This is a genomic window from Streptomyces sp. NPDC005722, from assembly GCF_040630935.1.
GTDB lineage: Bacteria > Actinomycetota > Actinomycetes > Streptomycetales > Streptomycetaceae > Actinacidiphila.
In genome coordinates this window covers 1-56,713 of sequence record NZ_JBEXYN010000042.1, presented here as the reverse complement: position 1 = coordinate 56,713, position 56,713 = coordinate 1, and the positions used below count along the sequence as shown (strand labels likewise).

Genomic DNA, 56,713 nt, shown 5'->3' with positions numbered 1-56,713 from the left:
GGTCACATTGGCCGCTCGGGGCGGTCATGAAGGGCTGTGAGCCTTCCTGTGTACCCAACCGACCACACTCCAGGGAGGCGCAGTGTCGGCACTGCTCGTGACGGCGGGCCCGGGCCCCCGGCAGGCCCGGCTCGGGCCGGTCAGCGCGGAGACGTACCGCGCGTTCCTGGCGTCCCGGACCGGCTCGGCGCTCGGTCCCGGTTTCCTCCAGTGCCCGTCGTGGGCGCAGGTGAAGCCGGGGTGGCGGGCCCGGCTGGTCGGCTGGGGACCCGCGGACGGCGCGGGGCCCGGTGAGTTGCGCGGGGTCGCCCTGGTGCTGCTGCGGCAGTTCCCCGGTACGCGGAAGTCCTTCGCCTACCTGCCCGAAGGGCCGGTCGCCGACTGGGCCGACCCGGACATCGACGCCTGGCTGTCGCCGCTCCTGCGCCACCTGCGCACACTCGGCGCCTTCGCCGTGCGCATCGGCCCCTCGCCCGCCCACCGCCGCTGGGACGCCGCGGTCCTGAAGTCCGCGACCGGGCTCGGGCGGCGCCTGTCCGACGTGCTGACCTGCGAGGTCGACCCGCTCGGCACGGTCGTGGCCGAGCGCCTGCGGGCCCGCGGCTGGCGGCGCTGCGGCGGGGACGGCGACGGGCCGGACGGCGGCGGGGACGCGGACGCCCAGCCCCGCCACGTCTTCCGGGTCCCGCTGGCCGGCCGCAGCGCCGACGACCTGTGGGCGGGACTCAACCAGGAGTGGCGCCGCAACATACGGCGGGCACAGAGGTCGGGCGTCGAGGTGGACGTGGGCGGGGCCGCCGACCTCCCCGAGTTCTTCCGGCTGTTGCGCGTCACCGAGGAGCGCGACGGCTTCCGGCTGGGACGCTCGCTGGAGTACTACCAGCGCCAGTACGCGGCCCTCAACGCCGAGCAGCCGGGCCGGATGAAGCTCTACCTCGCCCGCCACGAGGGCGAGGTGCTCGCGGCCCACACCATGATCACCGTGGGCCGGAGGGTCTGGTACCAGACGGGGGCCTCGGCGGACCACCGCCGTGACGTCCGTCCCTCCAACGCCCTGCAGTGGCGGATGCTCACGGACGCCCGCGAACAGGGCGCACTGGAGTACGACATGCGCGGGGTACCCTCCACACTCGACCCGGAGGACCGGGCGTTCGGGCTCACCCGCTGGAAGCTCGGCACGGGCGGGCGGGTCGTCGAGACCCTGGGGGAATGGGAGACGGCCTTGGACGGCACCGCCAACCACACGCTCTACCGGGCGTTCCAGGCCTACATGGCGCGCCGGTGAGCGCCCCCTCGGCGGCCCGACCGGCCGACGCGACGCCGGACTCCACGGCCGACGCCACGGCCGATGCGACGGCGGACAGGACGGCCGGCGCCTCGGTGCTGCGCAGCGGCGCCCTCATGGCGGCGGGTTCCGTCGTCTCCCGCGCGACCGGCTTCGTACGGTCCGCGACCGTCGCCGCGGCGCTCGGCGTCGGCCTGGCCGCCGACGGCTACTCGGTCGGCAACTCGGTGCCCACGATCGTCTACATGCTGCTGCTGGGCGGCGCCCTCAACGCGGTGTTCGTGCCCGAACTGGTCAGGGCCGCCAAGGAACACGCGGACGGCGGCGCCGCCTACACCGACCGGCTGCTGACCGTGTGCACCGCCGCGCTGCTGCTGATGACGACGGCGGCCGTGCTCGCCGCGCCCGCGATCGTGGCCGCGTACACCGGCTACACCGGGGCGCAGGCGGCGACGACGGTGGCCTTCGCGCGCTCCTGCCTGCCGCAGATCCTCTTCCTCGGGCTGTTCACGCTGCTCGGCCAGGTGCTCAACGCGCGCGGCCGGTTCGGCGCGATGATGTGGACGCCGGTCCTCAACAACCTGGTCGTCATCGCCGTCTTCGGCCTCTACCTGGTGACGGCCGGCACCGGCGGCGGGCTGACCCCGGGCGAGACCGCGCTGCTGGGCTGGGGCACCACGGCCGGCATCGCGGTGCAGGCGCTGGCGCTGGTGCCGTCGCTGCGGGCGGCGCGCTTCCGCTGGCGGCCGCGGTTCGACTGGCGGGGCAGCGGACTGGCCCGGCCGCTGCGCTCCGCCGGGTGGCTGGTGCTGCTCGTCCTCACCAACCAGGTCGCCTACTGGGTGGTGACCCGGCTCGCCACCTCCGCCGGGCAGCGCGCCGCGGCGCTGGGCATCGACGGCGGCGCCGGCTTCACCGCGTACAACAACGCCTACCTGCTGTGGGCCGTGCCGCACGGCATCGTGACGGTCTCGCTGGTCACGGCCCTGCTGCCGCGGATGAGCGCGGCGGCGGCCGACGGCGACCCCGCGCGGGTGCGCCGCGACGTCTCGTACGCGCTGCGCAGCAACTCCGCGCTGGTGGTGCCCGCCGCGTGCGCGCTGCTGGCGCTCGCCGGGCCGGCGATGGCGTTGGTCTTCGAGCACGGCAGGACGGACGCCGCCGACGTCGCGGTCATGGCGAGCGCGCTGGTGGCCTTCGCCCCGGGCCTCGTCGCCTTCTCAGGGCAGTACGTGCTGTCGCGCACCTTCTACGCGCTCGGCGACACCCGCACCCCGTTCCTGCTGAACCTGGTGATCTCCGGGCTCAACGCGGGCCTGTCCGTCGCCGCCTACCTGCTGCTGCCCGCGCGCTGGGCGGTCACGGGCATGGCCGCGGGGTACTCGGTGGCGCTCTTCGCGGGCTGGGCGGTCACCGCGCACGTGCTGGACCGCAGGCTGGCGGCGCCGGACGGCGGCCGCGGGCCGTGGCGTTCGCCGACCGCGGGGGCGCTGGCCCGTCTGCTGCTCGTCGCGGTGCCCGCCGCCGCGCTGGGCCGGGTCGCGGCCGACCTCGCCGCGCCGCTCGGACCGCTCGCCGCCGCGACGGCCGGGGCCGCCGCCGTCGTGCTGGTCTTCGTGGCCGCGGCCCGCCCGCTGCGGCTGACCGAGGTCGAGGCGGCCCGGCGGGCACTGCTCGGCAAACTGCGGCGCGGTGCACGATGACTTGCGATACTCCGCTCATGCCACGCGTCCTGCTGATCGAAGACGACCCTTCCGTGCGCGAAGGTGTCGAACTGGGCCTGCGCCGCCGCGGTCACGAGGTACGGACGGCCGCCACCGGCGAGGCCGGGCTCACCGCCGTCGCCGAGTTCCGGCCCGATCTGCTGCTGCTGGACCTGATGCTGCCCGGGATGAACGGCGTCCAGGTCTGCCGGCAGGTGCGCGAGACGAGCCAACTGCCGATCATCATGCTCACCGCCCGCGGCGACGACTTCGACGTCGTCGTCGGGCTGGAGGCCGGTGCCGACGACTACATCGTCAAACCCGCCCGCACCGAGGTGATCGAGGCCCGTATCCGGGCCGTGCTGCGGCGCATCGAGGAACCCGCGGGCCGCTCGGCCGTCGAGCAGCACGGCGACCTCGCCGTCGACCGCGCCGGGCTCGGCGTCGCCAAGTCCGGGCGGCGGCTGGCACTCGCGCCCTCCGAGCTGAAGCTGCTGCTGTTCCTGTCCGCGGCGCCCGAACAGGTCTTCAGCCGCCAGCAGTTGCTGGAGCACGTGTGGGAGCACAGCTACCACGCGGACGCCCGGCTGGTCGACGCCTGCGTCCGGCGGCTGCGCAACAAGATCGAGGACGTCCCCGGCAGCCCCCGCTACATACAGACGCTGCGCGGCTTCGGCTACCGCTTCGGGCCGCTGTGAGCCACCGGTGATCCTCCGCAGGGCCCGGATCGGGCTACGCACCCGGCTGGTGCTGGCGTTCCTGCTCGTCGCGGCGGTCAGCGCGGGCACCACCGCGACCCTCACCTACCGCGAGGCGCGCAACGCCGTCCTCGAACAGGCCCAGGACACCGCCGTCGCCTCCTTCCGCGAGCAGGTGGCCACCGTCGGCACCACGCTCCCGATGGACACCACCGCCCTCCAGGAGGTGCTGCGCGACATCGCCCGCAAGGGCAAGCCGCGCACCTGGGTGGTGTTCGCCGAGTACGGCTCGATCCGGGTCTCCTCCGGCACCAGTCCCGTCTCCACGGTCATCACGCCCGAACTGCGCCGCGCCGCGGCGGAACGTCCCCGGGGCGTCTTCCAGCGGGTCGAGAAGGACGGCGCCCCCTGGCTGACCGTGGGCGTGCCGACCGTCTTCAAGACCGGGCTGTCCGCCCGCCCCACCGGCCTCGTGCTCTACGCCGTGATGCCGCTGGCCACGGAGGACGACGGCGTCCGGGCACTGCTCGCCGCCGCCCGCGACGGAGCCCTGCCCGCGCTGGCCGTCGCCCTGGTCCCCGCCCTGCTCGCCGCCGGCAGCGTGCTCCGCCCGGTCCGTGAACTGCGCACGGCGGCGCAGCGCATGGGCCGCGGCGAACTCGACACCCGCATCCAGGTGAAGGGCAGCGACGAACTCGCCGACCTCGCGCACACCTTCAACGAATCCGCACTGGAACTGGAGAGGTCGGTGGACGAGTTGCGCCGCGCCGAGGCCCGGGCCCGCCGCTTCGCCTCCGACGTCTCGCACGAACTGCGCACCCCGCTGGCCGGGATGCTCGCGGTCACCGAGGTCCTCGACGAGGACGCCGGGCGGCTCGCCCCGGACACCGCGGCCGCCGTCCGCCTCATCAGCGCCGAGACCGGCAAGCTGGCCGTCCTGGTCGAGGACCTGATCGAGATCTCCCGCTTCGACGCGCGGGCCGCCGAGCTCAACGCCGACGAGGTCGACGTCGCCGAGACCATCCGCAAGACCCTGGCGACCCGGCACTGGACCGACCCCGATCAGGTCGCCACCGAACTGCCCCCGGGCATCCGGGCCCGCCTCGACCCGCGGCGCTTCGACGTCGTGGTCGCCAACCTCGTCGGGAACGCGCTGCGCCACGGCGCCGCCCCCGTCCACGTGCGGCTGCGCGCCGAACCGTCCGGCGACGGGCCGGAGCGGTTCGCCGTCGAGGTCGCCGACAGCGGCCCCGGCATCGCACCGGACGTCCTGCCGCACATCTTCGACCGCTTCTACAAGGCCGACGCGGCCCGCACCCGCTCCGCGGGCAGCGGCCTGGGCCTGGCCATCACCCTGGAGAACGTCCGCCTGCACGGCGGCACCGTCCGCGCCGGCAACGGCCCGCACGGCGGTGCCGTCCTCACCGTGCGGATGCCGCTGGCCGCTCCGGGCCCGGCAAGGGAGACGGCGCCGTGAGGCACCGCCGCCTCCCGGCCGCCCTGTGCGTGGCGGCGGCGGCCCTGCTGGCCGGCTGCGGGGTCCAGGGGTCCGGGGTCGTCGAGGCGGGCGGGCCCGCCACCGTCGACGTCTTCCCCGGGCCGCCGGACCGGCTGACGCTCTTCTTCCTCTCCCCCGAGGGCCGGCTCACCCCCGTCCTCCGCGGGACGGGCGACGTCGCACCGGGCACACCGGTGGCGACCGCGAAGGTCGTCACCGTGCTGCTGGACGGGCCGGAGCCCCAGGAGAGCGCGGCGGGACTCGGCACCGGGCTGCCCGCCACCACCGGTCCGGTGGACGTCACCTCCTCCGGGGACACCGTCCGGGTCTCGCTGCCGTTCCCCGTGCAGGAGCTGCCCGAGAACGCCAGGCGCCAGGTGGTCTGCACCGCCGCCTACGCCGACGGCCACGAGGACGACCGCGTGGTCGTCCTGGCCGGCACCGACGGCGCCCTCCCGGCCGGGAACTGCGGCGGCGCCCTGCCCGGCCCGGCCTCGCGCTGACCGCGGGCGGCCCGACCTGCGGCCACGGGCCAGGAGCGGTAGAAGTGGAGGAGGGCCCAGGCAGCCGCGTCCTGGAGGGGGCCGGAAGAGGACGGGCGACAACGGCGACGGATGGCGATGCGAGATTCCAGCCTCGACGACGACTTCGACGGCGGCCTCCCTCCCCGGCCCGATCCGACCGTTCCGGCCACGGCCGTCATCGACGCCCACGGTGTCGTCACGGGCTGGAGCAGCGAGGCCGAGCGACTGCTCGGCTACGGGCACGACGAGGTCGTGGGGCAGCCCGCCAGCCGGCTGCTCGGCTCGGACGCCGCCCGCTCCACCGAGTGGTTCCTGGCGATGCCCTTCGGCTGGGGCGGCAGGTCGGTGCTGCGCCGACGGGACGGGCGCCACCTGGACGTGTCCGTGCGCGTCTACCCGTCGCTGGACGGCTACGGCCGGCCGCAGCGGCTCGTCGTGGTCTCCCCGGTGGACCGGCGGCAGTGGGGAGCGGTGGACAGCGTGGTCGAGGAGGCCTTCGACCAGTCCATCCTGCCCATGGCGATCTTCGACAACGAGCTGCGGACCCTGCGCACCAGCAGGGGCATGCAACGCGAGGCCGGACGCACCGAGGAACAGATGCGCGGCCGGCTCCCCTCGGAGTACCTCGCCGGCAGCGCCGGCGAGGCCGTCGAGGAGGGCGTCCGGCACGTCCTGGCCAGCGGCGAGTCCCACGACCTGCACCTGCGCATCCGGTCACGGGGGGCGCCCGCACCGCGCACCTGGACGATCACGCTCTCCCCGCTCACCGACCCGCAGCGCAGCACCCCCCGCGTCCAGCTCACCGCCGTCGACACCACCGAGCAGTACCTGGCACGGGAGCGGCTCGCCCTGCTCAACGAGGTCAGCACCCGGATCGGCAGCACGCTGGACGTGACCCGCACCGCACAGGAGATGGCCGACGTCGTGGTGGGCAACCTCGCCGACTTCGCCACCGTCGACCTGCTCGACCCGCTGTTCCGCGGGGTGGAGCCCAAGCCCGGCGAACCAGGGGTCGCCCTCCGCCGCGCCGCCCAGCAGTCCGTCCTGCCCGGCCTGCCCGAGTCGGTGACCGCGACCGGGGAGCTGGACCGGTACCCGGACGACTCCCCGCCCACCCGCTCCCTCCTCACCGGCCGCGCCTCGCTGCACGGCACCGTCGACCAGGCGATCGACGGCTGGGCGGCGGGTGACGCCGGACGGGCCGCCATGCTGCGCCTGCACGGCATCCACTCGGTGATGGTCATCCCGCTGCGGGCCCGCGGCATCACCCTCGGCGTCGCCGTGCTCGCCCGGCACCGCAGACCCGACCCCTTCGACGAGGACGACCTGCTGGTCGCCGAGGAGATCGGCAGCCGGGCCGCGGTCGCCGTCGACAACGCCCGCCGCTACACCCGCGAACGCGCCACCGCCCTGGCCCTCCAGCGCAGCCTGCTGCCGCAGCGGCTCGGCCGGCAGGACGCGGTGGAGGTGGCCTCGCGCTACCTGCCGGCGGGCAGCGGCGCGGGCGTGGGCGGCGACTGGTTCGACGTGATCCCGCTGTCCGGGGCGCGGGTCGCGCTCGTCGCCGGCGACGTCGTCGGCCACGGGCTGCGCGCCTCCGCCACCATGGGACGGCTGCGGACGGCCGTGCGCACCCTCGCCGACGTCGACCTGCCGCCCGACGAGCTGCTCGTCCACCTCGACGACCTGGTCGTGCACCTCGCCGGGGAGGAGGTCGAAGAGGACGACGGCGAGAACGTCGTCACCGACCTCGTCGCCACCTGCCTCTACCTGGTCTACGACCCGGTCTCCCGGCTGTGCACCGCCGCCAGCGCGGGCCATCCCCCACCGGTGCTGACGGCGCCGGACGGCAGCGCGCAGTTCCTCGACCTGCCGCCCGGACCGCCGCTCGGGCTGGGCGGGCTGCCCTTCGAGACCATCGAGTGCGCGCTCGAACCGGACAGCCTCCTGGTGCTCTACACCAACGGCCTCATCGCCACCGACGACCGGGACGTCGACACCGGCATGGCGGGCCTGCGCCGGGCGCTCACCCGGCCCGACCACGCCCTGGAGTCCGTCTGCGAGCGCCTGGTGGGCCTCGTCCCCGACCCCCCGGACGACGACGTCGCCCTGGTCGTCGCCCGCACCAAGGTGCTGGACGCGTCCCAGGTCGTCACCTGGGAGGTGCCCGCCGAGCCCGCGGCGGTGGCCGGTGTCCGCGCCGAGGTGGCCCGCCGGCTGGCGGAATGGGGGCTGGAGGACCTCACGTACACCGCCGAGCTGGTGGTCAGCGAACTCGTCACGAACGCCATCCGCTACGGAACCCCGCCCATAGGGCTGCGCGTCATCCACAACTGCACCCTCATCGTCGAGGTCTCCGACGGCAGCGGCACCGCACCCCACCTGCGCCGGGCCCGGGTCTTCGACGAGGGCGGCCGCGGACTGCTGCTGGTGGCGCAGGTCACCGAGCGCTGGGGGACGCGTCACACCCAGGAGGGCAAGACGATCTGGGCGGAGGTCGCCCTGGCCGTGCCCTGAGGACGGACGCCGCCCGGGCCCGGCGGCGACCGGCGCCCGGACCCGGCGGACGGGGGACAGCGGAAGAGGAAGGGAATGGTGCACATGTGCCGGTGGCTCGCCTACTCGGGCACGCCCATGCTGCTCGACAACATCCTCTACAAACCCCGGCACTCCCTGATCGACCAGAGCCTGCACTCCCGGATGGGGGTCGAGACCACCAACGGGGACGGCTTCGGCATCGGCTGGTACGCCGCCGACATGGACACCCCGGCGATCATCCGCGACATAGGGCCCGCTTGGAACAACCGCAACCTGCGGGAGATCTCCCGCCACGTCACCTCGCCGCTGTTCTTCGCCCACGTACGGGCCTCGACGGGCACCGCGATCCAGCAGACCAACTGCCACCCCTTCCGGCACGGCCGCTGGCTGTGGATGCACAACGGCGCGATCACCGACTTCCACCGGCTGCGCCGTGACCTCTCGCTCGCCGTCGACCCCGCCCTGTTCTCGTCCATGGAGGGCTCGACGGACTCCGAGGTGATGTTCTTCCTCGCGCTCACCTTCGGCCTCGACCAGGACGTGCCGGCGGCCGTGGCACGGATGGCCGGGCTGGTGGAGCGGACCGGCCACGAGCACGGCGTCGAGTTCCCCGTCCAGATGACGGTGGCGGTCACCGACGGGGAGAGCCTGTGGGCCTTCCGCTACTCCAGCGAGCACCTCTCGCGGTCGCTGTTCTACAGCAGCAAGGTCGACTCGCTGCGCGAACTCCACCCGGACCTGTGGTTCCTCCAGGGCGTGTCGGCAGAGACCCGGCTCGTGGTGTCCGAACCCCTGGGCGACCTGCCGGACGCCTGGCACGAGGTCCCTGAGAGCACCTTCGGGGTGGTGCGCCCCGGCCAGGACGAGCTGCTGCCCTTCGTGCCCGCGGCCCCCGACGGGATCGCCGCGTGACGCGGGTCACGGGAACCCGCGGGGCACCGGCGGACAGCCGACAGGAGTGACCACTCATGTACGGACCCGGGTACGGGACGGGGACCCCACCGCCTTCGCGGAACTGTTCGACGCGTACGCCCGCACCGTCTACAACCACGCCTTCCGGCTGACCGCCGACTGGTCGGTGGCCGAGGACGTCATGTCGGCCACCTTCCTGGAGGCGTGGCGGCTGCGGGACCGCGTCGACCCCGAAGGGGGCTCGCTGCGGCCGTGGCTGCTGGGCGTCGCCACCAACATCGCGCGCAACCACTGCCGCAGCAACCGCCGTTACCGGGCCGCGGTCGCCGCCGGCGCCCAGGCCGGGGCCGCCGCGCTCGAAGTGCCGGACCACGCAGACCTCGTGGCCGGCCGGGTGGACGACCGGCGCCGTCTCGCCGCCGTGCTCACCGCCCTCGCCCGGCTGCGCCGCGCCGAACGCGAGGTGCTGACGCTGTGCCTGTGGGAGGGCCTGGAGTACGCCGAGGCCGCCGAGGCCCTCGGCGTCCCGGTCGGCACCGTGCGGTCCCGGCTGTCCCGGGCCCGTACGCGACTGCGCAAGCTCACCGACGCGGAGAGGGAACCCGTCGTCCGCCGCCGACAGACAGAAGGGGACCGCACGAACGCGGTCCGGCCCGCACAGGAAGGAATCCGATGAACGCCCATCCCTCGGAATGGGAGGAGACCGCCCGTCTCCTGCCGCGCGTGGAGCGGGATCTGCCGGCGGACCGTCACCAGTTGCACAAGGAGCGTCTGATGACCCGGATCCACGAGGACCTCGCCACGGGCCCCGCGCCCTCGACCACCGCTGCCGCCCGCCCGGCCGGGCGCCGCAACCCGCTGCTGCGCCGCATGGTCCTCGTCCCGCTGACCGCGGGCGTGCTGGCCGGGGCGCTGGCGACGGGGCTGTTCGTGTTCGGCGGCGCGGAGGGCACCGGCGCGGGCGGCGGCTCCGGCACCACCGCCGCGGCCCCCGCCCTGACCACCCGCCTCGGCACCGCGGACCCGGGGGGCGCCGCCCGCCTGCTGGACACCGTCTCGCTGGCCGCCGCCGAGTCGCCCGCCGCGCCGGTGGGCGACGGCCAGTACGTCTACATCGAGTCGCAGTCGGCCGGCACCAACGTGCGGCACGTGTACGGCAAGACCAGCCTGGCCGGCTCCCCGCTGCACCGCCGCCAGGTCTGGGAGTCCCGCGACGGCCGGGACGGCTGGCTCATCGAGCCCGGCAACACCGGCCCCGAGGGCATGACCCTGGCCGGCACCGACGAGCAGGGCAAGGTGACCGAGCCGTACCTGAACGCGCCGAGCTACGACTACCTGACCACCCTGCCCACCGACCCCGACGTCCTCCTGGCCAAGATCTACAAGGAGACCGCGGGCATGGGCAACGGCCCCGACCAGGAGGCCTTCACCACCATCGGCGACCTGCTGGGCGAGAGCTACCCGCCGGCCGAGCTGACCACCGCCCTCTACCGGGCCGCCGCCAAGATCCCCGGCGTGGTGGCCGTGGACGACGCCGTGGACGCCGCCGGCCGGCACGGGGTCGCGGTCGCCCGCCTGGACGAGACCAGCGGACAGCGCACCGAGTGGATCTTCGACCGGAAGACCCACGTCTTCCTCGGCGAGCGCAGCGTCCAGGCCGAGCGGGACCCCGATGGCGTCATGCCGCGCGGCACGGTCGTCTTCACCACCGCGGTGATGACCCGGTCCGTCGTCGACGCGGTGAAGCAGCTGCCCGGCGCCACGGGCTGAGCCCGGGTCGGGGCCTCAGTGGGGCGGGTGCGGGGGCGGCGGCGGGAGCGTGGCCACGTCCGGCGCGGCCGCGGGCCACACCAGCAGGACCGGGCACGGCGCGTGGTCGACGACGAAGCGCGCCGCCGGGCCCAGGCTCCGCGGCCCGAGCCGCGCGAGGTCGCCGTCGCGGGCCATCACCAGCAGGTCGGTCCCGGCCGCCGCGGCGACCACCTCCCGCTCCACCCGCCCCGACCGCTCCTCCCGGCGGCACGGCCGGTCAAGCCGCCGGGCGGCGGCGTCCAGCAGCCGCCCCGCGGAGTCCGCGCCGAGGCCCTCCAGGCGGGTGCCCGGATCGTTCTCCGGGTGCCCGCGGCCCAGCAGCCCGGCGTAGGCGGCGTGCGCGAGACCGGGGACGTCGGGGCCGCTGACGTGCAGCAGCACGACGTCGGCGGCCTCCGGCGCGTGGACGCGGACGGCGTCGACGCAGGCGGGCCAGGTCCCTTCGGCGATCCAGGCGGTCACGATCACGGACATCACCCTCCGAGGACGTGCAGCGAACCCCACAGTGCCACCACCGCCAGGCCCAGCGCCGCAGGCACGGTGAGCAGGCCGAGGACGGTGAACTCCTTGAGGTCCACGTCGTGTTCGTGCTGGTGCACGATACGCCGCCACAGCAGGGTCGCCAGGGAGCCGGCGTAGGTCAGGTTGGGGCCGATGTTCACCCCGAGCAGGACGGCGAGGACGGCGCCGGGCCCGGCGGGTGCGGTCAGCGGCAGCAGCACCAGCACGGCGGGCAGGTTGTTGATCAGGTTGGCCAGGACGGCGGCGAGCGCCGCGACGCCCAGCAGGGCGACCAGTCCGGTGCCCCCGGGCACGATCCGGCCCAGCGCGTCGGCGAGCCCGTTGTCGACCACCGCCCGGACCACCACGCCCAGCGCCAGCACGAACGCCAGGAACGGCACCCCGGCCGCCCCCGCCACGGCGCGCACCGTCATCCGCCGCCGTGCCACCGCCCGTACGGCCAGCACCAGCGCCCCGGCCGCGGCCGCCCACGCGGGATCGACCCCGAGCGCCGGGGTGACGACGAAGCCCGCGAGCGTGCAGACCACCGTGACCAGCGCGAACACCGGGAGCGGCGGTGTCCCGGCACCGTCCGGGACGGGGACGGCGGCCGCCAGGTCGCCGCGGAACCAGCGGCGGAAGACGAGGTACTCCACCGCGATGGCCACCAGCCAGGGCAGCAGCATCAGCGCCGCGAAGCGGGTGAAGCCCAGCCCGCTGGCCGTGAACGCCAGCAGGTTCGTCAGGTTGGAGACCGGCAGCAGCAGCGAGGCGGTGTTGGACAGGTGCGTGCAGGCGTAGACGTGCGGCTTGGGCCGCACCCCCAGGCGGGCGGCGGTCGCGAACACCACCGGGGTGAGCAGCACCACCGTCGCGTCGAGGCTGAGCACCGCCGTCACCACCGAGGCGAGTGCGAACACCGCCCCGAGCAGCCGCCGCGGCCGCCCCGCGGCCACCCGGGCCATCCACGCCCCGCCGGCCCGGAACAGCCCCTCCTCGTCGCAGAGCCGCGCCAGCACCAGCACCGCCGCCAGGAACCCGATCACCGGCCCCAGCCGCGCCGCTTCCTCCCGCGCGTGCTCCAGCGGGATCGCCCCGCTCCCCACGGCGACCGCCGCCGCCGGCACGGCGACCACCGCCTCCGGAAGCCCGAACGGCCGGATCACGGCCCCGGCGAGCACGAGGAGCAGCAGCGCGACGGACAGCGCCTCCGCGATCGTGGTGTTCAGGGTTCCGTTCCTCCCGAGTGGGACCGTGGCCCCTCATGGAACCACGCCCCACCCGCCACGACCCCACCACGCCACCACGCCGCCCGCCGATCCGCCCCCTGCCCGGTACGACGGCCCGGGGCGGCTGATCAGACCGTCGCGGTGGCCCGGCCGCCGCGGCGTTCCAGATGGGTGACGACCCCGGAGTAGAAGCGGTTCACGGCGTCGTCGACGCTGCGGATGAAGCCGGACTCCGCAGTACCCCGGGTGCTCCCCATGCCCTTGAGGAGCGAGAGCCTGAAGCCGGTGATCGTCGCGCCCTCCTTCGGCAACAGGTCGGCAGGCTCGGGGCGCAGCCGTTCCAGCGTCCCGCGCGGCCCGCCGGCCTGACCCTCGACCAGCGTCTCGATGTGCAGGTCGGCGGGGGCCTCGGACAACTGGCGCACGACCCGCTTGACCAAGGCCAGTGGGTACCCCTGCTCCGGAGCCGGGACGTCGATGGAGGTACGGAGCCTGCCGGTACGCAGATCAGCAGTGAGCCCCAGCACGCCGGGGGCCCCGTCGACGCGCAGGCCGGCGTTCAGACGCCCGTGCTCGCACAGCTCGTCGGCCAGTTGCGCGCGGTACGCGCCGGGGTCGGCGCCGCGGCGGCGGCCGGGCTGCACCGGGAGCACCTTCGTCCCCAGTTCACCGCCCAGCCGCAGGCACACCTGCCGGATCAGCCGCTCCCAGCTCTCCACGACCTCGACGGCACGTGGATCGCCCTGGCAGATGGTCTCGTCGTCGATGCCGTTGCGCACCGGCACCCAGGCCGCGCCCATGTTCTGGAATCCGTGGCAACCGGAGTTCTCGTGCTGGAGGTAGTGCAGCAGTTCCTGGAGGAGCCACATGTGCGCGGCGTTTCCCAGGCCCTCGTGGCGGATGAGCATCTGGGCCTGCTGCGTCACCTCCGCCCAGGAGAGGTGCCAGAGGGCGACCTTGTGCTTGCGCCGTCCGTCGGTCTTGACCGTGACGAGCGGGCTTCCCTCGAGGGCCACGTCGTTGGACAGGGTGATGACGGCCTCGTACGCCCTGCGGGCCGCGATGTCCATGTAGGCCTGGACCTGCTCGGACTTCAGCTGGTTGCCGTTGGTCTTCGTCTCCACCAGGGCGGTCCACAGCTTGCCGGCGCGCTCGACACGGATCACGCCGTCCGGCCGCTTCGGTGTGTCCCCGTGCGGCAGGGAGACTTCGGCGAACGTCTCCATGCGTCCGGCGGGCGCCCCGAAAGCGGCGGTGAGCCTGCGGCCGAACTCCGGCACCTGCGCCATCACGGACAGCAGGACCGAGGTCGCGCGCGTCTCGCGTTCCCGGTCGCTCTTGAGCGACGACGCCGGGAAGAGCCGGGCCTGGCGCCATGTGTCGTTCTCGGCCAGCGACTTCCTGGCCGTCCTGGGCAGCGTGACCTTCTTCTTCGCGGTCCGGGGGCGCCGGGGCGTGCCAGGGGTGGCCGGTTCACGAGGCCCGGCCTGTGCGGGCACGGTCGGCGCGGACACGGTGGTCGCGGGTGGGGCCTCGACGGCCGCGGGCGCGGCAGGGGACGCCGTGCTCCCTACCGCACGGGGCTCCGTCGCGATCGCGGTCTCGGTCCCGGTCTCAGGGGCGTCGTCGGCGTCGTCCACGTCGATGCCGAAGTCCGTGGCCAGTCCGGCGAGGCCGGTCTCGTACCCCTGCCCGATGGCGCGGAACTTCCACTCCTCACCGCGCCGGTAGAGCTCGCCGAACAGGAACGCGGTCTCCACGTCGGCATCGTTGATCTGGAACCCGAGCAACGGCTCCCCGCCCCGGTCCGCAAGCTCCAGCCGCAGGTCGTCCAGGTCACCGAAGCGCGCGTGGGCGTCGCGGCTCGCGGCCACGACGATCCGTTCCACCGTCGCCGGGATCGCGGTCAGGTCGATGCTGATCCGGTCCTCGTTGCCGGCTGCGGTCGGCGTCTTCCCCAGGAGCTGCACACTGCCGTCCCGGGCGGCCACGTTGTTGTAGAAGAAGAAGTCCTCGTCGCTGCGGACCTTTCCGTTGGCGTCCAGGAGCAGCACGGAGACGTCGGCGTCCCCCTCACCCGTCGTACTGCTCCACGCCAGGCTCACGACCACGGAGCCGGTGTCCTCACTGAGCGCCGCCAGACCCACGTTGGCGCCCTTGACCATCTCGTGCATGAACCCCCCTGTCGCACGGCCGGGTCCGACGTGCGGTGGCGGCGCGACACCCTCTGTCATGTGACGCCGGACACATCCGTCCGGCCGAAGTGAACCCTAGCGGGCAAACCCCCCCTTTCGACATCGCATGACAGGAACTCCTGCGCCCGGCACGTGCCACACCCCGGGCCGCTCCGGAGGACACCACGGCCCGAGGCGTCGTGGCGATCCGCCGCCGGGGGCTACTTCGGCTCGGGCGTGCCGCCCGTGATCTCGGTGAGGGCCGCGGCGATGTGGCGTTCGGTGGTGGGCTTGTCGAGGCCGAGGGAGGTCAGCGGGCCGTCGCCCGCCTCCAGTTCGAGGAGGGCGAGCAGGAGGTGCTCGGTGCCGATGTAGTTGTGGCCCAGGCGGAGGGCCTCGCGGAAGGTGAGTTCGAGGACCTTGCGGGAGGCGAGGTCGTACGGGACGAGTTCGGGGACCTCGTCCACGGCCGCGGGGAGGGCCGCGGTGAGGGCGGTGCGGACGGCGTCGAGGCCGACGCCCTGGGCCGTCATGGCGAGGGCGGCGAGGGCCTGGGGTTCGCTGAGCAGCCCGAGGGCGAGGTGCTCGGGCCGGACCTCGGGGTTGCGGGCCGTCCTGGCCTCGGCGTGGGCGGCCATGACGACCTTGCGGGCGCGCGGGGTGAAACGCGAGAAGCCCTGCGAGGGGTCGAGGTCGGGGGCGCCGAGGTCCTTGGGGACGAAGCGCTTCTGGGCGGCCTGCTTGGTCACGCCCATGCTCTTGCCGATGTCGGTCCAGGAGGCGCCGGACCGCCGGGCCTGGTCGACGAAGTGCCCGATGAGGTGGTCGGCGACCTCGCCCAGGTGCTCGGCGGCGATGACGGCGTCCGAGAGCTGGTCGAGGGCGTGGGGGTGGGCCTGCTTGATGGCTTCGATCAGGTCGTCGAGCCGGATCTGCTGCGTCATGCGTCAACGATAGGTTGACGCTCACCCATCGTCAACCCGAAGTTGACGATGGCCCCGATTAACCGGTGGTGCCCCGCCGCCGGGTGCGCCAGCCTGGGCGCATGTCGCAGAACACCTCGGTCCTGCGGGAGTTGCACGCGTCCCTCGACCGGCGCAAGCGCCCCGAGGACATCGCCCACCTCGCCCTCCGGCTGCTGCTCGACGGCGACGGCCGACGTCCCGCCCGCCGTACCCGGCTGACGCTGGAGAGGGCGGCGAGCGGGTCCCTGCGCACGCTGTGGCACGGCTACACCTCGATGCTGGAGGATTTCGCGCGGCCCGTCGGGGCGCAGCGCCAGCTGGCCCGCGCCGCCGAGCTGTTCCCGGGGCTGCCGGAGGCGGCCGGGTCGGCCGGGTCGGCCGGGGACGATCCGGCGCAGGTGGAGGCGGCGGTCCGGGCGGCCGGTGAGCGGATCGCCAAGAGGTTCGGGGCGAGCGACTTCCTGAGCGACCGCCTCGACCGCGCCGGGCGCGCCGACGCCGGGCTCGGCGAGATGTCGAAGCGGCAGTACAACAAGCGGTTCCGGCTGCTGCGCCGCATGGAGGCCAAGCTGGCGCGCATCCTGGTGGAGCAGCGCAAGCGGGAGGTGACGCTGATCGGCAAGAGCGGTCTCGCCTCGCGGCTGTCGTACGAGGAGTTCGCGGCCGACACCCCGACCGCCGCCTTCGTGGCCTACCTCACCGCCCGCGCCAACCTGCGCAGCGAGTTCACGGTGTCAGGCCAGCAACGCCCTTACGACGAGGTGGCGGACGCCCTGTTCGGGGAGCTGCGACAGCGGCCGGACCGCACCAACTGGTACGCCGTCGCGCACGTCCACCCCACCGCCGAGGTGCTCGGCCACCTCGACGACGGGCAGCGGGGACGGCTGCTCGGGATCTGGTACCGCTTCCTGCTGGACGTGGCCGAACTCCTGGAAGCCGCATGGCGGCGGCAGCCCCTGGACCGGACGACGATGATCGTGCGCCGCGGCGACGACTCGACCACCTGGAACCAGGCCGCCCGGGCCTGGACCAAGGCCCGGGCCCACTGGTTCGCGCTGCTGCGGGCCCTGGCCGCCGAGGAGATCGCCGACCGGTACTGCCCCGGCAAGGTCCTGCTCCTCGTCGCCGCGGACGTGGCCGCCTGGCACCGGGAGACCGGCGGGGGGCTGCACCCTGACACCGGCGTGTGGGCCGAACTGCCGCTGCCCTGGCAGGTGCTGCGCGGTGCGGCGGAGTGCCCGCGCTCGCTGGTGGAGGAGGTGTGCCGGCGGCACGGCGTCGATCCCGTCGCGAGTGGCTGGACCGAACCGCTGCCGGCGGCGGGCCCGGTGCCCTTCCGGCCCACTCCGGAGCTCGTGCACGGGGTGGAGGTCGGTGACCCGGTGCTGGCCGGAGTGCTGCGCTCGGCGGGCTTCTTCTCGGGCCGCCCGCTCCGCCCGGCGGCGGCGGAGCTCGACGCCGAAATACGTTGACGCCCCGCTGCCGCCGCGGTCAGGATCGGGGCACCGACGGGGAAGCTCAGTGGTGGAGCGGCCGGCTCTTCACCGGTTGGACGCAGGTTCGAGCCCTGCCCCCGTCGCCGGCCCGTACGGGCACCGGGAAGCTCAGTGGTGGAGCTCCCGGCTCGGGACCGGGTGGACGCAGGTTCGAGCCCTGCCCCGGTGCCCGTACGGCTCGACGGCCGCGTCGGCGTCAGCGCACGGTGAGGACCAGCTTCCCGGTGGTACGTCCGGTCTCCAGCGCGGCGTGCGCCTTCGCGGCCTCGGACAGGGGGAAGGTCTGTGCGACCGTGACGCGCAGCGCGCCCTCCTCGACCAGGCGGGCGACCGCGGTCATGCCGGCGTGGTCGGCCTCGACGAGCATGCCCGTGGCGCGCACCCCCCGGCGCTCGGCCTCCGCGCGCAGCTCGGCGACGCCGACCGGGAGGAGCGTCACGAGCAGCCCGCCCTCGCGCAGGGTGCGCAGGGCGCGGACGGACTCGGCGCCGCCGAGCGGGTCGAGGACGACGTCCACGTCGCGGACGGCCTCGGTGTAGTCGGTCGCGCGGTAGTCGACCACCTCGTCCGCGCCGAGGCCGCGCAGGAACTCGTGCTTGGCGGCGCTGGCGGTGCCGATGACGTACGCGCCGCGGGACTTGGCGATCTGGACCGCGACGTGGCCGACGCCGCCCGCGGCCGCGGGGATCAGCACGCGCTGCCCGGGGCGGAGCCCGGCGACGTCGACCAGGGCCTGCCAGGCGGTGAGCGCGACCAGCGGGACCGCGGCGGCCTCCACATGGCTCATCGCGGACGGCTTCCGCGCGAAGGCGCGGGCGGGCCCGGTGACGAACTCGGCGTGGGAGCCGGCCCCGTACGGGTAGGGGAGCATGCCGAAGACCTCGTCGCCGGGCTGGAAGAGGGCCACCCCCAGCCCGGTCTCCTCCACGACGCCGGAGACGTCCCAGCCGAGGACGAACGGCGGGTTGCCGAGGAAGAGCCCGCTCTGCCGGTGCTTGGTGTCGGTCGGGTTGAGCCCGGCGGCGTGGACGCGGACGAGCACCTGCCCGATGCCGGCGGTGGGGCGCGCCGACTCCGCCTCGCGCAGCACCTCCGGGCCGCCGAGGACGTCCTGGGTGATCGCGCGCATGGTGTGAGGGGTCGTGTCGTTCATGCCCCCAGCCTGCGGTCCGGCGCCCGCCGGGAAAATGGCCTGATTGCCATCATCCGATAAGATCGTGCCATGCATCGTGTGGTCGTCCTCGCCCTCGACGGCGTCTATCCCTTCGAGCTGGGCATCCCCAACCGCGTCTTCGGCTCCGCCCGGGGTCGCTACGAGGTGCTGACCTGCACCGTCGACGGACGCCCCGTGCGCACGGACGCCGACTTCTCGGTCGCCGTCGAGAACGGTCCCGAGGTGCTGGCCACCGCCGACACCGTCGTGATCCCGCCGTACGACCAGGCGCGGATCGCCGCCGAACTCCCCGCCCCGGTCGCCGCCGCGCTCGCGGCGATCCGGCCGGGCACCCGGATCGTCTCCATCTGCACGGCCGCCTTCGCGCTCGCCGCCGCGGGCCTCCTCGACGGACGCCCCGCCACCACCCACTGGGCGCTGGCCGACCGCTTCCGGCAGATGTTCCCCGCCGTGGCACTCGACGCGGACGTGCTGTTCGTGGACGACGGCGACGTCCTCACCTCGGCCGGGGCCGCCTCCGGCGTGGACGTCTGCCTGCACCTGGTGCGCGCGGACCACGGCAGCGCGGTCGCCAACTTCGTGGCCCGCTGCTGCGTCGTACCGCCCTGGCGGGACGGCGGCCAGGCGCAGTACATCGAGCAGCCGGTGCCGCAGGCCGCGGACGCCGGCACGGCGGCGACGCGGCAGTGGGCCCTGGAGCACCTCGACCTGCCGCTCACCCTGAACGACCTCGCGGACCACGCGCGGATGAGCCTGCGGACCTTCGCCCGGCGCTTCCGGGACGAGGTCGGCACGAGCCCGGGGAAGTGGCTGATCCAGCAGCGCGTCGCCCGGGCCCGGCACCTGCTGGAATCCAGCGACCTCCCGGTGGACCGCATCGCGGGCGAGGTGGGCTTCGCCACCGCGACCTCGCTGCGGCAGCACCTCCACGCCGCCATCGGCGTCTCCCCGCTGGCCTACCGGCGCACCTTCCGGGCCACCGCCGCCGTCCGCTGAGGCGCCCGGGGCCGGGCCGGAAACCCGGCGGGTGACTTACGGCGCGCTGAAGAGGGCGGGGAAGCGGGGGGCCAGCCAGGGACGGCGTCCCCAGGCGGCGATCCTGCCGCGGGCCATGGCGGCGGTGGCGCCCCGGCGGCCGAGCGCGATCAGGAAGAAGGTGACCGGCTCGGTGGTGATGGTGCAGTCCGGACGGCGCGGCGGCTCGTCCGTGACGTCGGCGGCACCGTCGGTGAAGGTCACGGCGAAGCGGGTGATCCCGGGGACGCGCAGCACGTAGCAGGCGGAGAAGCCGGACGCCGCCCGCGGGTCCACGACGCGCGGCATGGCCGCCCTGAGGAAGGGCATGCACCGGGCGACCCGCTCGCGGTCCACCATGTGGGGCCGGCGCAGGGCGACCGCGATGTCGTAGCCGTGCCCGAGCAGGTGGGTGAGCAGGTACGAGCCGAGCGTGGCCAGGTCCATGGGGCCGAGCGGGGTGAGCACCGGCAGGCCGGGCGGCCGGGTCGCGGCCGCGTCGGTGAACGCGCGGGTGTGCCGCACGATGCCGTCCGCCAGGATCCGGCCGTCGCGCTCGGGGAAGGCGGCCAGGGACGCGGCGTTCGCCGCGGCGAGGCCGCCGGGGGTGCCGTCGCCGTACGACTGCTCGCGGCCCTCGGCCAGCGCGGCCATGAGTTCGCCCGCGAGCACCAGGTGCGCCGCGGCCTCGCCGACCGTCCACTCGGCGCCGGGTATCGGCGCCGAGGTGTCCGGGCACGCGCGGAGCAGGGCGGCTATGTCCTCGGCGGCGGCGTGCAGGGCCTCGGCCTCGGCCGCGCGGTCAGGGGCGACGGTCATGGTCGGACAGCGTGGACCAGCGCCGTTCGCCTGTCCAGGCCCGGGGAGGAAACCGGCCGGGCGGGAAAGCAGGCGCGCCGGAAAAGGCGGTGGAAAGACGGGACGGGAAAAGGGGGACGCCCCCGGCGGCCGTGGCTGCCGGGGGCGTCCCCAGGAAAAGCTTTTGCGTGCGCGATCAGTACGCCGAGTTGACGTTGTCGATCGTGCCGTAGACGTGGGCCGCGTAGTTGCAGGCGGCGGTGATGTTGGCGACCGGGTCGTAGATGTTCCACGAGGTACCGGCGACGTGGTAGGCCTTGAAGGTCGGGTCGATCACCTGCATCAGACCCTTGGAGGGAATTCCCTTGGCCGCGTTCGAGTCCCAGCCGTTGATGGCGTTCGGGTTGCCCGAGGACTCACGCATCAGGTTCTTGTAGATCCCGTTGTAAGTGCCCGGGATGCCGTTGGCGCGCATCACCTTAAGGGACTCGTTGATCCACGTGTTGACGGAGCCCGACTGCGCCATGGGGGCGGCGGAGGCGGTGGGGGCCATGGCCACGCCACCGGCGACGACGGCGACGCTCGCGGCAGCGCAGCCGAGGGAGATCTTCTTGGCCTTGGCGACGCGGTTGAGCTTCGACATAGCGGAGATCTGCATTCGAGTAATTCCTCTTCCGTGGGGTACGCCATGAATTGTTGGCCGACATAAATCCCGAGGTCAATGCACCCCTGTTACTAACGGGATTAGTTGTGGGACCAGGGACGAAAGTCCCGCCGCTCAGGCGCGGGAAGGGGATTCCGGGGGACGGGCTACTAAGGGACCCCGAAAGTGACGCATGCCATATCGGCTACGTCACATGCAGACCCGGACAAATCGCCCATCGAGTGACGCAGGCCATGTGGCCTGCGTCACTCGATACGGCGTGGCTTGACGCGGAGGAACGACGGATTGACGCACGGCGATGCATTCCGGCCCGCCGGATCACCCACCGGCGGGCCGCGGAGGGCGCAGGGCGGCCGCCCCGAGCCGGGCCGGGCTACGCCACCGGGGCCGAGGCGATCACGACCGTCGCGTACAGCTCCTCCGACACGGCCACCCGCGCCTCCAGCCCGGCCCGGGCGACCGCGGCGACGGCGGCCGGGGCCTGCTCCTCACCGGTCTCGAAGAGGAGCCTGCCGCCCGGCGCGAGCCACGCGGGTGCCGCGGCGGCGACCCTGCGGAGGACGTCGAGGCCGTCCGCCCCGCCGTCGAGGGCGACCAGGGGCTCGTGGTCCCTGGCCTCAGGCGGAAGGAGGGAGACGGCCCCGCTGGGGACGTACGGCACGTTCGCGACCAGCACGTCGACGCGGCCGCGCAGCTCCGCGGGGAGGGCGTCGTAGAGGTCGCCCTCGTGGACGTGGACGTCACCGGCCGCGGCCGCGAGGTTCCGGCGGGCACAGGCCACCGCCACCGGGTCGATGTCGGCCGCGTGCAGCACGGGCCGGTCGAGCACGGACGCCAGGAAGGCGCCCACCGCACCGGAGCCGCAGCACAGGTCGACCACGACGGCACCGGGCCGGCCCAGGGCGCGCCCGAGCGCGGCGGCCTCCTGGGCGAGGAACTCCGTACGCCGGCGCGGGACGAAGACCCCGGGGCCGACCGTGATGCGCAGACCGCAGAACTCGGCCCAGCCCACGACATGTTCGAGCGGCAGCCCGGCCACCCGGCGCTCCACCATGGCGGCCAGCTCCCCGGGCGTCCGGGCGGCGGAGGCCAGCAGCCGGGCCTCGTCCTCCGCGAACACGCAGCCGGCGGCGCGGAGCACGGACACGACCGGGGCGAGCGAGGGCGCGGCGCCGGAACCGGAGGGGGCCGGAACGGAAGCCGGAACGGGAGCAGCCGGGCCCGGGAGAGCGGGACCCGAGGGGGCAGAAAGGGGGGCGGCCGGCCCGGGCGCAGAAGCTCCGGAAGAGGAGGACGGGCCCGAGGGAGAGGGTCTGGAGGAGGGTCCGGATGGTGCGGGCGAAGCGGAGGACATGGGGGCCTTTCGGGGCGCCGCGGGGCGCTCTCGACGGCCTAGGTCGTCCGGACCGCAGGGCCGCCGGAGGAGAGCACCCAACCTGACATGGCGGTAATGGGTCTCACCTCCTCGGTACGTCCACTGCTGGGGACGGCTACGTTACCCGAGCCCCCGGTACCGCGCCCACCCCCAGGGCCGCGACGGCCGCGCGTGGGTCGTCGGCGTGGAAGCGCAGGACGCGGGCCCGCACGGGCGCCCCGAGGGGACGCAGGAACGTGACGGGCTCGGTCAGTTCGACGGTCACCGTGGTCTGGCCCCCGACGACCAGGTCGACCGTGCCGTCCCCGGCGACCGACACGAGCCGCCCGTCGGGGAAGCGCCGGTCGACGCGGGCCGCGGCGATCCCCCCGGCGGGCACGCGGACGTCGACGAGGGCGCCGTAGCGCAGCCGCAGCGAGCCGTCCGCCCCGACGACGTGCGGGCGCACCACACAGGCCGCGTGCATGGCCAGTACGAAGAAGCAGCCCCAGACGTCGAGGACGAGGGTGACGGCGTGCACCGCGGGCCAGGGGATGACGAGGGCCAGCACCACCGTCTCGACGACGGAGACGAAGAGGAAGCCGTACATCGTCGCCGTCTGCGCCCCGGTGTACGGGACGGCCACGGCGCCCGCACCCACCCCGTGCGGCCGGCGCGCGATCCAGCGCACCAGGCTCACCGAGAGGCTGAGTTCGTGGCGCATCAGCCGCCGCGCGGGCGCCGGGACGGTGTCCCGCAGGGCGGTCCAGGCCGCGGAGCGGCGGGTCAGGCCCCGCCGCCGCGCGTCCCGGTGGGCCCGCACCACGCGCGGCAGCCGCCACAGCAGCACGGCGGTCGTGCACGCCTCGGCGCCCCAGAGCACCGGCTCCGGCACCGGCACGCCCGCCACCAGGCACGCGACGAGCACGGCTTCGGCCAGCACCAGGGCGCCCAGCGCCCACGCCCCCCGGCGGCTCACCGGGCACGCTCCCGCATCAGCAGGATCGCCTGACGCACGGCCTCCGCCTGGGCGGGGGCGTGGTCCTCGAAGAAGGCCGCCATGAAGCCGCCCTCCGCGCCGCCCGCCGCCGCGAGGTCCTCGCCGGAGACGTCGATCGAGGCGGCGACCTCGTCCGGGACGGAGTCGGCGATCGCCCGGGCCGCCTCGGCGACCCGGGGGTCGTCCACGGCCGCCCCGGCCAGTTCGTCCATCAGCGCGTACACCGCGTAGGCGCGGCGCATCGCCCCGGGGTCGGCGGCCATGGACTGCAGCAGACCGCTGAGCCAACTGCGGGCCTCGGGGGTGCCCGTCGTGTCCAGCAGCGCGAGCAGTTCGCGCTCCCGCACGGCCATCGCGGGCTCGGGGCCCGGGAGTTCGGCGGAGGTCCGGGCCATCTCGGCGAAGAGGGTCGCCAGTTCCGGGGACACCGGAGCCTCGGCGGGCAGTCCGCCGCCGGCCTCGGCCTGTGCGAGGAGTTCGGCGAGGCGGGCCCGGCGCGAGCGGATGGCCTCCTCCTGCCGGGCGAGGTCCGCGTCGAGCTCCGCCAGCACCTCGTGCAGGTCCTTGCCGGCGTCGTCGGCGAGCACGTCCCTGACCTCGTCCAGGCCGAGGCCGAGTTCCGTCAGGCGCCGGATGCGGGTGAGCTCGACGGCGGCGCGCAGACCGTAGTCGCGGTAGCCGTTGACCCGGCGCGCGGGCTCGGGCAGCAGCCCGATGCGGTGGTAATGCCGCACCGTGCGGGTGGTGACCCCGGCGAGGGCGGCGAGTTCTCCGATGCGCATGAGCCCAGTAGAGACCTTGACGCTGCGACAAGGTCAAGGACCGGCGGGCATGGGCCGGGCACACACATGGAATATGGGCGATACCTCCCCCGGATCGGGGCGTCGCCGCCGAGCCGCCAGCGGCGCACACGGTCGCACCGGCCCCCCGGCCGGAGGCCGGCGGCGGCCGGAACGCGGCAGCAAGCCCTCGCCGCCCCTCGAACCGGTCCCGGCCCGGGCCGGGCGTGATCGAGGTCCCGTACCGCGGGTAGGTACGCCCTGGCGGGTGCCGCCGCCCGCGCAACGACGACCGCGGACGGCACCGGCGGCACCCCAGGGACCCATTTGCGTCTGTGACACGTCAAAGCGGAAAGGAGGCCATCCATGCGACCTACAACAGCCGCGGCCGTCGCGGCGACCGCACTCCTGCTGACCGGCTGCGGCGCGCAGTCCGGCGGCCCAGCGGGGGGCAGCCCCAGCGGCTCCCCGAGCGGCACCGGCAGCGCCGGCACGGGGACCGGGACCGGTACGGCAGGGGCCTGCGCGGCCGAGGCCGCGCTCACCGCCGCGGACACCGGCCGCACCGTCTGTATCACCGCCGGCGGCACGGTCCGCGTCACCCTCGACGGCACGCCCGACCGCCCCTGGTCCCGCGTCACCGGCGAGGGCGCCGCCCTCGTCCCCACCAACGCGGGCATCGGCGCCCCCCGCGGCGACACCATCGCCGCCTACCGCGCCGCCGCCCCCGGCACGGCACGGCTCACCGCCACCCAGCCGCTGTGCGCCTCACCCACCGCCCCGGACCAGGTGGCCTGCCTGGGACTGCGGGAATGGACGGTCACCGTGCGGATCGCGAACGGCTGAACACAACCCCCTCGCGGAAAGGTTGTACGCCACCGGGCATCGAATCGGGCACGGTATCCCCATCGCCGGGCGAAGCGGCGGTAATGGATCAGCGCGGGCCGTCAATGTGGTGGCCCGCTGTCACTGGCATGACGTAGCGTTCCGCCTTGACGCCGACGTAGGTGCGCCGGCCCCACCACGGGCGTCCGCGCCCCACGGCGCACCCCAATCTCGCCGGAGGACCTCCGGCCACCCACGCCTGCCTGGGGGGAACCAGCTTGCGCACCCGCCACCTCGCGGGCGGGACGGCTCTGTCCGTCCTGCTCGCCACCGCATCACTGCTCGGGGTCACGGCAACGCCGGCCGCGGCCGACAGCGCCGCCGCCCTGCCGGCGAACTCCTTCGACGACATGGTCGTGGACGGCGTCCACCAGCGTGTCTTCATCAGCAGCCCCGACGACAGCGAGGTCGTCGTCACCGACTACGCCGGTGGTGTTCTCAAGGAGATCGTCTCGGAGGCCGGCGCCGCCGGGCTCGTGCTGTCCGCGGACTCCTCCACGTTGTACGTTGCCCTGCCCGAGGCGGACGCAATCGCCGCGATCGACACGGCCACCCTCTCCGAGATCGCCCGCTACCCCGTCGGGGTGGGCACCCACCCGAGGACCCTGGCCCGGACCGGGGAGAAGATCTGGTTCGGTTACGGCGACGCCGCCGCCGGCAACCTCGGCTCGCTGGACCTCGCACCCACGCACGCTTCCCCGCCGGCCGAACCGGTCGTCACCCTCGGGCTGGACGGCAGCTGGTACTACGCCCCCCTCCTCGCCACCACTCCCGACGCCCCGGACGTGCTCGTCGCCGGGGAACCGGGCATCAGCCCGGCCACGCTGCGCTCGTACAACGTGTCCTCCGGCACCCCGCGGGAGCAAGCGGAGCGACGGCTCGACGCCAGCAACCTCGGAGACCTCGCGCTCACCCCGGACGGCACGCAGGTGATCACCGCCAGCGGCGCCCCGTACGAGCAGGAGGTGTTCCACACCTCCGACCTCGGCGACGTCGGCCACTACACGACGGCTCCCTACCCCAACTCGGTGGCCGTGGCCCCCGACGGCACCGTCGCCGCGGGCATCGTCGGCTACTACTCCCCGGACCTCTACCTCTTCAAGCCGGGCGCAGGCAAGCAGCTGCGCGACTACGACCTCACCGGCGGCGAGCTTGCCGACTCCGGGCTGGCCTGGGCCCCTGACGGCAGCCGCCTCTTCGCCGTGACCGTCAACGGCCGGCAGCCCACGCTGCGCGTCCTGGAGGACCCGGCCAAGGCCGCCTCCACGCTCACCGTCAACGCCCCCACGACGGCGCTGCCCGGCGCCCAGGTCACGGTCACCGGCACCCTCGGCTCGACCGAACCCCTCGCGGCCGGCACCGAGGTCACCGTCACCCGCACCGACCCCACCGACGCGGAAGGCACCTCCCTCGGCACGGCGACCGTCGCCGAGGACGGCACCTTCCAGATCAACGACACCCCGGCCGCCCAGGGCAACAACACCTACACGGTCACCTACGCCGGCGACACCACCCACGCCGCCGCCACGGCCAAGGACACCGTCAACGTCGCCCGGGCCGCCACCACCCTCACCGTCAACGCCCCCACGACGGCGCTGCCCGGCGCCCAGGTCACGGTCACCGGCACCCTCGGCTCGACCGAACCCTTCGCGGCCGGCGCCGAGGTCACCGTCACCCGTACCGACAGCCGGAACACGACCGGCACTCCGCTGGCCTCCGCGACCGTCGCCGAGGACGGCACCTTCCAGATCAAGGACACCCCGGCCGCCCAGGGCAACAACACCTACACGGTCACCTACGCCGGCGACACCACCCACGCCGCCGCCACGGCCAAGGACACCGTCAACGTCGCCCGGGCCGCCAGCACCCTCACCGTCAACGCCCCCACGACGGCCAAGCGCGCCACGAAGATCACGGTCACCGGCAGGCTCACGGCCTCCGCGCCCTTCCCCGCCGGTACCAAGGTCACGGTCACCCGGACCGACCTCACCAGCCCCAAGGGCAAGTCGCTCGGCACCAAGTCGGTCGCGTCCAACGGCACGTTCACCTTCACGGACACCCCGACCACGGGTGGCACCGTCACCTACACCGCCGCCTACGCGGGCGACGCCACGCACACCGCGGCCACCGGCAAGGACAGCGTCTCGGTCTCCCGCGTGGCCACCTCGGTCAGCATCAAGACCAACCACTCGACCTACTCGTACGGCTCGACGGCCACCGTCACCGCCCACCTCGGCAAGACCGGCAAGAGCCGCGTGGTGTCGATCTACGCCAAGACGGCGGACGGTACGAAGAAGCTGGTGAAGACCGGCACCGTCAACCGCTCCGGCGACTTCAAGGTGACCTACAAGCTCAGCCGGAACACGACCTTCTGGGCTTCGTTCGGCGGTGACTTCTACTCGGCGCCGAAGTCCGTGTCCCGCTCGGTCGGCACCCAGGTCAAGGTCTCCACGTCCGTCTCCCGGCACTACAAGACGGGCAAGATCGGCTCGACCACGTACTACTGGTTCCACAAGAACACCGACCCGGTGTTCACCACGACCATGAGCTACTACAAGAACCGCAAGCAGCGGTTCGAGCTGCAGGTCTACTACCAGGGCAAGTGGTACTCGAGCGGCAGCCAGTACTTCAAGCTCGCCACCAACGGCAGGTCGGCCGTGCAGCTCGGCGCGCCCGGTGAGTCCGGCATCCGGGCCCGCATGCGGTCCTCGTACGTCAAGGGCTCCTCGGGCGACTCCGTGAACACCACGACCTACGGCCCCTGGAAGTACATGTACTTCACCAAGTGACGCCGTCCGGCGCCGCACGCGGGCGAGGCCGCCCCGGGAACCTCCGGGGCGGCCTCGCCCGCGTCACGGGCCCGGGCGCGGGACGCACGGGGCGTACGGGGTGTACGGGGCGGGAGCCGCCACCAGAGAACGAGCCGTCCGGGCCGGGAACGGGCAGTGGACGGATCGCCCACCCCCGTCCACCCCCAGGGGAACGCTCAGGCCTCGCCGGCCTCGAGCAGGTTCGCCGCGGCGCCGACGATCCGCGGGTCGGGCACCCCCACGACCTCCTCGTCCTTGTCGCCGTAGTCGAAGCGGCCCAGCACGGCGCGCATCGCCTCCACGCGGGCCCGCTTCTTGTCGTTGCTCTTCACCACCGTCCAGGGCGCCTGCTCGGTGTCGGTCTCCCGGAACATCGTGACCTTGGCCTCGGTGTAGTCGTCCCACCGGTCGAGGGAGGCCAGGTCCATCGGGCTGAGCTTCCACTGCCGCACCGGGTCGACCTGGCGGATGGTGAAGCGGGTGCGCTGCTCGTCGCGCGAGACGGAGAACCAGAACTTCACCAGGTCGATGCCGTCGTCCACGAGCATCCGCTCGAACGCGGGCGCCTGCCGCATGAACCGCTGGTACTCGTGCTCCGTGCAGAAGCCCATGACCCGCTCGACGCCGGCCCGGTTGTACCAGGACCGGTCGAAGAGCACGATCTCCCCCGCGGTCGGCAGGTGCTCCACGTACCGCTGGAAGTACCACTGCCCGCGCTCACGCTCGGTGGGCTTCTCCAGCGCCACCACCCGCGCCCCGCGCGGGTTCAGGTGCTCGGTGAAGCGCTTGATCGTCCCGCCCTTGCCGGCCGCGTCGCGCCCCTCGAAGACGATCACCAGCCGCCGGCCGGTCTCCTTGACCCAGCCCTGCAGCTTCAGCAGCTCTATCTGCTGGAGCCGCTTGTGCCACTCGTACTCCTTGCGCTCCATGCGGAAGTCGTACGGGTAGTTCTCGCGCCACGTCTCGACCGGACTGCCGTCCGGGCGGATCAGCACGGGGTCGTCCTGGTCGGTGTAGTCGACCTGCATCCCGGCGAGCAGATCCAGGTCCGCGGGGTGCGGGAGCGTCGTCATGTCGCCTCTCACCTCCGGGTCCGCGCGAACGCGCGTACGTCTGTCCCCACGGTAACGCCGCCCCCCGCCACCCCGCCCCACGCCCGGGCGAACCCCACGTGACGCCCCCCGGTACATCCGGCGTGCCCCCGGGGCCTCAGGGGTGGCAGCGGGGGAGGCCTTCGGGGCTGTAGCAGGGGAGGTGGCCGTGGGACCGGACGACGTCCTGGCCGGCGCCGCGGATCATGTAGTTGAGGAAGCTCGCGGCGAGCGATCCGGTGGCGGGGCGGTCGTAGGTGTAGGCGTACTCGATCTCCGTGAAGGGGTAGCTGCTGTCGCCGATGGCGGCCGGGGTCGGGGTGCGGCCGTTGATGGCCAGGGGGTGCAGGCCGCGGGAGCCGGTGGCGGCGCGCAGTTCGCCGTAGCCGATGGCGCCGGGGAGGCGGGCGACGGTCGCCAGGACCTGGTCGGTGCTGTCCAGTTCGCAGCGGACGACCTTGTCCTCGGGGGAGTTGCGGGTGCGGCAGTCGCGTGAGGTGAACGCGGGCTCGCCGCGGCCGCCGAGGAGGTGGCGGCGGAACAGGTCGCGGGTGCCGGAGTCGGCGTTGCGGCTGACGAGGAGGACGGGCAGGTCGGGGCCGCCCAGCTGGCTCCAGTTGACGACGGAGCCGTTGTATATGCGCCGTATCTGGCTGACGGTCAGGTCCCTGACGGGGACGTCGTCGTTGACGACCAGCGCGAAGGCGGAGACGGCGACGCGGTTCTCCTCCAGGCGGGGGTTGCCCTCCGGCTTGGGGCCGTCGGAGAGGGCGAGGACGCCCGGGGCCCGGGAGTCGGCCAGTTCGCGGACGCCCTCGTTGCTGCCGTGCGCGTCGACCGTGATCCGCGCGTCGGGGCAGTCCTCGGCGTAGCGGCGGGCGAGCTCGCGCATCACCGGGGCGAAGGCCGTGGAGCCGGTGACGGTGAGCCGTCCGGTGGCGCAGCCGATGGGCGGCGGCGGGTCCTCGCGGACGACGATGATGGCGGCCAGGACCGTCACGCAGAGGGTGAGCAGGATCGTCAGCCACCGGGCGGCCCGGCTGAACAGCGGCGGTTTGGAATCGACCGGCATGGCCTTGTTGGGCACCACCACGCCGTCGCGGATGCCGCCGGTGACCCGGACGCCGCCGCCGACGTGGCCGCCGGTGAGGAGCACGAGCAGCTTGAAGTGCTGGCCCCGGTTGAGGGGGACCCGGGGCAGGTGGATCACGTTGCCCTGGTGGCGTACGCCGCCGGTGTCCCCGGCGGGGGCGAAGTGGTCCATCAGCAGACCGGAGTCGGCCTCGGTGACGGCGACGCCGCGTACCGTGCGGCCCGCGAAGACGACGGTGAGCGCGCGGTCGTGGTCCCGGTTGGTGTAGTCGGTGTCGGTGATGGCCTCGCCGCCGTCGTTCTCGACGCGGATCAGGACCAGCGTGGCGTCCGACATGTCGGGGAGGTCGTTGAAGAGCCCGAGCCGTACGTTGGGGGCGCCGCCCCCGCCGTCCGGGTCGTCGCTGCCGATGGGGGTGTCCATCTGGACGCGGTAACCGATGCGCCGGCGGCGCGGGACGCGGCGTTCGTACCAGACCACCCCGACGGAGACGACCAGACCCAGCAGCGCGGTCAGCACCGCCACCACGTTGTCGGCGCTCAGCCAGTCGCCCACCTCTCGCCCCGCTCCCCGGTGATCTCTCCTGCAGTGCGGTCACCGTACGGCGCCGCCGGCGCGCCGGAGGCGCCTTCCCTGTCCCGCCGTCAGATGTTCGCCGGGCGTTTCCCGGTCAGGCGCGGCGGATCCGGCGGACGCTCCAGTCGAAGCCGCCGCGGCACACCACGGCGCCGCTCGCGTCCCTGATCTCCGCGGCCGTCCCCAGCCGCGCCCGGTCGCCGTCCCCGGACAGCACGGCCCGCAGCGCGCGCCGCGCGGACCCGTCCAGTGCGCACGAGGCGACCAGCCGGCCGCGTGCCGGGGCGAGGAACTCGACGGTGGCCGCGGCACCTAGCGGCACCACGCCGTCGAACTCCGCGGGGGCCTCGACCGCGGCGATCACCGCGGCCAGCCCCGCCGCGTCGAGGAGCGCGATCAGCCCGCTGGAGTGCAGGCTGCCGATCACGTTGGTCAGCCCGTACGGGGTGTCCAGCGCCACCTCGGCGGCGCAGTCCCCGGCCCGCAGCACCTGGATCCCGGCGGTCCGGTGCGCCGGGACCGGCTCCAGGAGGGAACGCGCCAGCTCGGTGGCATCCATGCGCCCAGGCTCGCGCCCCCGGCCGACGCCCGCGTTACGGGGAACCGTCGCCCCGCCCAAGACCGGGGGGAGACACGCCCCGCGCCCCGGCACAGGAGGGGAACGCCCCCACCCGGCCCGTTCCGTTGCACAGGCGAAAGTTTGCACCGTACCAACAAGCACCGCCCGCGCTCAGGGAAATCGCGCAGGAGTACCGTCACGCCGCGTCGGGCCCTACGGTCCGGAAGCGCGTACGAATCCCGACCCTGGAGGCGCGATGAAGGCCAACCGGTTCACGGCGGGGACCGCCCTGGTCGCCGGAGCGCTGGTGTGCACGATCGCGGCGCTCGTGTACCCGGCGATGTCCGGTGCGAACGTCGCGGCGTCCTCCCCCGAGGCGCAGGCGGTGACCACCCCGTACGGCCCGCTGACCCCCCTCGACCGGGAGTTCGTCGTCAAGGTGCGGCTCGCCGGGCTGTGGGAGTTCCCCGCCGGGCAGATGGCGGAGCAGAAGGGCACGACGCAGGCGGTCAAGACCGCCGGACGGCACCTCATCGACGGGCACACAGCGCTGGACAGCGCCGACCGCACGGTGGCCGCCCAGCTCGGCATCCCGCTGCCCAACCAGCCCACCCCGCAGCAGATGGGCTTCCTCGGCACCCTGTCCTCCGCCTCCGGGGGCGACTTCGACAGCAAGCTCGCCAACATCCTGCGGCTGACCCACGGCCAGATCTTCAACACGATCGCCAAGGTCCGCTCCACCACCATGAACAGCCTCGTGCGGCAGCTGGCCGACCAGGCCAACGACACCGTGCTGGACCACATCACGGTCATGGAGCGGACCGGGCTGGTGGACTTCCCGACGATCGTCGCGCAGACCACCGCCAGCCCCACCACCGACCCCAAGGACCTGGTCGCGCCGACGCCCGTCCCCGGCGAGCCGACCCTCGTGGTCAACCCCTCGGCCGCGCCGCCGGCCACGGCCTCGGCGGCGCCGACCATCGGGTGACGGCCTACTCGCCGCCCTCCAGGTCACCTTCCGTCTCCAGGAACGCCTGGCGGAGCTGCTCGACGACCTCCGGGTCCGGCTCGGCCCACATGCCGCGCGACTCCGCCTCCAGCAGCCGCTCCGCCATGCCGTGCAGCGCCCAGGGGTTGGCCTCCTGGAGGAAGGCCCGGTTCTCCGGGTCCAGGACGTAGGTGCGGGCCAGCTTGTCGTACATCCAGTCGGCTACGACGCCCGTCGTGGCGTCGTAGCCGAAGAGGTAGTCGACGGTGGCGGCAAGCTCGAAGGCGCCCTTGTAGCCGTGCCGGCGCATCGCCGCGATCCAGCGGGGGTTGACCACCCGGGCGCGGAAGACCCGGGAGGTCTCCTCGGTCAGGGTGCGGGTGCGCACCGTCTCCGGGCGGGTGGAGTCGCCGATGTACGCCTCGGGGGAACGGCCGGTCAGCGCGCGGACGGTGGCGACCATGCCGCCTTGGTACTGGTAGTAGTCGTCGGAGTCGGCGATGTCGTGCTCGCGGGTGTCGGTGTTCTTCGCCGCCACCGCGATCCGCCGGTAGGCGGTCTCCATCTCCTCCCGGGCCGGGCGCCCGTCGAGGCCCCGCCCGTACGCGTAACCGCCCCACACGGTGTAGACCTCGGCAAGGTCGGCGTCGCTGCGCCAGTCGCGGCTGTCGATCAGCTGCAGCAGGCCCGCGCCGTACGTCCCCGGGCGGGAGCCGAAGATGCGGGTGGTGGCGCGGCGTTCGTCGCCGTGCGCGGCGAGGTCGGCGCGGGTGTGGGCGCGCACGAAGTTGTCCTCGTCCGGCTCGTCGAGGCCCGCGACCAGCCGCACCGCGTCATCCAGCAGGCCCACCACGTGCGGGAACGCGTCCCGGAAGAAGCCGCTGATGCGCAGGGTGACGTCGACGCGCGGACGGCCCAGCTCCGCGGCGGGGACCGCCGCCACGCCGGTGACGCGGCGGGAGGCGTCGTCCCACACCGGCCGCACGCCCAGCAGCGCCAGCGCCTCGGCGACGTCGTCGCCCGCGGTACGCATCGCGCTGGTGCCCCACAGCGACAGGCCCACCGACTGCGGCCAGCTGCCGTCACCGTCCTCGCGGTAGCGGGCCAGCAGCGAGTCCGCGAGGGCCTGGCCGGTCTCCCAGGCGAGCCTGCTGGGCACCGCCTTGGGGTCGACGGAGTAGAAGTTGCGGCCGGTCGGCAGCACGTTGACCAGCCCGCGCAGCGGCGAGCCCGAGGGACCCGCGGGCACGGCACCGCCGTTCAGCGCGTGCACGACGGCCTCGGTCTCGTCCGTCGTACGGGCCAGCCGCGGCACGACCTGCCGGGCGGCGAAGTCCAGCACCCGGGCGACGTCCCCGGGCAGGCCCTGCGCGACCGCGGCGACGGACTCCGGCGCCCAGCCGGCGTCCTCCATGGCCTGCACCAGTGCGCGGGCCTGCTCCTCGGCGGCGTCCGCGGAGAGCCGGGTGGCCTTCGACTCGTCCAGGCCGAGGGCCTCCCGCAGCCCCGGCAGCGCGGCCGTACCGCCCCAGATCTGCCGGGCCCGCAGGATGGCCAGCACCAGGTTGACCCGCTCGGCGCCGGTGGGGGCCCGGCCCAGCACGTGCAGGCCGTCGCGGATCTGGGCGTCCTTGATCTCGCAGAGCCAGCCGTCGACGTGCAGCAGGAAGTCGTCGAACTCGGCGTCGTGCGGCCGGTCCTCCAGGCCCAGGTCGTGGTCGAGCTTGGCGGCCTGGATGAGCGTCCAGATCTGCGCGCGGACGGCGGGCAGCTTGGCCGGGTCCATGGACGCGATCGCGGCGTGCTCGTCGAGCAGTTGCTCCAGGCGCGCGATGTCGCCGTAGGAGTCGGCGCGGGCCATCGGCGGCACCAGGTGGTCGACGAGGGTGGCGTGGGCACGGCGCTTGGCCTGGGTGCCCTCGCCGGGGTCGTTGACGAGGAACGGGTAGACCAGCGGCAGGTCGCCGAGGGCGGCGTCGGGGCCGCAGGCCGCGGACAGGGCCGCGTTCTTGCCGGGCAGCCACTCCAGGTTGCCGTGCTTGCCCAGGTGGATCATCGCGTCGGCGCCGAAGCCGCCGTCCGCCCGCGCCGTGGCGATCCAGCGGTAGGCGGCCAGGTAGTGGTGGGAGGGCGGCAGATCGGGGTCGTGGTAGATCGCGATCGGGTTCTCGCCGAAGCCGCGCGGCGGCTGGATGAGGATCAGCAGGTTGCCGCGGCGCAGCGCGGCCAGCACGATGTCGCCCTCGGGGTTGGCGCTGGTGTCGACGAACATCGCGCCGGGCGGCGGCCCCCAGTGCTCCGTCACCGCGTCCCGCAGCTCCTGCGGCAGCGCGCCGAACCAGCGGCGGTAGTCGGCGGCCGGGATGCGGACCGGGTTGGCGGCCAGTTGCTCCTCGGTCAGCCACTCCTGGTCGTGGCCGCCCGCGTCGATCAGGGCGCGGATCAGCTCGTCGCCGTCCCCGGAGACCAGGCCCGGGATCTCCTCCTCGGCCCCGAAGTCCCAGCCCTCCGCGCGCAGCCGGCGCAGCAGCGCGACCGCGCTGGCGGGGGTGTCGAGGCCCACCGCGTTGCCGATGCGGGAGTGCTTCGTCGGGTACGCGGACAGCACCAGCGCCAGCCGGCGCTCCGCGACCGGGATGTGCCGCAGCCGCGCGTGGCGGACGGCGATGCCCGCGACGCGGGCGGCGCGCTCGGCGTCGGGGGCGTAGACGGGCAGGCCGTCCGCGTCGATCTCCTTGAACGAGAACGGGACGGTGATCAGCCGGCCGTCGAACTCGGGGACGGCGACCTGCGTCGCGGCGTCCATCGGGGACAGGCCCTCGTCGCTGCCCTCCCACGTCTCGCGGGAGGAGGTCAGGCAGAGCGCCTGCAGCACCGGCACGTCCAGCGAGGCGATCGCGCCCGCGTCCCAGGCCTCCTCGTCGCCGCCCGCCGAGGCGTCGGCCGGCCGGGTGCCGCCGGCCGCGAGCACGGTGGTGACGACGGCGTCCACGTCCCGCAGGGCGTCGAGCAGTTCGGGCTCGGGGGCGCGCAGCGAGGCCACGTACAGCGGGAGCGCCCGGGCGCCGGCCTGCTCGATCGCGGCGCAGAGGGCCTCCACGAAGGCGGTGTTGCCGCTCATGTGGTGGGCCCGGTAGTAGAGGACGGCGACCAGCGGGCCGCCGGTCGCGGCGGCGGGGCGCTCCAGCCGGCCCCAGGAGGGGGCCGAGGCGGGGGGCTCGAAGCCGTGGCCGGTCAGCAGCACCGTGTCGGACAGGAAGCGGGCCAGCTGGGCCAGGTTGGCCGGGCCGCCGTGCGCGAGGTACGCGTGGGCCTCGGCCGCGATCCCGACGGGGACCGTGGACAGCTCCATCAGCTGGGCGTCCGGCGCCTGTTCACCGGTGAGCACCACCACCGGGCGCGGCCCCGCGAGCAGCGCGTCCAGGCCCTCCTCCCAGGCGCGGCGGCCGCCGAGGAGCCGTACGACGACCAGGTCGGCGCCGTCGAGGAGAGCGGGCAGCTCGTCCTGCGGCAGCCGGGCGGGGTTGGCGAAGCGGATCGGGACGGGGCCGCCGGCGGCGTTCGCGGCGCGGGCGCTGAGCAGGTCGGTGTCGGAGGTCGACAGCAGCAGGATCACGTCGGACGTGCCTTCCTCGGGGTCCGCGCCCCGGGCCGGTGGAGGACGGCGGGAGTTCCTGGCTCCCGTGGCCCGGCGCTCACGCGCCGGCCCCGGTGACAGTGGCGGGACCGCACCGGAATCGCACCGGTTTCCTCCGCTGAAGCCGTCGATGGCGTGGGCGCGGCTGGATGACCTGCCCGCCCAGCATAGTAAGGGGCTTCGGCGTCTCTTTCGGATCGATGTGGGGGACGGAACATTGCCGGACGCGTGCGAGCGGGCACCGGGTGGTGGGAGGTGCCCCGCCGCACGGCGCGCGGGCGGACGGCAACGGCGGCAGGCATCGGCGAACCGCAGCGACGCGGCGGATGCGCGTACCGGGCAGGGCGATGCGGCCCAGGTCGTGTCGTCGAACGGGCTCCGCCGGTCCGCGCTGGAAGGTGCCCGCGGTGCGGGGCGGGGCGTCGCGGGGCGGGGCGGTGTCCTCGCAGTGGGGCAGCCCCAGCCGAGGGTTCGGGGAGGGCGTTCGACGACACGGCCCAGGTCCGCGGGACGGGCCCGCGCCCGTCCCGGGGGCCCACGGTCCGGACGGCCCCGCTGACGGCCGCGGGTATGCTCGCGGCCATGCCGTCGCCCTCCGATCCCCCCGTGAGCGGCGCCTTCGCCGCAGCGACGGCGGGGCGCGGACGTGACGACGCCTGCCCCGGCGCGCTGCGCCTGCACGCCGCCGACGACGGCGGGCTGGCCCGCATCCGCATCCCCGGCGGCCTGCTGACGATACGTCAGGCCGAGGCGCCGGCGGAGGCCGCCGACCGCCTCGGCGACGGGCGCATCGACCTCACCTCCCGCGGCAACCTCCAGGTGCGCGGACTGCGCGACCCCGGCGCGGGGACCGAGCTGGCGGCACTGCTCGGCGAGGCCGGGCTGCTGCCCTCGTGGGCCCACGAGAGGGCCCGCAACGTCGTCGCCTCTCCGTTCGCCGGACTCGACGGCCGCGGCCACGGCGACCTGCGCGGCTGGATACGGCGGTTGGACGCCCTGCTCTGCGCGAGCCCGGCCGCCGCCGGACTCTCCGGACGCTTCCTCTTCGCCCTCGACGACGGCCGCGGCGACACCGCCGCACTCGGCGCCGATGTGACATTGATCGCCCGGCCCGGCGCCGCCGCCGAACTCCGCCTCGCCGGGCGGCCCGTCGCGCGGGTGCCGGCCGCCGACGCCCCGCACTGGGCGGTGCGCGCCGCCGAGACCTTCCTCACGCTCGCCGCCGAACGCGGCGCCCGTGCCTGGCGGATCGCCGACATCGACCCGGACGGAACCGCCATCGCGGCGCGGCTGCGCGCCGGAGGCGCCCCGTCCGCCGGACCCTCGACGGCCGTCGCGGGCGGACCGCCCCCGCTCGGCCTCGTCCCGCACCCCGACGGAACCACCTGCGCGCTGTCCGTGGGCGTCCGCCTGGGCCGTCTCACCACCGGGGCGTGGCGGCTCCTCGCGGACGTCGCCCGGTCCGGCGCCGGGGAACTGCGGGTCACCCCCTGGCGCGGTGTCGTCCTGCCGGGCCTGCCGCGCGCCGCGGCGCGGGAGGCGCCGGCCCGCCTGGCCGCGGCCGGCTTCCTGACCGGCGAGGACTCCCCGTGGCGCGGGGTCACCGCCTGCGCGGGACGCCCGGGATGCGCCAAGTCGCTGGCGGACGTACGCGCCGACGCCGGGGCCGCACTGCGCGACGCCGTCCCCGAGCCGGGACACCGCCTGCTGCCCGTCCACTTCTCCGGCTGCGAGCGCCGCTGCGGCCACCCGGACGGCTCGTGGGTCGACGTGGTCGCCGGCGCCGACGGCCGCTACCGCGTCGCCACGGCGGGCACCACCTCCGCCACCACCGCCGCGAACCTGCCCGCCGCCCTGGACACCGCCCGCCGCACCAGCACCCCACCACCCCCGAGGACGACGTGATCGAGTACGAGAAGGACGGACCGGAGATCTACCGTCAGTCCTTTGCCATCATCCGCGCAGAGGCGGAACTCGACGGTCTGCCGCCGGACGTGGCGCAGGTCGCCGTCCGCATGATCCACGCCTGCGGCATGACCGACCTCGTACGGGACCTGGCCTACAGCCCGTCGGTGGTCGCGGACGCCCGCGCCGCGCTGCGCGCCGGGGCGCCGATCCTCTGCGACGTGCAGATGGTCGCCAGCGGCGTCACCCGCAAGCGGCTGCCCGCGGACAACGAGGTGGTCTGCACCCTCTCCGACCCCGCCGTCCCGGCCCTCGCCGCCGAACTCGGCACCACCCGCAGCGCCGCCGCCATGGAGCTGTGGCGGGACCGCCTGGAAGGCGCCGTCGTCGCCGTCGGCAACGCCCCCACCTCCCTGTTCCGGCTGCTGGAGATGGTCGAGGCGGGCGCACCGCGCCCCGCCGCGGTCATCGGCGTGCCCGTCGGCTTCGTCGGCGCCGCCGAGTCCAAGGACGCCCTGGCCGCGCACCCCTCCCGCCTGGAACACCTGGTGGTGCGGGGCCGGCGCGGCGGCAGCGCCCTGGCGGCCGCCGCCCTCAACGCCCTTGCGACCGAAAGCGAAATCGTATGACCACCGGCCGTCTCTACGGAGTGGGCCTCGGCCCCGGCGACCCCTCCCTGATGACCGTGCGGGCCGTGGACGTCATCCGCTCCGCCGACGTCATCGCGTACCACTGCGCCCGGCACGGCCGCAGCATCGCCCGCTCCATCGCCGCGGCGCACATCCGCCCCGAGCAGATCGAGGAGCGGCTGATGTACCCGATCACGACGGAGACCACCGACCACCCCGGCGGCTACCGGGGCGCGCTCGACGACTTCTACGCCGAGTCGGCGGAACTGCTCGCCGCGCACCTGGACGCCGGGCGCACCGTCGCCGTCCTCGCGGAGGGCGATCCGCTCTTCTACGGCTCGTACATGCACATGCACAAGCGGCTCGCCGACCGCTACCCGGCCGAGGTGATCCCCGGCGTCACCTCCGTCAGCGCCGCCGCCGCCCGCATCGGACGGCCCCTGGTGGAGGGCGAGGAGGTGCTGACAATCCTGCCCGGCACACTGCCGGAGGAGGAGCTCGCGGCCCGGCTGGCGACCGCCGACGCGGCGGCCGTGATGAAGCTCGGCCGCACCTTCCCCGCCGTACGCCGGGCCCTGGAGACGGCCGGGCGGCTGCAGGACGCGCACTACGTCGAGCGCGCCACGATGGACGCCGAACGCCTGGAGATGCTGGCCGACGTCGACCCGGAGTCCGTGCCCTACTTCGCCGTCGCCGTGCTCCCCAGCCGCGTCGACGAACGGCCCGCCCCGGACCCGGCACCGGCGGACGGCGAGGTCGTGGTCGTCGGGCTCGGCCCGGCCGGGCCCATGTGGCTGACGCCGGAGGCGAGGTCCGCGCTCGCCGGTGCGGACGAACTCGTCGGCTACACCACCTACATGGACCGCGTACCGGTCCGCCCCGGGCAGTCGCGGCACGCCTCCGACAACCGGGTCGAGGCCGAACGCGCCGAGTTCGCCCTCGACCTCGCCCGGCGCGGACGCAGGGTCGCCGTGGTGTCCTCGGGCGACCCGGGCGTCTTCGCCATGGCCACCGCCGTGCTGGAGGCCGCCTCCGCCGAGCCCTACCTCGGTGTCCGCGTACGGGTCGTGCCGGGCATCACCGCCGCCCAGTCGGCGGCGGCCCTCGCGGGCGCGCCCCTCGGCCACGACTACGCGGTCGTCTCGCTCTCCGACCGGCTCAAGCCCTGGACCGTCGTCGAGGAGCGGCTGCGCGCGGCCACGGCCGCCGACCTCGTGCTCGCGCTCTACAACCCGGCCTCCCACAGCCGCAGGACGCAGCTGGAGGACGCACTGAAGGTGCTGCGCGAGGGCCGCGTGCCGGGCACGCCCGTGGTCGTCGCCCGGGACGTCGGCGGACCCGAGCAGGCCGTACGGGTCACCACCCTGGAGGACCTGGACCCGGCGACCGTCGACATGCGGTGCGTGTTGCTGGTCGGCTCCTCGCAGACCAGGACGGTACGGCGCGGCGACGGCACCACGGTGGTGTGGACGCCGCGGCGCTACCCGGCCTGACGCCCGGGCCGCCCGCTCAGGCCGGCAGCGCGCGCAGCCACTCCAGCGCGCCCGGCACGTCCGGGACGACGGGGACGCCCGCCGGGACCGGCGGACGCTCCACGACGACCACGGGCAGGCCCAGTTCGCGGGCGGCCGTCAGCTTGGGCGCGGTGGCGGCCCCGCCGCTGTCCTTGGTGACCAGCACGTCGACACGGTGCCGGCGCATCAGCTCCAGCTCCCCGTCCAGGGTGAACGGGCCCCGGTCCAGCAGCACCTCCATCTGCGGGGGGTGCGGCGGCTCCGGGGCGTCCACCGAACGCACCAGGAACCACAGGTCCGTGAGCCCGGCGAAGGCCGCCAGCCCCGTACGGCCCGTGGTGAGGAAGACCCGCCGGCCGAGCTCCGGCAGCAGCGCCGCCGCCTCCGCCAGGGACGCCACCGGGTGCCGTCGGTCGCCGGGGGCGGCGACCCAGCCGGGGCGGCGCAGGGCGAGCAGGGGAACATGGGTGGCCGAGGCCGCCTCGGCGGCGTTGAAGGACATCGTCCCGGCGAAAGGATGGGTGGCGTCGATGACCACGTCGACCGCGTGCGCGCGCAGCCACGCCGCGAGCCCCGCGGGGCCGCCGAAGCCGCCCGTGCGCACCTCCCCGGGCGGCAGCCGCGGCCGTTCCACCCGCCCCGCGAGCGAGCTGGTCACCCGCCACGCCGCCGGGTCGGCCGCCAGCGCCTCCGCGAGGCGGCGCCCCTCGGTGGTGCCGCCCAGGACGAGGACGTGCCGCTGTCTGCCGGTCATCCCCGCACCCTACGGTGCGCGGTGAGCGGCGGCCGGAGCGCCCAGCTGGAACGGACCGGGCTGCGGCACGGCTGGACCACCGGCGCCTGCGCCACGGCGGCCGCCACCGCCGCGTACACCGCCCTGCTGGACGGCGGGTTCCCCGACCCGGTGACGATCACCCTTCCCAAGGGGCAGCGGCCCGCCTTCGCCCTCGCCGTGGAGGAGCGCGGCGACGGCTGGGCCATGGCCGGCGTCGTCAAGGACGCGGGCGACGACCCCGACGTCACCCACGGCGCCCTCGTCCGGGCCACGGTGCGCCACGCCGCCCCCGGCAGCGGCGTCGTCTTCCGCGCCGGCCCCGGCGTCGGCACCGTCACCCGCCCCGGACTCCCGCTCGCGGTGGGCGAGCCCGCGGTCAACCCCGTCCCGCGCACGATGATGCGCGACCACCTGGCGGAGGTCGCCGCGCGGTACGGCACCGTCTGCGACGCCGAGATCACCGTCTCCATAGACAACGGCGAGGAACTGGCCCGCCGCACCTGGAACCCGCGGCTCGGCATCCTCGGCGGGCTGTCGGTGCTCGGCACCACCGGCATCGTGGTGCCGTACTCCTGCTCGGCCTGGATCGACAGCATCCGGCGCGGGGTGGACGTGGCACGCGCGGCGGGCCGCACGCACGTCGCGGGCTGCACCGGTTCGACGTCGGAGAAGGTGGCTGTCGCCGTGCACGGCCTGCCCGAGGACGCGCTGCTCGACATGGGGGACTTCGCGGGCGCCGTGCTGAAGTACCTGCGCCGACACCCGGTTCCGCGACTCACGATCGCGGGCGGCTTCGCCAAGCTCTCCAAACTGGCGGCCGGCCACCTCGACCTGCACTCCTCGCGCTCCCAGGTCGACAAGTCCTTCCTTGCGGACCTGGCCCGGCGCGGCGGCGCCGACGAGACCCTGGCCGAGGCCGTCGCCACCGCCAACACCGGTCTGCAGGCCGTCCAGTCCTGCCTGGCCCACGGCGTCCCCCTCGGCGACCTCGTCGCCGAGGAGGCCCGCCGCACCGCCGTCGGCGTGCTGCGCGAGGCCCCGGTCGCGGTCGACGTCATCTGCATCGACCGCGCCGGCACGATCGTCGGCCGCGCGGGCTGAGGCGCCCCCGCGGGACCCGGCCCGTCGCTACGCTCGGGGCATGAGAGCCGCGGGAACGTTCAGCGTCACGTCGTTCGTGCCGACCGAGCTCGTACCGGAGCCGGCCGTGGCCACCGGGACGCCGGTGGGGGTCGCCAGGATCGACAAGACCTTCGAGGGCGAGGTCACGGGCCGCTCGTCGACCCTCTTCACGGCAGCCTACGACCAGGCGAGCGGGATCGGCACCTATGTGGCGATGGAGTCCTTCGAGGGCGTGCTGAACGGCCGCGAGGGCACCTTCAACTTCGCCCATTCGGCGACGACCTCGGGCAGCGACCGCGCCGCCGAGTTCTTCGTCGTCGTCCCCACCAGCGGCACCGGCGAGCTGGCCGGCATCACCGGCACGGGCGGCCTCGCGGTCGACGAGGACGGCACCCACCGCATCTGGTTCGACTACGACCTCGGCTGAGGCCCCTGCGGGGTGACGGGGGCGGCGGGGGTGGTGGGGGTGGTGGCGGCTGACTGACGTCGGCTTTCCCGCCGTCTCGCGCCCTGCGGGCGCACAGCGCTGGCCGCGGATGGGAGGGTGGGGGGCCCGCCCTCTCTGCAGTGTGCGGTCGGTGGGTGGTTGGGGTTCAGGCGCCGGAGCGGGGCTGGTTGTTCGTCCGGCTCGGGTCTCGTTGCCGTCCGCGGGTATAGATGGCCGGTGACCACGCCCACCCTCCGTGGGTGGCGCGCCCGCCGTAACCGGCGTCTGCGGGTGCTTCCCCGACATCGGGCCCTCTTCCGACGGCTATACCGCTGAAAGAGAGCCCGATCTCCGTCCGCGCAAAGATCGGGCTCTGTTCCGCCGGATTTACCGTCGAAAGCGGGCCCGATCTTCCGCCGACCGCCCGGGCAGCACCCCGAAATACCCGCAGACGCAGGTAACGGCGGGCGCGCCCACCCCCGGCAGTAGGCGTGGCAACCGGCCATCTATACCCGCGGACGGCAACGAGACCCAGGCCCCCGGAAAGGCAACCCGCTCCGGCGCCTGAACCCCCGCCACCCACCGGGCCGCACACTGCCGACAAGGGCCGCCCCCACCCTCCCATCCGCAGCCAGCCGCTTTGCGCCCGAAGGGCGCGAGACGGCGGGACAGCCGACGTCAGCCCTACGAGGAGGTGCCGCACTCCGTCGCGTGCCGGTGGACGCGCTCGGCCGAGTAGAGGTGGCTGTCACGGAACTGCTCCGCGCCCAGCGTGCGACCGACCATGATGACCGCCGTGCGGACCACACCGGCCGCCTTCACCTGCTCGGCGATGTCCGCGAGCGTCCCGCGCAGCACCAGCTCGTCGGGGCGCGAGGCCATCGCGACGACGGCCGCCGGGCAGTCGGCCCCGTAGTGCGGGGTGAGTTCGGCCACCACGCGGTCGACGTAGCGGGCCGCCAGGTGCAGCACCATCAGCGCGCCGCTGCGGCCCAGCGTCGCCAGGTCCTCCCCCTCCGGCATGGGCGTGGCCTGCTGCGCGATCCGGGTGAGGATGACGGTCTGGCCGACGGTCGGCACCGTCAGCTCCCGCTTCAGGGCGGCGGCGGCCGCCGCGAACGCCGGGACGCCGGGGACGACGTCGTACGGGACGCCGGCCGCGTCGAGGCGGCGCATCTGCTCGGCGACGGCGCTGAAGACGGACGGGTCGCCCGAGTGCAGCCGGGCCACGTCGTGGCCCTCCTCGTGGGCGCGGACCAGTTCCTCGGTGATCCGGTCGAGCGTGAGCTGCGCCGTGTCCACGAGCCGGGCGTCCGGCGGGCACTCGGCGAGCAGTTCGCGGGGCACGAGGCTCCCCGCGTACAGGCACACCTTGCTGGCCGCCAGGATCCGCAGGCCGCGCAGGGTGATCAGGTCGGCGGCGCCGGGTCCGGCACCGATGAAGTGGACGGTCATGGCTGCCCTCCGGTGGGTTTGACGGCGGACCACTGGGTGACGGGCATGGCCTGGCGCCAGCCCGTGAAGCCGCCCACCGGGACGGCGTGCGTGACGGCGAGCCGGACGAGTTCGCCCCCGTGCCGCGCGTACCACCGGGCGAGCAGGGCCTCGGACTCCAGCGTGACGGTGTTGGCGACCAGCCGCCCGCCCGGCCGCAGGGCCCCCCAGCAGGCCTCCAGGAGGCCGGGCGCGGTGAGCCCGCCGCCGACGAACACGGCGTCGGGGACGGGCAGTCCGTCCAGCGCGGCCGGGGCGGCGCCGGTCACCACGCGCAGCGCGGGGACGCCGAGCGCGGTCGCATTACGCGTGATGCGCTCCGCGCGCACAGGGTCGCGCTCCACGGTGACGGCGCGGCAGGTCCGGTGCGCCCGCATCCACTCGACGGCGATCGAGCCGGAGCCGCCGCCCACGTCCCACAGCAGTTCGCCGGGCGCGGGCGCGAGGGCGGCCAGCGTCGCGGCCCGTACGTGGCGCTTGGTGAGCTGCCCGTCGTGCTCGTACGCGGTGTCGGGCAGCCCGGGGACCAGGCCCAGCCGCGGCGCGCCGGGGTCCGCGGCGCACTCGACGGCGACGACGTTCAGCGCATCGCCGGGCGCGTGCGGCCAGTCGCCGGCCGTGCCGTCCAGGATCCGTTCGCGGGCCGAGCCCAGTTGCTCCAGCACGCGCAACCGGCTGGCGCCGAAGCCCCGTTCGCGCAGCAGCCCGGCCACGGCGGCCGGGCTCCCGGCGTCCCGGCTCAGCACCAGCACCCGGCGCCCGTCGTGCAGCGCGCCCGCCAGCGCGGGCAGCGGCCGCCCGACCAGGCTGACCACGTCGGTGTCCTCCACCGCCCAGCCCAGCCGCGCGCAGGCGTACGACACCGACGAGGGGTGCGGGAGCACTCGCAGCCGGTCCGCGCCCAGTACCTCGGTGAGCGTCCGCCCGATGCCGTGGAACATGGGGTCACCGCTGGCCAGCACCGCGATCCGCCGCCCGGCGTGGGCGGCGAGCAGCCCCGGCACGGCGGGCCGCAGCGGTGACGGCCAGGCGACCCGCTCGGCGGTGACCTCCGGGGGCAGCAGTTCCAGTTGGCGCGGGCCGCCGATGACGACCCCGGCCCCGGTGAGCGCCTCCCGCGACACGGCGGGCAGCCCGGCCCAGCCCTCGGCGCCGATCCCGACGACGGCCACGGGGGCGGACGCGTCGTCGTCCATCACGGTCACCTCGGCAGTCGGCGGGAACGGGCGGGCACCGCACTCTACGTGAAGTCCCAGGTGAGCCCGGGGCCCGGGGCCCGGTGGCCGAGGTGGTTCCGCCTCCGTGAGGGGCCGGCCGTGCGCGGGTGGGGTGGCGCGCCCGCGGCGGGCGGTCCCGTGTCAGTCGTCGCCGCGGGCCGCGTCCGCGTCGGCCGCTGCGGCGGCGCTTTCCGCGTCGTCGACGATGCGGGCGAAGTCGGCGGGGGCCGAGGGGGCCGGGGCGGTGGCGGGGGCGGACGGGGCCGAGGTGGGGGCGGCGGACGGGCCGCAGGCGGTCAGCAGTGCCGCGCAGGCCGCCGCGGCGGCGGCGAGTGCCGCGAGGCGGCGGGTCACGAGGCGGCGCCGTTGTCGTGGGAGGCGCACCAGCTGCGGACCCGGGCCAGGTCGGTGCGGCGCTTGTCCAGGGTCGACGGCAGGGACTTGCGGAAGGTCAGCCGGTCGTCCAGGTACGTCGCGATCTCGTCGTGCCCGGCGGCCCTGGCGTTGGCGACCCGCTTCTCCAGCCGCTCGATCGAACCGCGGCGCGTGGCCGGCCCGTTCAGCCGCTTCAGTGCCCGGTCGATGCGGGCGTCGATCTTTCCGGCGCGCTTGCACAGGCCCTTGGCGCCGTCCCCGGTGGGGGCGGCGGCCGGGGTGCGGCCGGCGCCGGCGTCGGCGGTGGCGGGGCCGGCGAGGCCCAGCAGGGTGACGACGGTGGCCAGGGCCACGGCGGTGGTGCGGTGTCGCATGACGTCCTCCTTCGGTCGGGAGCGAGCGCGGAGCGCCTTCGCGACGGACGTTAGGGAGCGTCCTTGTGGAAACCCTGTGGTTCGCCGGCCCGCCCGGAGAGCCAGTCGCGGCGCGGCAGTTGGAGCGGCAGGGTCGGCGGGTCGCCGTCGCGGACGGAGCCGAGCGGCAGCCGCACCTCGAAGCGGGTGCCCGGCGCGCCGTCGGGGCGGTCCAGTACGGCGACCGTGCCCCGGTGCAGCGCGATCTGCTGGGCGACCAGGGTCAGTCCGAGCCCGGAGCCGGGGCTGTCGGGACGCCGGTGGAAGCGGGCGAAGACCGCGGCCCGCGCCTCGGGCGGGATGCCGGGCCCGTGGTCGTCGACGGTGAGGACGACGACCGGGGCGCGCTCGTCGTGCCCGCGCCGCAGGGTCACCTCGATGTGGGGCCGGCCGCCCGGAGCGAGTCCGTGGACGGTCGCGTTGGCCAGCAGGTTGTCCGTCATGGACCGCAGCCCCTGCTCCCAGCCGTGGACGAGGAGCCCGGGCGCCGCCGTCACCTCGACCCGTGCCTCGGGGTGGCGGCGCCGCAGGTCGGCGGCGGAGGCGTCGACGAGTTCGGCCGCGTCGACGGGGCCGAAGGCGTCCTCCTCGACGAGGTCGCCCTGGGCGAGGGCACGCAGCATGACCAGCAGCCCCAGCACGCGGGCGTGTTCGGCGCGCAGGTCGTCCACGACCTCGTGGCGTTCGGTGTCCGGCAGGCCGGGGTGGGCGGCGAGGATGTCGAGGTTCGTGCCCATGCTCATCAGCGGGTTGCGCAGTTCGTGCGAGGCGACCGCGGCGAACGAGCGGGCGGTGGCGAGCGCCTCACCGGTCCTGGCGGCCTGCTCGTCGTAGCGGGCGAGCACGGTCCGCAGGGTGTGCGCGAGGTCGTCGACCTCGGTGATCCGGGCGGGGGTGTGCTCCAGCCGTACGGCGCTGACGCGCGGGTCGAGGCCGCTCGCGCGCTGCTGGAGCCGGCGCAGCGGACGGACGGCGCGGCCCGCCGCGGCCCAGGCCAGCAGTCCGGACACCGGGGCGGCCAGCAGCGCCACCGTCACCACACGGCGGCGCACCTGCTGCAGCTGGGTCCGCGTGGCCGCGTCCGGCGAGAACAGCCACAGGGTGCCCCGGACGCCCTTGCGGCCGCCGTTCACCGGCACGGACAGCACGCGCCAGCGGGTGCCGCCGGCCAGGACCGTGACCGGCGAGGGCGCACGGGCGGGCAGCGCGGCGGACGCGTCCGGCTGGGGGCCGCCCGACACCGTGCCCTCGGGGCCGGTCAGCCGGATGCCCACGTCGAGCGCGGAGCTGAACAGCCGGCGCGTACGCGCCTGTTCGGCCGCCGGACGGTCCGCGGCGGTGGCCCGCAGCAGGGCCTTGGCGTCCGCGGCGACGGCCGTGGCGCGCTCCCGCAGGTGGGCGTCCTGCTGGGCGTGCAGGTCGGCGGCGACCAGCCGGATCAGCAGCGCACCGGAGGCGAGGACGAGCAGCGGGACGACCACACCCACGGCGAGGGCGACCCGCGTGGACAGCCTCACGAGAGGTCGTCCCGGTCGTCGCGCTCGTCCCGGTCGTCGCGCAGGACGAAGCCGACGCCGCGCACCGTGTGCAGGATCCGCGGCCGGCCGCCCGCCTCCATCTTGCGCCGCAGATAGCTGACGAAGGTGTCCACGGCGTCCGTGCGCACGTCGAAGTCGTAGCCCCAGACCCGGTCCAGCAGCTGGTCGCGGGTGAGCACGAGCCCGGCGTTGCGGGCGAGGACCTCCAGCAGCTCGAACTCCCGCCGGGTCAGCGCCAGCGGCTCGCCGTCCAGCCGGGCCTCCCGCGCCGCGGGGTCGACCAGCAGCCCCCCGGCGCGCACCCGCCCGCCCGTGGCGGGGGGACGCCGGCGCAGCAGCGCCCGCAGCCGCAGGACCAGTTCCTGCAGCGCGAACGGCTTGACCAGGTAGTCGTCGGCGCCCGCCTGGAGGCCGGCGACGCGGTCGGCCGCCTCGTCCAGCGCGGAGAGCATCAGGACGGGGACGTCGTCGTCCTGCTCGCGCAGCGTGCGGCACACCTCGATCCCGCTGAGGTCGGGCATGGAGATGTCCAGGACCACCACGTCCGGCGCCGCCTCGCGTACGGCGGCGAGCGCGGCCCGGCCGCCGTCGGCCAGGCTCACCGAGAAGCCGTCCAGGCGCAGCCCCCGTTGCAGGGACCTGCGTATCGCCGCGTCGTCGTCGGCGACCAGGACCCGGCCGCCGGTGTGCGCATCGGTTCTCACGGCGGTGATGGTAGGCGCAGCGCCCGGGCGGCGAAGCACCCCGGGCGGCGAAGCACCCCGGCGCTCCGCCGCGGGTCAGATGTCCAGCCGGTACGGCAGGAGGCACACGACGGCGTCGGTGCGGGAGCGCAGGATCGTGGCGAGGAGGATGCCGCGCTGGTTCTGCAGGATGCGGTAACGCGCGTGCCGCGGCTGGACCTCGGGGATGAGGACGGCGATCTGCCGCCCGTCCTGCGACATGCGGCGGACGTAGGAGAGGATCGGCAGCACCAGGGAGCGGTGCGGGCTCTCGATGACGTCGAGGCGGACACCGGGCTGCCAGCGCGCCCACGTGTCGAGCAGTTCGCGCGCCTTCGCCTGGTCGGGTTCGACGGTGACCGCGACGACCTCGTCGCCCAGGGAGATGGCCGCGGTCAGCGCGTGCCGGGCGAGCCGGCTGACCCCGCCGAGGGGGACGATGACCAGGCTGTCGGTGCGCCGCGGTCGCTCGGGGACGGTGCCGAGGGCGAGTTCCCTGCCGACCTCCGCGTAGTAGTGCTCGATGCGGGCGAAGAGCAGCATCAGCAGCGGCACCACCACGACGACCATCCACGCGCCCTCGGTGAACTTGGTGGTCACCAGGATCACCCCGGCCAGCGCGGTCAGCACGGCGCCCACCCCGTTGACCACCACCCGCGGCACCCAGCCGCGCGGGCGCGCCCCCCTCCAGTGCCGTACGAGCCCGGTCTGGCTGATGGTGAAGCCGGTGAACACACCGATGGCGTAGAGCGGGATGAGCCGTTGCGTCTGCGCGTCGACGGCGATGAGCAGCACCGCCGCCACGACCGCGAGGGCGACGACGCCGTAGCGGTAGACGGGCCGCTCGGCGCGCAGCCCGAAGACGTGGGGCAGCCGGTTGTCGCGGGCGAGCAGGCTCATCAGGACGGGCAGGCCGCCGAAGCTGGTGTTGGCGGCCAGCCCGAGGACGAGGGTGACCAGCAGGTTGCTGACGTAGTACGGCCACCCGGTGCCGAAGGAGCCCGCGGTCAGCTGGGCCAGCAGGGTCACCCCGCCGCGCGGGGCGACCTCGTCCCGGCGGATGAGGAACGCGAGGCCGATCAGCATCAGCCCCAGCAGTGCGCCGAGCATCAGCTCCGTGCGCTGGGCGCGGCGCACCTTGGGCGGCCGGAAGGAGGGCACGGAGTTCGCGATGGCCTCCACCCCGGTCAGCGCGGAGCAGCCGGAGGAGAAGGCCTTCAGCACCAGCAGCACGCTCAGTGCCTCCGTCGCGTGGACGGGCTGCGGGCTGCCGACGACCGCCGCGGGGTGGGCGCGCAGCAGGCCGGCGACGACGATCCCGCCGATGCACAGCACGAACAGCGCCGCGGGCAGCATCAGCACCCGCGCGCTGTCGGCGACGCCGCGCAGGTTCACCAGGGTGAGCAGGGCGAGCCCGCCGAGGCAGATCTCCAGCAGGTAGGGGGTGAGCGAGGGGAACGCTGAGGCGAGGCTCGCGGCGCCGGCGGCCAGGCTGACGGCGACGGTGAGCACGTAGTCGACGACCAGGCTGGCCGCCGCCAGCAGGCTCACCCGCGCCCCGAGGTCCTTCTTGGCCACCGCGTAGGAGCCCCCACCGTCCGGGTGCACCGCGATGACCTGCCCGTACGAGATGACCAGCACGACCAGCAGCCCCGCGATGACCAGCATGACGGGCAGCGTCACGGTCAGCGCCGCGGTCCCGGCGGCGATCAGCACGAGGACGATGGCCTCGGGGCCGTACGCCACCGAACTGAGGGCGTCCAGCGACAGCGCGGCGAGCCCCTGCACGCTGGTGAGCAGGGAGCGGTCGCCCTCGCCGTGCCGCAGCGGCACCCGCGGCCGCACCTGGCGGCGGGCCAGCCCGAAGGTCATCGCCGGCCCGTCGGCTGCGCGTCGCTCATGGCTGTTCTCCTCCGCCGGCGGGACCTCCCGTCAGCCTCCGGCGGGGGCCTGCCCGGCGCAGCGCGGGGTGGCCGATCGGGTGAGCGCTCAGTCGGGCCGGGCCAGGAACTCCACGACGGCGAGGACGAGGACGACGGCGAGGGCCAGCCCGAGGACCACCCAGCCGGTCGGGTAGGACCAGAAGGCGAGCGCGAGGGCGGCGGCCGCGACGACGACCCAGGCGACCGGCAGTTTGTGGCGGACGAGCCAGGGCCCGACGGGACCGGTCCGCATCCCCACCCGGTGCGCCGCGTCGCCCGCGCCGCCCAGCACGGACTCCCACACCCCCCGGGTCCGGCGGGCGTACCGCCCGGGCCCGCTCAGCCAGGCGCCCAGCGCGACGACGACGCCGAGCACGAACACCGCGCGGACGGTCTGGCGCAGGAAGCGGATGAGGGCGTCGTAGACCGTCCCGGCCGCCCGCTGGTCGACGTCGGCGGGCAGCGCGTCGAGGTAGATCGCCCGGAAGACGGTCAGGGCCGCGCCGAGCACGAGGGCCGCGGCGGCGAAGCCGAGCGCGGCGGCGACCAGCGCGCGGCGCCGGCGGACGGCGAGCAGCACGCCCGCGGCGGCGAGGACGACGGTGACGACCGGCAGCCAGAGGCCGGCGAGCTGCAGCAGCCGGAAGGCGGTCCTGATCTTGCCGACCTTCTCGGAGCGCACGACGGTGAAGTCGGTGTGGACCTCGGGGATCTTGGCGGCGATGGTCAGGCCCGCCTCGACCAGCCGCTGCTTGACCTGGTCGATGACGGGGGCGAGGTCGATCGCCACGGTGTCGTCGGTCAGCTTGACCGCACCGCCCCCCTGGCCGGTCAGCGCCTTGTCCAGCGAGTCGTGGATCCGGCGGTTGGCGTCGGTCCAGACCGTTTCGAAGGCCTCGCTGCGCACGACCTTCTCCGCCGTCGAGTGCACCAGGCTCTCGATGCCGCTGGTCAGCGGGCCGGAAATCCGGCTGAGCAGCTGGTCCAGGCGGGGGCGGTCCTGCGGGGCGACCTCGTCCAGGAGGCTCTTCACGTCGATCCGCTGCATCACGGCGGACGTGATCCGGTTGGCGGCGGCGTCCTGCACGGCGGGGTCGCTCGCCAGGGGCGCGACGGTGGCGACGTAGCGGTCGGTGTCGCCGACCTCGGAGTCCACCCAGACGGCCAGCGCGCTCAGCGGTACGAACACGCAGGCCACGACGATGAACAGGGCCGAGAAGAAGGCCCGCACGGGGCGTCGCCGGTGAGGCGGCGGGGCCTGCGCTCCGGCGCCCGCGGGAACGGTCTCCCGCGCCTCCAGTGCCGACAGCCGGGCGCGCAGTTCGGCGAGATCGTCACGCCCCTCGGGCGTTGCACCCGCCATGCCACCGCCGCCTCTCCTTCACCACGCGACACGGCAATTTAATACGTATGGTGATTGATGTGCCATTTGAGGCGCATGAGTCCGTGGAGGTAGGAATGACGAGGCCGTACCGGGGCCGCGCGGTGTGCGCGGCGGTCGTGCTGTCCGCCACCGCGCTGGCCGCGAGTGCCTGTTCCGACACCGAGAGCACCCCCGGCGAGAAGGCGTCCAAGGCCGCTTCCGCCGCGTCCTCGCTGGTGTCCGAGGGCGCGGAGGCCGTCGCCTCGGCGACCGCCGCCGCGCAGTCCCAGCTGGCGAAGATCAAGAACGGCGTCAACGCGAAGGACGACGTCAGGCTCGACCCCGTGACCGTGGAGGGCGGCAAGGCCACCACCACGGTCACGGCCACCAACAGCGGCGACAAACAGGCCACGTACACCGTCGAGGTGACCTTCCGCGACACCAGCGGAAACCTCCTCGACGCCGCCGTGGTCAACGTCGCCGACGTGGCACCGCAGAAGTCGGGCGAGGCCACGGTACGCAGCAACCGCGACCTGACGGGCACGGTCGAGGCCCAGGTGGAACGGGCGCTGCGGCACTGAAGCACCATCACGCGAGGAGGCAGCCATGGCAGCCACCGGCACCACACCCAGGACCGGGAACCACCGCGACGGGTGGGCACGCGGCGGCGTCACCTTCGCCGGCGTCCTGCTGCTCGTCGACGGCGTCCTGGCCATCTTCCAGGGCATCTCGGGGATCGCAGCGGACAACGTGTACGCGCAGATCGGCAACTACATCTACAAGTTCAACCTGACCGCGTGGGGCTGGATCCACCTCGTCCTCGGCGTGCTCCTGGTGGTCACGGGCACCGCACTCCTCAGCGGCGCCGCGCTCTGGTCACGCATCACGGGCATCGTCCTGGCCGGCCTGGGCATCATCGTGAACTTCCTCTACCTGCCCTACCTGCCGTTCTGGTCGATCATCCTCATCGCGCTCGACATCTTCGTCATCTGGGCGCTCGCGCACTACAGGCCGGACCGCTCGCCCGCCGCCTGACCGCCGCCCGCCCGGCCCTCCCCCGGCGGACCGGGCGCTGCGGGACCGGCCCCGGCCCCCGGCTGGTCGCCGTGGAACACCGCGCCCACGGTGAGGCACACGGTCGCCACGACGCACAGCGCGATCAGCCCGGACAGCAGGGTGAACACCGAGCCCAGCGAGCCGTACGCCTGCAGGCTGCGGTTGAGCGCCGTCGGCACGTACAGCGGAGCGGCGAAGACCGCCGCCTCCAGGAACAGCGCCGTGAGCAGCGCCCCCGGCAGCAGCGGCCGCCAGCCGATCCGGCCGCCCAGCAGCAGGTGCTGGGTCCACCACCAGATCCCCACCGCGCTCACCAGGGCCAGCGGGACGCCGAGCCAGCGGCCGGCGCCGAAGCCCAGCCGCAGCGGCCCCTGGACGGCCAGGTAGAGCAGCGCCGCGCACACCCAGGCGAACCAGCGCCAGGCCGCGATCCGCGCCGCCGACTTCGGCATGTGCCAGGCGCGTTCGCACACCCGCTGCATCGCCCGGCTGCAGGCCGTCGCCGACAGCAGGGCCATCAGGGTGCCGACCACCCCCACCGTCTGGCGCAGGCTCCCGGGGTCGGACTCGTAGACCGAGCGCAGCTGTTCACGGGAGGGGCCGGAGAGCCCCATCACCCGCACCAGCGAGTCGAACAGTTCCTGGCGCACGCTCTCCGGCGCGAAGGACGAGATGACGAACAGCAGCGGCACGGCGGTCAGGAAGGCCTGGGCGGCCAACCGGGTGGCCGCGTCCAGCACGTTGACGCTCAGCAGCCGGGCGGCGAGCCGGGTGATGATCGGGAACCGCCGCTCCGCCTCCGCCCGCAGGGCGCGCGCCCGCACCGGCAGGTCCGCGAACCGCACACGGAGCCCCTCCGGGATCGAGACCCGTGGCCGCCCTTTCACAGTCCGACTATTTTTCAGCCCGCCGGGGCCCGCAACCGCTGGCCTGCGGCAAGGACCGGGGTGCCGGCGGCGCCCGCCGCGGGTTGCCGGCGGGCGGCGACTTCCCGGTGGTGCGGAGGCCGGTGCGGGCGAAGCCCGCGAGGCTCTTGGAGGTGCGGCGCCCGGCCCACGGGACCGTCCGGGGTGCGGGTTCAGGCGCGCTTCGCGTGCCACTGGGCGACGACGGCGTCGACGTCGTACGGGACGAGGCCGAGCGGGGGGCCGTCCATCGGTGTGCGGATGCCCTTGCGGATGGTCTCGTTGACCTCTGCGACGATGCGGCGCACCTCGCGTTCGGAGGGGGCGCGGGAGGCCGCGTCCATCGCGTCCTCCACCTCCTTGCGCAGCCGCAGGCTCGCCGGGAGGTGGGACAGCCCCTCGCGGGCCATCTTCTCCCTGATCCACCACAGCTCGTCGTAGGGCCGGTCCAGGGAGGCCAGCGGCTTCCCCGCCCCGGGCAGGTTGTCGAAGGCGCCGCGCTCCGTCGCCTCCCGGATCTGCTTGTCGACCCAGGACTCGAAGGGGACGCCCGGTGGCTTGCGCTCCGTCATGCCCTCGATTCTCCCCCCGGCCGCGCCGACGGGGGAGGGGAGGGGACGAGGGGAGGGCGGAGCGGGCCGGCCGGCGCCGACCCGCACGCCCTGCGGGTCGGCAGCCGGTCCGGGACCGGTCAGCCCGTGATGGAGTACGAGTGGGCGCCCGTGCCCGCCAGCGCTCCGCCCGCGACGATCAGGTACTCGTCCCGGATCGGCCTGCCGTCCAGCCAGCACTCGAGGATCTCGCGGGTCCCCGCCGCGTACCGGGCCTGGGCCGACAGCGAGGAACCGGAGATGTGCGGCGTCATGCCGTGGTGCGGCATGGTGCGCCAGGGGTGGTCGGCGGGGGCCGGCTGCGGGTACCAGACGTCGCCCGCGTAGCCCGCCAGCCGTCCGTCCCGCAGGGCCCGGCCCACGGCGTCCTGGTCGACGATCAGCGCCCGCGCGGTGTTGATGAGGTAGGCGCCGCGCTTCATGGTGTCGATCAGCTTGTCGTCGAAGAGACCCTCGGTCTCCGGGTGGAGCGGCGCGTTGACGGTCACGACGTCGCAGTGCGGGACCATGTCGGCGGCGCTCTCGTGCCAGGTCAGCCCGAGCTCCTGCTCGACGGCCTCCGGCAGCCGGTGCCGGTCGGTATAGTGCAGCTTCACGTCGAAGGGCGCCAGGCGGCGCAGGACCGCCAGGCCGATGCGGCCCGCGGCGACCGTGCCGACGTGCATGCCCTCCAGGTCGTACGACCGGGCCACGCAGTCCGCGATGTTCCAGCCGCCGTCCAGGACGACCCGGTGCGAGGGCAGGTAGTTGCGCACCAGCGACAGGGTCATCATCACCACGTGCTCGGCGACGCTGATGCTGTTGCAGTAGGTGACCTCGGCGACGGTGATGCCACGGGCGACGGCCGCGTCCAGGTCGACGTGGTCCGAGCCGATGCCCGCCGTGACGGCCAGCTTCAGGTTCTTGGCGGCGGCGATGCGCTCGGGCGTCAGGTAGGCCGGCCAGAAGGGCTGGGAGATGACCACGTCGGCGTCGGCCAGCTCACGGTCGAAGACCGATCCGTCGCCGTCCTTGTCCGAGGTGACGACCAGGCTGTGGCCGCGCTCCTCCAGGAAGCGGCGCAGGCCCAGTTCGCCCGAGACGCTGCCGAGGAGGGCGCCGGGGGTGAAGTCGGTCGCCTGCGGCGTGGGGGTGGTCTGGCCGCCGGGGTACTGGTCGATGCGCGGCAGGTCGTCGCGGGCGTACGTGGTCGGGTAACCGTCGGCCGGGTCGTCGTACAGGACGCACAGCACCTTTGCCATGACTGCGGCTCCTCATCCGTGAAGTGGACGCTGCGGAAGGTCACTTCACGTTCGCGGCCAGGCCACCCGGGGGTCAAAGCGAACGTCGCTATGGCGGGATAGCCCGCTCCTATCACCGCACCCCGGGCCGCTCACCGGCCCGGGTACGCGTCCACCAGGGCCACCAGGGCGTCGAGGGCGTCACGACGGCAGGGGTCGGCGCCGCGCCCCCGGGTCACTCCCCGGCGGGCGTCCAGCCCTGGGCGCGCAGCACCGCCGCGACGTCCGGGGCCCGGTAGTGCTCGCCCTTGAGGACCTTGCCGTCGGCCCGCAGGGCCGGCCGGCCGTCGGGGCCGAGCTTGCTCATGTTGGCGCGGTGGATCTCCGCGATGACCTCGTCGAGGTCGATGCCGTGCACCAGCGCGGTGCCGTACGCGACGTAGACCACGTCGGCCAGTTCGTGCGCGAGGTGGTCCAGCGGCCCGGCCTCGGAGGCCTCGGCGACCTCCGCCACCTCCTCGGCCAGCAGGTCCTGGCGGTGCGCCGCGTACGCGGGCGGGATCTCGGTCGGGCGGGGACGGACGTCGAGGCCGAAGACGGTGTGGAACTCACGGACCAGGCCGGCGGGGGAGGGTCGCATTCCGCCGATCGTAGTGCCCGCTCAGAGGCCCCCGTCGCTCCCCGCCGCCGGGCCGCCGCCGTACCCGCCGTCCACGCGGATGCCGGTGATGCCGCTGATGTGCCGGGCCCCGCAACGGTCCTGGGGCAGCACCAGTTGCGGGCCCTGGACGTCCAGCGGGGTACCGTCGATGCGGGTGGCCAGCAGCACGCGGGCCTGCCCGAAGTCCGGGTCGATCTCGGCCCAGGACAGCAGTGCGTGGTGGCCGTCCGCCCCGGTCACGGCGATGAGGAAGCGCAACCGGTCCTTGCGGCGGCCGGGGTCGAAGCCGGGACCGGCCGAGCAGAGCACCTCGTGGAGCAACGGGCCCTCGAACCGGTGGTGCTGCACACCGCTGGTCTGGCACTCGAAGCTCACGCGGGCCGTGTGCTGGGGCCAGGCGAGCAGGTCCGGCACGGTGAGCGGGGCGGGGCGGGCCAGGTCGCCGCTCAGGGTGAACCCGGCGAGCTCCGGCGGCGGCACGGTAACGGACACGGTCACGGGCTTCCACCTCCCCCGGTGACCGTACCCGCGCCCGGCCGTCGTGGAAACGCACATGCGACCCCCGAAGCTCAGCGATCCGGCTCATGCAATCCGACAAGGGGCTTCCAGCTCGCATCTGCGTCACTATGATCGAGTCATGCACACCTACCGGATCGGCGAGGCGGCCGCATTGATGGGCGTGAGTGCGGACACCCTCAGACGCTGGGTCGACAGCGGGCGGCTGCGGGCGGAACGCGACGAGCAGGGCCGGCGCATCATCGAGGGCCCCCACCTGGCCGCGTTCGCCCGGGAGTTCAACCGCACCGAACGCGAGCACACCGGCTCCTCGGCCCGCAACCGCTTCTCGGGCATCGTCACCGAGGTGATCCTCGGCGACGTGTCCGCGCAGGTCGAGATCCAGGCCGGCCCGTTCCGCGTGGTGTCCATGATCAGCCGGGAGTCGGCCGAGGAGCTGAAGCTCGAGCCCGGCGTACCGGCGGTCGCCGTCATCAAGTCGACCAACGTGGTCGTCGAGAGACCGTAGAGACCGAGACTCGGAGGAGCAGCCCTGTGATGACCCGTCCCACGCACCGCCGGACCCTTCAGC

At 74.5% G+C, this 56,713-nt stretch carries 50 protein-coding genes, 2 tRNA genes and 1 riboswitch; of the genes, 24 read left to right on the top strand and 28 right to left on the bottom strand.

The features are described from left to right. Positions 1–82: 82 nt before the first annotated feature. The 9 genes from ABZ479_RS33230 to ABZ479_RS33190 all read left to right on the top strand — a co-directional run bounded on the left by ABZ479_RS33230 (position 83) and on the right by ABZ479_RS33190 (position 10,928). The gene (locus ABZ479_RS33230) at positions 83–1,285 is read left to right on the top strand and encodes a lipid II:glycine glycyltransferase FemX (RefSeq protein WP_500465018.1); all 1,203 of its coding nucleotides are present in this window, start codon (positions 83–85) and stop codon (positions 1,283–1,285) included. A gap of 116 nt (positions 1,286–1,401) precedes the next feature. Further along, complete coding sequence (gene murJ / locus ABZ479_RS33225) at positions 1,402–2,988, top strand: murein biosynthesis integral membrane protein MurJ (protein ID WP_500465033.1); 1,587 nt, start codon at positions 1,402–1,404, stop codon at positions 2,986–2,988. Positions 2,989–3,005: 17 nt separating this feature from the next. After that, complete coding sequence (locus tag ABZ479_RS33220; RefSeq protein WP_499599501.1) at positions 3,006–3,686, top strand: response regulator; 681 nt, start codon at positions 3,006–3,008, stop codon at positions 3,684–3,686. A gap of 7 nt (positions 3,687–3,693) precedes the next feature. After that, complete coding sequence (locus tag ABZ479_RS33215; RefSeq protein WP_500465017.1) at positions 3,694–5,163, top strand: ATP-binding protein; 1,470 nt, start codon at positions 3,694–3,696, stop codon at positions 5,161–5,163. Continuing rightward, positions 5,160–5,687, top strand: coding sequence for a hypothetical protein (locus ABZ479_RS33210; protein ID WP_500465015.1), 528 nt, complete (start codon positions 5,160–5,162; stop codon positions 5,685–5,687). The genes ABZ479_RS33215 and ABZ479_RS33210 overlap by 4 nt, the downstream gene beginning before the upstream one ends. Before the next feature lie 111 nt (positions 5,688–5,798). Continuing rightward, a complete protein-coding gene (locus tag ABZ479_RS33205; protein ID WP_500465014.1) occupies positions 5,799–8,225 on the top strand; it encodes a SpoIIE family protein phosphatase in 2,427 nt (808 codons plus the stop codon). Between the two features lie 84 nt (positions 8,226–8,309). After that, on the top strand, positions 8,310–9,158 hold the full coding sequence (locus ABZ479_RS33200; RefSeq protein WP_500465032.1) for a class II glutamine amidotransferase: 849 nt from the start codon (positions 8,310–8,312) through the stop codon (positions 9,156–9,158). A 46-nt stretch (positions 9,159–9,204) separates the two neighbouring features. Next, positions 9,205–9,834: an RNA polymerase sigma factor gene (locus tag ABZ479_RS33195; protein ID WP_500465013.1), complete on the top strand. Its 630-nt coding sequence runs from the start codon at positions 9,205–9,207 to the stop codon at positions 9,832–9,834. Next, entirely contained in the window at positions 9,831–10,928 is a 1,098-nt protein-coding gene (locus ABZ479_RS33190) for a CU044_5270 family protein (RefSeq protein WP_500465012.1), read from the top strand. Before ABZ479_RS33195 ends, ABZ479_RS33190 begins: the two co-directional genes overlap by 4 nt. Positions 10,929–10,943: 15 nt before the next feature. Here the strand turns inward: ABZ479_RS33190 and ABZ479_RS33185 are convergent, their stop codons facing one another. The 4 genes from ABZ479_RS33185 to ABZ479_RS33170 form a co-directional block, all read right to left on the bottom strand. Continuing rightward, a complete protein-coding gene (locus ABZ479_RS33185; protein WP_499599492.1) occupies positions 10,944–11,444 on the bottom strand; it encodes a universal stress protein in 501 nt (166 codons plus the stop codon). Beyond that, positions 11,444–12,700: an SLC13 family permease gene (locus ABZ479_RS33180; protein ID WP_500465031.1), complete on the bottom strand. Its 1,257-nt coding sequence runs from the start codon at positions 12,698–12,700 to the stop codon at positions 11,444–11,446. Before ABZ479_RS33180 ends, ABZ479_RS33185 begins: the two co-directional genes overlap by 1 nt. A gap of 128 nt (positions 12,701–12,828) precedes the next feature. Beyond that, positions 12,829–14,874, bottom strand: coding sequence for a TerD family protein (locus ABZ479_RS33175; RefSeq protein WP_500465011.1), 2,046 nt, complete (start codon positions 14,872–14,874; stop codon positions 12,829–12,831). Between the two features lie 221 nt (positions 14,875–15,095). Further along, on the bottom strand, positions 15,096–15,818 hold the full coding sequence (locus ABZ479_RS33170; protein WP_500465010.1) for a Clp protease N-terminal domain-containing protein: 723 nt from the start codon (positions 15,816–15,818) through the stop codon (positions 15,096–15,098). Between the two features lie 101 nt (positions 15,819–15,919). Between ABZ479_RS33170 and ABZ479_RS33165 the strand changes: the two genes are divergently transcribed. The 3 genes from ABZ479_RS33165 (at position 15,920) to ABZ479_RS33155 (ending at position 17,505) form a co-directional block, all read left to right on the top strand. After that, a complete protein-coding gene (locus ABZ479_RS33165; RefSeq protein WP_500465009.1) occupies positions 15,920–17,311 on the top strand; it encodes a hypothetical protein in 1,392 nt (463 codons plus the stop codon). A 35-nt stretch (positions 17,312–17,346) separates the two neighbouring features. Then, a tRNA-Lys gene (locus tag ABZ479_RS33160) sits at positions 17,347–17,418 on the top strand. A 13-nt stretch (positions 17,419–17,431) separates the two neighbouring features. After that, positions 17,432–17,505 (top strand) — tRNA-Pro (locus ABZ479_RS33155). Positions 17,506–17,531: 26 nt separating this feature from the next. Here ABZ479_RS33155 and ABZ479_RS33150 read toward each other — a convergent pair. Further along, the gene (locus ABZ479_RS33150) at positions 17,532–18,488 is read right to left on the bottom strand and encodes an NADP-dependent oxidoreductase (protein ID WP_500465008.1); all 957 of its coding nucleotides are present in this window, start codon (positions 18,486–18,488) and stop codon (positions 17,532–17,534) included. Positions 18,489–18,557: 69 nt separating this feature from the next. Here ABZ479_RS33150 and ABZ479_RS33145 point away from each other — a divergent pair, with 69 nt between their 5' ends. After that, positions 18,558–19,505 (top strand): GlxA family transcriptional regulator, encoded by a 948-nt coding sequence (locus ABZ479_RS33145; RefSeq protein WP_500465007.1) that lies wholly within the window; start codon positions 18,558–18,560, stop codon positions 19,503–19,505. Between the two features lie 36 nt (positions 19,506–19,541). Here the strand turns inward: ABZ479_RS33145 and ABZ479_RS33140 are convergent, their stop codons facing one another. From ABZ479_RS33140 to ABZ479_RS33120, 5 genes are all read right to left on the bottom strand, one after another. After that, on the bottom strand, positions 19,542–20,342 hold the full coding sequence (locus ABZ479_RS33140; protein WP_500465006.1) for a maleylpyruvate isomerase family mycothiol-dependent enzyme: 801 nt from the start codon (positions 20,340–20,342) through the stop codon (positions 19,542–19,544). Between the two features lie 175 nt (positions 20,343–20,517). Next, positions 20,518–20,979, bottom strand: a complete 462-nt coding sequence (locus ABZ479_RS33135; protein WP_499599484.1) for a transglycosylase SLT domain-containing protein — start codon at positions 20,977–20,979, stop codon at positions 20,518–20,520. A 379-nt stretch (positions 20,980–21,358) separates the two neighbouring features. After that, complete coding sequence (locus ABZ479_RS33130) at positions 21,359–22,132, bottom strand: putative protein N(5)-glutamine methyltransferase (protein ID WP_500465005.1); 774 nt, start codon at positions 22,130–22,132, stop codon at positions 21,359–21,361. A 343-nt stretch (positions 22,133–22,475) separates the two neighbouring features. Further along, positions 22,476–23,318 (bottom strand): hypothetical protein, encoded by an 843-nt coding sequence (locus tag ABZ479_RS33125; RefSeq protein WP_500465004.1) that lies wholly within the window; start codon positions 23,316–23,318, stop codon positions 22,476–22,478. Then, positions 23,315–24,121, bottom strand: a complete 807-nt coding sequence (locus tag ABZ479_RS33120; RefSeq protein WP_500465003.1) for a MerR family transcriptional regulator — start codon at positions 24,119–24,121, stop codon at positions 23,315–23,317. Before ABZ479_RS33120 ends, ABZ479_RS33125 begins: the two co-directional genes overlap by 4 nt. Positions 24,122–24,484: 363 nt before the next feature. Here ABZ479_RS33120 and ABZ479_RS33115 point away from each other — a divergent pair, with 363 nt between their 5' ends. Next, a complete protein-coding gene (locus tag ABZ479_RS33115; protein WP_500465001.1) occupies positions 24,485–24,964 on the top strand; it encodes a hypothetical protein in 480 nt (159 codons plus the stop codon). A gap of 257 nt (positions 24,965–25,221) precedes the next feature. Further along, positions 25,222–27,792, top strand: a complete 2,571-nt coding sequence (locus ABZ479_RS33110) for a hypothetical protein (protein ID WP_500465000.1) — start codon at positions 25,222–25,224, stop codon at positions 27,790–27,792. 197 nt (positions 27,793–27,989) lie between these two features. Here the strand turns inward: ABZ479_RS33110 and ppk2 are convergent, their stop codons facing one another. The 3 genes from ppk2 to ABZ479_RS33095 form a co-directional block, all read right to left on the bottom strand. Further along, entirely contained in the window at positions 27,990–28,886 is an 897-nt protein-coding gene (ppk2, locus tag ABZ479_RS33105) for a polyphosphate kinase 2 (RefSeq protein ID WP_500464999.1), read from the bottom strand. Positions 28,887–29,022: 136 nt separating this feature from the next. Beyond that, positions 29,023–30,552 carry a PstS family phosphate ABC transporter substrate-binding protein gene (locus ABZ479_RS33100; RefSeq protein WP_500464998.1) on the bottom strand — a complete coding sequence of 510 codons (1,530 nt, stop codon included), beginning with the start codon at positions 30,550–30,552 and terminating at the stop codon, positions 29,023–29,025. Positions 30,553–30,667: 115 nt separating this feature from the next. Then, complete coding sequence (locus ABZ479_RS33095; protein ID WP_500464997.1) at positions 30,668–31,132, bottom strand: DUF4442 domain-containing protein; 465 nt, start codon at positions 31,130–31,132, stop codon at positions 30,668–30,670. Between the two features lie 256 nt (positions 31,133–31,388). Here ABZ479_RS33095 and ABZ479_RS33090 point away from each other — a divergent pair, with 256 nt between their 5' ends. Continuing rightward, the gene (locus tag ABZ479_RS33090; RefSeq protein ID WP_499599471.1) at positions 31,389–32,120 is read left to right on the top strand and encodes a DUF4142 domain-containing protein; all 732 of its coding nucleotides are present in this window, start codon (positions 31,389–31,391) and stop codon (positions 32,118–32,120) included. A 4-nt stretch (positions 32,121–32,124) separates the two neighbouring features. Here ABZ479_RS33090 and cobN read toward each other — a convergent pair whose 3' ends face one another. After that, entirely contained in the window at positions 32,125–35,736 is a 3,612-nt protein-coding gene (gene cobN / locus ABZ479_RS33085) for a cobaltochelatase subunit CobN (protein ID WP_500464996.1), read from the bottom strand. Positions 35,737–35,788: 52 nt separating this feature from the next. Next, a riboswitch (cobalamin riboswitch) is annotated at positions 35,789–35,873 on the bottom strand. A 466-nt stretch (positions 35,874–36,339) separates the two neighbouring features. On the opposite strand from cobN, the gene cobG reads away from it, so the two are divergent. From cobG to ABZ479_RS33070, 3 genes are read left to right on the top strand one after another with little or no spacing between them, the layout of a single operon-like run. Beyond that, positions 36,340–37,662 carry a precorrin-3B synthase gene (cobG, locus tag ABZ479_RS33080; RefSeq protein ID WP_500464995.1) on the top strand — a complete coding sequence of 441 codons (1,323 nt, stop codon included), beginning with the start codon at positions 36,340–36,342 and terminating at the stop codon, positions 37,660–37,662. Further along, entirely contained in the window at positions 37,659–38,291 is a 633-nt protein-coding gene (locus tag ABZ479_RS33075; protein ID WP_500464994.1) for a precorrin-8X methylmutase, read from the top strand. The genes cobG and ABZ479_RS33075 overlap by 4 nt, the downstream gene beginning before the upstream one ends. Then, entirely contained in the window at positions 38,288–39,784 is a 1,497-nt protein-coding gene (locus tag ABZ479_RS33070) for a precorrin-2 C(20)-methyltransferase (RefSeq protein ID WP_500464992.1), read from the top strand. Before ABZ479_RS33075 ends, ABZ479_RS33070 begins: the two co-directional genes overlap by 4 nt. A gap of 16 nt (positions 39,785–39,800) precedes the next feature. Here the strand turns inward: ABZ479_RS33070 and ABZ479_RS33065 are convergent, their stop codons facing one another. After that, the gene (locus ABZ479_RS33065; RefSeq protein ID WP_500464991.1) at positions 39,801–40,559 is read right to left on the bottom strand and encodes a cobalt-precorrin-6A reductase; all 759 of its coding nucleotides are present in this window, start codon (positions 40,557–40,559) and stop codon (positions 39,801–39,803) included. On the opposite strand from ABZ479_RS33065, the gene ABZ479_RS33060 reads away from it, so the two are divergent. Together ABZ479_RS33060 and ABZ479_RS33055 are read left to right on the top strand one after the other, a co-directional pair. Next, on the top strand, positions 40,539–41,681 hold the full coding sequence (locus tag ABZ479_RS33060; RefSeq protein ID WP_500464989.1) for a cobalt-precorrin-5B (C(1))-methyltransferase: 1,143 nt from the start codon (positions 40,539–40,541) through the stop codon (positions 41,679–41,681). The two genes, ABZ479_RS33065 and ABZ479_RS33060, sit on opposite strands and share 21 nt — an antisense overlap. A 40-nt stretch (positions 41,682–41,721) precedes the next feature. Further along, a complete protein-coding gene (locus ABZ479_RS33055; RefSeq protein WP_500464988.1) occupies positions 41,722–42,129 on the top strand; it encodes a DUF3224 domain-containing protein in 408 nt (135 codons plus the stop codon). A 684-nt stretch (positions 42,130–42,813) separates the two neighbouring features. On the opposite strand, the gene cobM is transcribed toward ABZ479_RS33055, so the two are convergent. From cobM to ABZ479_RS33015, 8 genes are all read right to left on the bottom strand, one after another. Further along, complete coding sequence (cobM, locus tag ABZ479_RS33050; protein WP_500464987.1) at positions 42,814–43,584, bottom strand: precorrin-4 C(11)-methyltransferase; 771 nt, start codon at positions 43,582–43,584, stop codon at positions 42,814–42,816. Then, positions 43,581–44,819: a precorrin-6y C5,15-methyltransferase (decarboxylating) subunit CbiE gene (gene cbiE / locus ABZ479_RS33045; protein ID WP_500464986.1), complete on the bottom strand. Its 1,239-nt coding sequence runs from the start codon at positions 44,817–44,819 to the stop codon at positions 43,581–43,583. The genes cobM and cbiE overlap by 4 nt, the downstream gene beginning before the upstream one ends. A gap of 162 nt (positions 44,820–44,981) precedes the next feature. Then, positions 44,982–45,194 (bottom strand): hypothetical protein, encoded by a 213-nt coding sequence (locus ABZ479_RS33040; RefSeq protein ID WP_500464985.1) that lies wholly within the window; start codon positions 45,192–45,194, stop codon positions 44,982–44,984. After that, positions 45,191–45,589, bottom strand: coding sequence for a hypothetical protein (locus ABZ479_RS33035; RefSeq protein ID WP_499599454.1), 399 nt, complete (start codon positions 45,587–45,589; stop codon positions 45,191–45,193). Before ABZ479_RS33035 ends, ABZ479_RS33040 begins: the two co-directional genes overlap by 4 nt. 50 nt (positions 45,590–45,639) lie before the next feature. Next, a complete protein-coding gene (locus ABZ479_RS33030) occupies positions 45,640–47,145 on the bottom strand; it encodes a sensor histidine kinase (protein WP_500464984.1) in 1,506 nt (501 codons plus the stop codon). Next, complete coding sequence (locus tag ABZ479_RS33025) at positions 47,142–47,870, bottom strand: response regulator transcription factor (RefSeq protein WP_500464983.1); 729 nt, start codon at positions 47,868–47,870, stop codon at positions 47,142–47,144. Before ABZ479_RS33025 ends, ABZ479_RS33030 begins: the two co-directional genes overlap by 4 nt. Before the next feature lie 75 nt (positions 47,871–47,945). After that, positions 47,946–49,760 carry an APC family permease gene (locus tag ABZ479_RS33020; protein ID WP_500464982.1) on the bottom strand — a complete coding sequence of 605 codons (1,815 nt, stop codon included), beginning with the start codon at positions 49,758–49,760 and terminating at the stop codon, positions 47,946–47,948. 117 nt (positions 49,761–49,877) lie between these two features. After that, positions 49,878–51,173, bottom strand: coding sequence for a hypothetical protein (locus ABZ479_RS33015; RefSeq protein ID WP_500464981.1), 1,296 nt, complete (start codon positions 51,171–51,173; stop codon positions 49,878–49,880). Between the two features lie 95 nt (positions 51,174–51,268). On the opposite strand from ABZ479_RS33015, the gene ABZ479_RS33010 reads away from it, so the two are divergent. Beyond that, positions 51,269–51,754 carry a hypothetical protein gene (locus ABZ479_RS33010; RefSeq protein ID WP_500464980.1) on the top strand — a complete coding sequence of 162 codons (486 nt, stop codon included), beginning with the start codon at positions 51,269–51,271 and terminating at the stop codon, positions 51,752–51,754. Positions 51,755–51,779: 25 nt separating this feature from the next. Then, on the top strand, positions 51,780–52,208 hold the full coding sequence (locus ABZ479_RS33005) for a DUF7144 family membrane protein (RefSeq protein WP_499599445.1): 429 nt from the start codon (positions 51,780–51,782) through the stop codon (positions 52,206–52,208). Here ABZ479_RS33005 and ABZ479_RS33000 read toward each other — a convergent pair. The 5 genes from ABZ479_RS33000 to ABZ479_RS32980 all read right to left on the bottom strand — a co-directional run bounded on the left by ABZ479_RS33000 (position 52,178) and on the right by ABZ479_RS32980 (position 56,118). Beyond that, complete coding sequence (locus tag ABZ479_RS33000) at positions 52,178–53,074, bottom strand: YhjD/YihY/BrkB family envelope integrity protein (RefSeq protein WP_500464979.1); 897 nt, start codon at positions 53,072–53,074, stop codon at positions 52,178–52,180. The genes ABZ479_RS33005 and ABZ479_RS33000 overlap by 31 nt on opposite strands. Positions 53,075–53,307: 233 nt before the next feature. Next, positions 53,308–53,706, bottom strand: a complete 399-nt coding sequence (locus tag ABZ479_RS32995) for a DnaJ family domain-containing protein (protein ID WP_500464978.1) — start codon at positions 53,704–53,706, stop codon at positions 53,308–53,310. A gap of 119 nt (positions 53,707–53,825) precedes the next feature. Then, positions 53,826–54,986, bottom strand: a complete 1,161-nt coding sequence (locus tag ABZ479_RS32990; RefSeq protein ID WP_499599440.1) for an NAD-dependent formate dehydrogenase — start codon at positions 54,984–54,986, stop codon at positions 53,826–53,828. Between the two features lie 214 nt (positions 54,987–55,200). Beyond that, entirely contained in the window at positions 55,201–55,605 is a 405-nt protein-coding gene (locus ABZ479_RS32985) for a pyrophosphohydrolase domain-containing protein (protein ID WP_500464977.1), read from the bottom strand. A 21-nt stretch (positions 55,606–55,626) separates the two neighbouring features. Further along, positions 55,627–56,118, bottom strand: a complete 492-nt coding sequence (locus tag ABZ479_RS32980) for a molybdopterin-dependent oxidoreductase (RefSeq protein ID WP_500465030.1) — start codon at positions 56,116–56,118, stop codon at positions 55,627–55,629. A gap of 145 nt (positions 56,119–56,263) precedes the next feature. On the opposite strand from ABZ479_RS32980, the gene ABZ479_RS32975 reads away from it, so the two are divergent. Further along, positions 56,264–56,650: a TOBE domain-containing protein gene (locus ABZ479_RS32975; protein WP_499599434.1), complete on the top strand. Its 387-nt coding sequence runs from the start codon at positions 56,264–56,266 to the stop codon at positions 56,648–56,650. Positions 56,651–56,713 lie beyond the last annotated feature (63 nt).

Excerpts from the sequence above, each read along its gene's own strand:
- murJ (WP_500465033.1), top strand. The coding sequence starts at position 1,402 with ATGGCGGCGGGTTCCGTCGTCTCCCGCGCGACCGGCTTCGTACGGTCC.
- ABZ479_RS33220 (WP_499599501.1), top strand. The coding sequence starts at position 3,006 with ATGCCACGCGTCCTGCTGATCGAAGACGACCCTTCCGTGCGCGAAGGT.
- ABZ479_RS33205 (WP_500465014.1), top strand. The coding sequence starts at position 5,799 with ATGGCGATGCGAGATTCCAGCCTCGACGACGACTTCGACGGCGGCCTC.
- ABZ479_RS33200 (WP_500465032.1), top strand. The coding sequence starts at position 8,310 with ATGTGCCGGTGGCTCGCCTACTCGGGCACGCCCATGCTGCTCGACAAC.
- ABZ479_RS33190 (WP_500465012.1), top strand. The coding sequence starts at position 9,831 with ATGAACGCCCATCCCTCGGAATGGGAGGAGACCGCCCGTCTCCTGCCG.
- ABZ479_RS33185 (WP_499599492.1), bottom strand. The coding sequence starts at position 11,444 with ATGTCCGTGATCGTGACCGCCTGGATCGCCGAAGGGACCTGGCCCGCC.
- ABZ479_RS33175 (WP_500465011.1), bottom strand. The coding sequence starts at position 14,874 with ATGCACGAGATGGTCAAGGGCGCCAACGTGGGTCTGGCGGCGCTCAGT.
- ABZ479_RS33170 (WP_500465010.1), bottom strand. The coding sequence starts at position 15,818 with ATGACGCAGCAGATCCGGCTCGACGACCTGATCGAAGCCATCAAGCAG.
- ABZ479_RS33165 (WP_500465009.1), top strand. The coding sequence starts at position 15,920 with ATGTCGCAGAACACCTCGGTCCTGCGGGAGTTGCACGCGTCCCTCGAC.
- ABZ479_RS33150 (WP_500465008.1), bottom strand. The coding sequence starts at position 18,488 with ATGAACGACACGACCCCTCACACCATGCGCGCGATCACCCAGGACGTC.
- ABZ479_RS33145 (WP_500465007.1), top strand. The coding sequence starts at position 18,558 with ATGCATCGTGTGGTCGTCCTCGCCCTCGACGGCGTCTATCCCTTCGAG.
- ABZ479_RS33140 (WP_500465006.1), bottom strand. The coding sequence starts at position 20,342 with ATGACCGTCGCCCCTGACCGCGCGGCCGAGGCCGAGGCCCTGCACGCC.
- ABZ479_RS33135 (WP_499599484.1), bottom strand. The coding sequence starts at position 20,979 with ATGCAGATCTCCGCTATGTCGAAGCTCAACCGCGTCGCCAAGGCCAAG.
- ABZ479_RS33120 (WP_500465003.1), bottom strand. The coding sequence starts at position 24,121 with ATGCGCATCGGAGAACTCGCCGCCCTCGCCGGGGTCACCACCCGCACG.
- ABZ479_RS33115 (WP_500465001.1), top strand. The coding sequence starts at position 24,485 with ATGCGACCTACAACAGCCGCGGCCGTCGCGGCGACCGCACTCCTGCTG.
- ppk2 (WP_500464999.1), bottom strand. The coding sequence starts at position 28,886 with ATGACGACGCTCCCGCACCCCGCGGACCTGGATCTGCTCGCCGGGATG.
- ABZ479_RS33095 (WP_500464997.1), bottom strand. The coding sequence starts at position 31,132 with ATGGATGCCACCGAGCTGGCGCGTTCCCTCCTGGAGCCGGTCCCGGCG.
- ABZ479_RS33090 (WP_499599471.1), top strand. The coding sequence starts at position 31,389 with ATGAAGGCCAACCGGTTCACGGCGGGGACCGCCCTGGTCGCCGGAGCG.
- cobG (WP_500464995.1), top strand. The coding sequence starts at position 36,340 with ATGCCGTCGCCCTCCGATCCCCCCGTGAGCGGCGCCTTCGCCGCAGCG.
- ABZ479_RS33070 (WP_500464992.1), top strand. The coding sequence starts at position 38,288 with ATGACCACCGGCCGTCTCTACGGAGTGGGCCTCGGCCCCGGCGACCCC.
- ABZ479_RS33065 (WP_500464991.1), bottom strand. The coding sequence starts at position 40,559 with ATGACCGGCAGACAGCGGCACGTCCTCGTCCTGGGCGGCACCACCGAG.
- ABZ479_RS33055 (WP_500464988.1), top strand. The coding sequence starts at position 41,722 with ATGAGAGCCGCGGGAACGTTCAGCGTCACGTCGTTCGTGCCGACCGAG.
- cobM (WP_500464987.1), bottom strand. The coding sequence starts at position 43,584 with ATGACCGTCCACTTCATCGGTGCCGGACCCGGCGCCGCCGACCTGATC.
- cbiE (WP_500464986.1), bottom strand. The coding sequence starts at position 44,819 with ATGGACGACGACGCGTCCGCCCCCGTGGCCGTCGTCGGGATCGGCGCC.
- ABZ479_RS33035 (WP_499599454.1), bottom strand. The coding sequence starts at position 45,589 with ATGCGACACCGCACCACCGCCGTGGCCCTGGCCACCGTCGTCACCCTG.
- ABZ479_RS33020 (WP_500464982.1), bottom strand. The coding sequence starts at position 49,760 with ATGACCTTCGGGCTGGCCCGCCGCCAGGTGCGGCCGCGGGTGCCGCTG.
- ABZ479_RS33015 (WP_500464981.1), bottom strand. The coding sequence starts at position 51,173 with ATGGCGGGTGCAACGCCCGAGGGGCGTGACGATCTCGCCGAACTGCGC.
- ABZ479_RS33010 (WP_500464980.1), top strand. The coding sequence starts at position 51,269 with ATGACGAGGCCGTACCGGGGCCGCGCGGTGTGCGCGGCGGTCGTGCTG.
- ABZ479_RS33005 (WP_499599445.1), top strand. The coding sequence starts at position 51,780 with ATGGCAGCCACCGGCACCACACCCAGGACCGGGAACCACCGCGACGGG.
- ABZ479_RS32995 (WP_500464978.1), bottom strand. The coding sequence starts at position 53,706 with ATGACGGAGCGCAAGCCACCGGGCGTCCCCTTCGAGTCCTGGGTCGAC.
- ABZ479_RS32990 (WP_499599440.1), bottom strand. The coding sequence starts at position 54,986 with ATGGCAAAGGTGCTGTGCGTCCTGTACGACGACCCGGCCGACGGTTAC.
- ABZ479_RS32985 (WP_500464977.1), bottom strand. The coding sequence starts at position 55,605 with ATGCGACCCTCCCCCGCCGGCCTGGTCCGTGAGTTCCACACCGTCTTC.
- ABZ479_RS32975 (WP_499599434.1), top strand. The coding sequence starts at position 56,264 with ATGCACACCTACCGGATCGGCGAGGCGGCCGCATTGATGGGCGTGAGT.